Annotated in this window: 48 protein-coding genes and 2 other RNA genes (1 of these 50 cut by a window edge); 28 read left to right on the top strand and 22 right to left on the bottom strand. The window is 68.3% G+C overall.

Annotation, left to right across the window (positions count from 1 at the left end):
* Positions 1 to 126: 126 nt before the first annotated feature.
* Positions 127 to 576: a GlcG/HbpS family heme-binding protein gene (locus V5F48_RS14620; RefSeq protein WP_394108873.1), complete on the bottom strand. Its 450-nt coding sequence runs from the start codon at positions 574 to 576 to the stop codon at positions 127 to 129.
* Positions 577 to 964: 388 nt separating this feature from the next.
* On the opposite strand from V5F48_RS14620, the gene V5F48_RS14615 reads away from it, so the two are divergent.
* The 12 genes from V5F48_RS14615 (at position 965) to V5F48_RS14560 (ending at position 16462) form a co-directional block, all read left to right on the top strand.
* The gene (locus V5F48_RS14615) at positions 965 to 1480 is read left to right on the top strand and encodes a universal stress protein (RefSeq protein ID WP_394259300.1); all 516 of its coding nucleotides are present in this window, start codon (positions 965 to 967) and stop codon (positions 1478 to 1480) included.
* Positions 1481 to 1878: 398 nt separating this feature from the next.
* Positions 1879 to 2751, top strand: a complete 873-nt coding sequence (gene rimP, locus V5F48_RS14610) for a ribosome maturation factor RimP (RefSeq protein ID WP_394259299.1) — start codon at positions 1879 to 1881, stop codon at positions 2749 to 2751.
* Positions 2751 to 4346: a transcription termination factor NusA gene (gene nusA, locus V5F48_RS14605; RefSeq protein ID WP_394259298.1), complete on the top strand. Its 1596-nt coding sequence runs from the start codon at positions 2751 to 2753 to the stop codon at positions 4344 to 4346. Before rimP ends, nusA begins: the two co-directional genes overlap by 1 nt.
* Positions 4347 to 4373: 27 nt before the next feature.
* Positions 4374 to 5093 (top strand): RNA-binding protein, encoded by a 720-nt coding sequence (locus tag V5F48_RS14600; protein ID WP_394108869.1) that lies wholly within the window; start codon positions 4374 to 4376, stop codon positions 5091 to 5093.
* Positions 5090 to 8365, top strand: a complete 3276-nt coding sequence (infB, locus tag V5F48_RS14595; RefSeq protein ID WP_394259297.1) for a translation initiation factor IF-2 — start codon at positions 5090 to 5092, stop codon at positions 8363 to 8365. Before V5F48_RS14600 ends, infB begins: the two co-directional genes overlap by 4 nt.
* A gap of 257 nt (positions 8366 to 8622) precedes the next feature.
* Positions 8623 to 9063 carry a 30S ribosome-binding factor RbfA gene (gene rbfA, locus V5F48_RS14590; protein WP_394259296.1) on the top strand — a complete coding sequence of 147 codons (441 nt, stop codon included), beginning with the start codon at positions 8623 to 8625 and terminating at the stop codon, positions 9061 to 9063.
* Positions 9060 to 10157: a tRNA pseudouridine(55) synthase TruB gene (gene truB / locus V5F48_RS14585; RefSeq protein WP_394259295.1), complete on the top strand. Its 1098-nt coding sequence runs from the start codon at positions 9060 to 9062 to the stop codon at positions 10155 to 10157. The genes rbfA and truB overlap by 4 nt, the downstream gene beginning before the upstream one ends.
* Before the next feature lie 89 nt (positions 10158 to 10246).
* Entirely contained in the window at positions 10247 to 11842 is a 1596-nt protein-coding gene (locus tag V5F48_RS14580; protein ID WP_394259294.1) for an ABC transporter substrate-binding protein, read from the top strand.
* Between the two features lie 456 nt (positions 11843 to 12298).
* Positions 12299 to 12568 (top strand): 30S ribosomal protein S15, encoded by a 270-nt coding sequence (rpsO, locus tag V5F48_RS14575; RefSeq protein ID WP_138400219.1) that lies wholly within the window; start codon positions 12299 to 12301, stop codon positions 12566 to 12568.
* Positions 12569 to 12970: 402 nt separating this feature from the next.
* A complete protein-coding gene (pnp, locus tag V5F48_RS14570) occupies positions 12971 to 15154 on the top strand; it encodes a polyribonucleotide nucleotidyltransferase (RefSeq protein WP_394259293.1) in 2184 nt (727 codons plus the stop codon).
* Between the two features lie 382 nt (positions 15155 to 15536).
* Positions 15537 to 15902 (top strand): 2Fe-2S iron-sulfur cluster-binding protein, encoded by a 366-nt coding sequence (locus tag V5F48_RS14565; RefSeq protein WP_394111249.1) that lies wholly within the window; start codon positions 15537 to 15539, stop codon positions 15900 to 15902.
* Positions 15903 to 15985: 83 nt separating this feature from the next.
* Entirely contained in the window at positions 15986 to 16462 is a 477-nt protein-coding gene (locus tag V5F48_RS14560) for a ferritin-like domain-containing protein (protein ID WP_394111266.1), read from the top strand.
* Positions 16463 to 16569: 107 nt separating this feature from the next.
* Here the strand turns inward: V5F48_RS14560 and V5F48_RS14555 are convergent, their stop codons facing one another.
* From V5F48_RS14555 to V5F48_RS14475, 17 genes are all read right to left on the bottom strand, one after another.
* Positions 16570 to 17550 carry a phosphotransferase enzyme family protein gene (locus tag V5F48_RS14555; protein ID WP_394259292.1) on the bottom strand — a complete coding sequence of 327 codons (981 nt, stop codon included), beginning with the start codon at positions 17548 to 17550 and terminating at the stop codon, positions 16570 to 16572.
* 133 nt (positions 17551 to 17683) lie between these two features.
* The gene (locus tag V5F48_RS14550; RefSeq protein WP_394259291.1) at positions 17684 to 18283 is read right to left on the bottom strand and encodes a HupE/UreJ family protein; all 600 of its coding nucleotides are present in this window, start codon (positions 18281 to 18283) and stop codon (positions 17684 to 17686) included.
* A 23-nt stretch (positions 18284 to 18306) separates the two neighbouring features.
* The gene (gene hypE / locus V5F48_RS14545) at positions 18307 to 19371 is read right to left on the bottom strand and encodes a hydrogenase expression/formation protein HypE (protein ID WP_394259290.1); all 1065 of its coding nucleotides are present in this window, start codon (positions 19369 to 19371) and stop codon (positions 18307 to 18309) included.
* Complete coding sequence (gene hypD, locus V5F48_RS14540) at positions 19368 to 20492, bottom strand: hydrogenase formation protein HypD (protein WP_394259289.1); 1125 nt, start codon at positions 20490 to 20492, stop codon at positions 19368 to 19370. Before hypD ends, hypE begins: the two co-directional genes overlap by 4 nt.
* A gap of 10 nt (positions 20493 to 20502) precedes the next feature.
* Positions 20503 to 20805, bottom strand: a complete 303-nt coding sequence (locus V5F48_RS14535; RefSeq protein ID WP_394259288.1) for a HypC/HybG/HupF family hydrogenase formation chaperone — start codon at positions 20803 to 20805, stop codon at positions 20503 to 20505.
* 249 nt (positions 20806 to 21054) lie between these two features.
* The gene (locus V5F48_RS14530; protein WP_394259287.1) at positions 21055 to 22533 is read right to left on the bottom strand and encodes a sigma-54-dependent transcriptional regulator; all 1479 of its coding nucleotides are present in this window, start codon (positions 22531 to 22533) and stop codon (positions 21055 to 21057) included.
* Positions 22530 to 23573, bottom strand: a complete 1044-nt coding sequence (gene hypB / locus V5F48_RS14525; protein ID WP_394259286.1) for a hydrogenase nickel incorporation protein HypB — start codon at positions 23571 to 23573, stop codon at positions 22530 to 22532. Before hypB ends, V5F48_RS14530 begins: the two co-directional genes overlap by 4 nt.
* Positions 23573 to 23914: a hydrogenase maturation nickel metallochaperone HypA gene (gene hypA / locus V5F48_RS14520; protein WP_012114210.1), complete on the bottom strand. Its 342-nt coding sequence runs from the start codon at positions 23912 to 23914 to the stop codon at positions 23573 to 23575. The genes hypB and hypA overlap by 1 nt, the downstream gene beginning before the upstream one ends.
* A complete protein-coding gene (locus V5F48_RS14515; RefSeq protein WP_394259285.1) occupies positions 23907 to 24908 on the bottom strand; it encodes a nickel-dependent hydrogenase large subunit in 1002 nt (333 codons plus the stop codon). Before V5F48_RS14515 ends, hypA begins: the two co-directional genes overlap by 8 nt.
* Entirely contained in the window at positions 24905 to 25825 is a 921-nt protein-coding gene (locus tag V5F48_RS14510) for a [NiFe]-hydrogenase assembly chaperone HybE (RefSeq protein WP_394259284.1), read from the bottom strand. The genes V5F48_RS14515 and V5F48_RS14510 overlap by 4 nt, the downstream gene beginning before the upstream one ends.
* Positions 25826 to 25830: 5 nt before the next feature.
* Positions 25831 to 26685 carry a hydrogenase expression/formation protein gene (locus V5F48_RS14505; RefSeq protein WP_394259283.1) on the bottom strand — a complete coding sequence of 285 codons (855 nt, stop codon included), beginning with the start codon at positions 26683 to 26685 and terminating at the stop codon, positions 25831 to 25833.
* Between the two features lie 27 nt (positions 26686 to 26712).
* A complete protein-coding gene (locus tag V5F48_RS14500; RefSeq protein WP_394111260.1) occupies positions 26713 to 27126 on the bottom strand; it encodes a thioredoxin domain-containing protein in 414 nt (137 codons plus the stop codon).
* The gene (locus V5F48_RS14495) at positions 27126 to 27458 is read right to left on the bottom strand and encodes a HypC/HybG/HupF family hydrogenase formation chaperone (RefSeq protein ID WP_394259282.1); all 333 of its coding nucleotides are present in this window, start codon (positions 27456 to 27458) and stop codon (positions 27126 to 27128) included. The genes V5F48_RS14500 and V5F48_RS14495 overlap by 1 nt, the downstream gene beginning before the upstream one ends.
* Before the next feature lie 3 nt (positions 27459 to 27461).
* Positions 27462 to 28103 carry a HyaD/HybD family hydrogenase maturation endopeptidase gene (locus tag V5F48_RS14490; RefSeq protein WP_394259281.1) on the bottom strand — a complete coding sequence of 214 codons (642 nt, stop codon included), beginning with the start codon at positions 28101 to 28103 and terminating at the stop codon, positions 27462 to 27464.
* 393 nt (positions 28104 to 28496) lie between these two features.
* Positions 28497 to 29249, bottom strand: coding sequence for a Ni/Fe-hydrogenase, b-type cytochrome subunit (gene cybH, locus V5F48_RS14485; RefSeq protein WP_394259280.1), 753 nt, complete (start codon positions 29247 to 29249; stop codon positions 28497 to 28499).
* 12 nt (positions 29250 to 29261) lie between these two features.
* A complete protein-coding gene (locus tag V5F48_RS14480) occupies positions 29262 to 31076 on the bottom strand; it encodes a nickel-dependent hydrogenase large subunit (RefSeq protein ID WP_394259279.1) in 1815 nt (604 codons plus the stop codon).
* Positions 31073 to 32185, bottom strand: coding sequence for a hydrogenase small subunit (locus tag V5F48_RS14475; RefSeq protein ID WP_394075323.1), 1113 nt, complete (start codon positions 32183 to 32185; stop codon positions 31073 to 31075). Before V5F48_RS14475 ends, V5F48_RS14480 begins: the two co-directional genes overlap by 4 nt.
* A 331-nt stretch (positions 32186 to 32516) precedes the next feature.
* Between V5F48_RS14475 and V5F48_RS14470 the strand changes: the two genes are divergently transcribed.
* Complete coding sequence (locus tag V5F48_RS14470) at positions 32517 to 33332, top strand: type II toxin-antitoxin system death-on-curing family toxin (protein ID WP_394259278.1); 816 nt, start codon at positions 32517 to 32519, stop codon at positions 33330 to 33332.
* A 47-nt stretch (positions 33333 to 33379) separates the two neighbouring features.
* An RNA gene (gene ffs, locus V5F48_RS14465) (signal recognition particle sRNA small type) lies at positions 33380 to 33477 on the top strand.
* Positions 33478 to 33943: 466 nt separating this feature from the next.
* Here the strand turns inward: ffs (V5F48_RS14465) and V5F48_RS14460 are convergent.
* Both V5F48_RS14460 and V5F48_RS14455 read right to left on the bottom strand, forming a co-directional pair.
* Positions 33944 to 34240, bottom strand: coding sequence for a GIY-YIG nuclease family protein (locus V5F48_RS14460; protein WP_394259277.1), 297 nt, complete (start codon positions 34238 to 34240; stop codon positions 33944 to 33946).
* Positions 34241 to 34639: 399 nt separating this feature from the next.
* Positions 34640 to 35785, bottom strand: a complete 1146-nt coding sequence (locus V5F48_RS14455; RefSeq protein WP_394259276.1) for an acyl-CoA dehydrogenase family protein — start codon at positions 35783 to 35785, stop codon at positions 34640 to 34642.
* Positions 35786 to 35950: 165 nt separating this feature from the next.
* Between V5F48_RS14455 and V5F48_RS14450 the strand changes: the two genes are divergently transcribed.
* The 6 genes from V5F48_RS14450 to V5F48_RS14425 all read left to right on the top strand — a co-directional run bounded on the left by V5F48_RS14450 (position 35951) and on the right by V5F48_RS14425 (position 42855).
* Positions 35951 to 36646, top strand: a complete 696-nt coding sequence (locus V5F48_RS14450) for a winged helix-turn-helix transcriptional regulator (protein WP_394259275.1) — start codon at positions 35951 to 35953, stop codon at positions 36644 to 36646.
* Between the two features lie 55 nt (positions 36647 to 36701).
* Positions 36702 to 36799: signal recognition particle sRNA small type (ffs, locus tag V5F48_RS14445), an RNA gene on the top strand.
* A gap of 237 nt (positions 36800 to 37036) precedes the next feature.
* Positions 37037 to 37315, top strand: a complete 279-nt coding sequence (locus V5F48_RS14440) for a hypothetical protein (protein ID WP_394259274.1) — start codon at positions 37037 to 37039, stop codon at positions 37313 to 37315.
* Between the two features lie 285 nt (positions 37316 to 37600).
* Positions 37601 to 39505 carry a DNA polymerase III subunit gamma/tau gene (locus tag V5F48_RS14435; protein WP_394259273.1) on the top strand — a complete coding sequence of 635 codons (1905 nt, stop codon included), beginning with the start codon at positions 37601 to 37603 and terminating at the stop codon, positions 39503 to 39505.
* A 53-nt stretch (positions 39506 to 39558) separates the two neighbouring features.
* Complete coding sequence (locus V5F48_RS14430) at positions 39559 to 39879, top strand: YbaB/EbfC family nucleoid-associated protein (protein WP_394111195.1); 321 nt, start codon at positions 39559 to 39561, stop codon at positions 39877 to 39879.
* Positions 39880 to 40482: 603 nt separating this feature from the next.
* On the top strand, positions 40483 to 42855 hold the full coding sequence (locus V5F48_RS14425; protein ID WP_394259272.1) for a Tex family protein: 2373 nt from the start codon (positions 40483 to 40485) through the stop codon (positions 42853 to 42855).
* 85 nt (positions 42856 to 42940) lie between these two features.
* Here V5F48_RS14425 and V5F48_RS14420 read toward each other — a convergent pair whose 3' ends face one another.
* Positions 42941 to 43240, bottom strand: coding sequence for a hypothetical protein (locus V5F48_RS14420; protein ID WP_394259271.1), 300 nt, complete (start codon positions 43238 to 43240; stop codon positions 42941 to 42943).
* Positions 43241 to 43480: 240 nt separating this feature from the next.
* On the opposite strand from V5F48_RS14420, the gene V5F48_RS14415 reads away from it, so the two are divergent.
* The 8 genes from V5F48_RS14415 to V5F48_RS14380 all read left to right on the top strand — a co-directional run bounded on the left by V5F48_RS14415 (position 43481) and on the right by V5F48_RS14380 (position 49202).
* Positions 43481 to 43927 (top strand): host attachment protein, encoded by a 447-nt coding sequence (locus V5F48_RS14415; protein ID WP_394259270.1) that lies wholly within the window; start codon positions 43481 to 43483, stop codon positions 43925 to 43927.
* A gap of 141 nt (positions 43928 to 44068) precedes the next feature.
* Positions 44069 to 44575 (top strand): TspO/MBR family protein, encoded by a 507-nt coding sequence (locus tag V5F48_RS14410; protein ID WP_394259269.1) that lies wholly within the window; start codon positions 44069 to 44071, stop codon positions 44573 to 44575.
* Positions 44576 to 44605: 30 nt separating this feature from the next.
* The gene (locus V5F48_RS14405; RefSeq protein ID WP_394111186.1) at positions 44606 to 44800 is read left to right on the top strand and encodes a twin transmembrane helix small protein; all 195 of its coding nucleotides are present in this window, start codon (positions 44606 to 44608) and stop codon (positions 44798 to 44800) included.
* Positions 44801 to 44842: 42 nt separating this feature from the next.
* Positions 44843 to 45424, top strand: coding sequence for a cob(I)yrinic acid a,c-diamide adenosyltransferase (locus V5F48_RS14400; protein ID WP_394259306.1), 582 nt, complete (start codon positions 44843 to 44845; stop codon positions 45422 to 45424).
* Positions 45425 to 45572: 148 nt separating this feature from the next.
* A complete protein-coding gene (locus V5F48_RS14395) occupies positions 45573 to 46304 on the top strand; it encodes a rhomboid family intramembrane serine protease (RefSeq protein ID WP_394259305.1) in 732 nt (243 codons plus the stop codon).
* A gap of 180 nt (positions 46305 to 46484) precedes the next feature.
* On the top strand, positions 46485 to 47234 hold the full coding sequence (locus tag V5F48_RS14390) for an electron transfer flavoprotein subunit beta/FixA family protein (RefSeq protein WP_394259268.1): 750 nt from the start codon (positions 46485 to 46487) through the stop codon (positions 47232 to 47234).
* Entirely contained in the window at positions 47234 to 48178 is a 945-nt protein-coding gene (locus V5F48_RS14385; RefSeq protein ID WP_394259267.1) for an electron transfer flavoprotein subunit alpha/FixB family protein, read from the top strand. The genes V5F48_RS14390 and V5F48_RS14385 overlap by 1 nt, the downstream gene beginning before the upstream one ends.
* Before the next feature lie 142 nt (positions 48179 to 48320).
* Positions 48321 to 49202 (top strand): 3-hydroxybutyryl-CoA dehydrogenase, encoded by an 882-nt coding sequence (locus V5F48_RS14380; RefSeq protein WP_394259266.1) that lies wholly within the window; start codon positions 48321 to 48323, stop codon positions 49200 to 49202.
* A 117-nt stretch (positions 49203 to 49319) separates the two neighbouring features.
* Here the strand turns inward: V5F48_RS14380 and V5F48_RS14375 are convergent, their stop codons facing one another.
* On the bottom strand, positions 49320 to 49637 hold the final stretch of the coding sequence (locus tag V5F48_RS14375; RefSeq protein WP_394259265.1) for an ATP-binding protein. Its footprint extends 1074 nt past the window's final position; the window shows 318 of its 1392 coding nt (coding positions 1075–1392); its start codon lies beyond the right edge, outside the window; its stop codon occupies positions 49320 to 49322.

The raw sequence follows: 49637 nt of genomic DNA, 5'->3' as shown, positions 1-49637 counted from the left end.
CAGACCGCACTTCTGGAGAGGGGCCAGCCTCACTTCGCTTCAAACGGACGTGACCCCAAAGGCCCGGCACCATCACGCCGGGCCTTTATCCGTCCTCAGTCCTGACCCTCCTCGGTCCTGGCCGGGTCAGTCCTGGCCGGGATCGCCCACGAGCCCGGCGGCGGCGAGGCCCGCCAGGGCGCTGGCCTCGTCATTGTCCGAGGTATCGCCCGAAATCCCCACCACGCCGATGATGGCGCCCGTCGCGGAGCGGATCAGCACGCCGCCCGGCACCGGGACCAGCGAGCCGCCGATGGCCGAGGTGGCGGCGGAGATGAAGAAGGGCTGGTCCTTGGCCCGCTTGAACAGGGAGCGCGACCCCATGCCCAGCGCCAGCGCGCCATTGGCCTTGCCGCGGGCGATCTCGCCCCGGTTGAGGCTGGTGCCATCCTGCGCCGCAAAGGCCTTGAGCGCGCCGCGGGCATCCAGCACGCACACCGCGAGCGGGTTCATGCCGCCGGCGCGGGCATAGGCGAGGGCTGCGGTGACGATCGTCTGCGCCGCCTCCAGCGTAAGGTCGGTGGCTGTGCTGGTCATGTGGACCTCTCCTTGCCGGCGCGCGCCCCGCGGGGCCGCCTGTCTTGCGGGAACGGATGGCCCGTCTTTAAAGCAGATTCGCCCGGGGTTGAATCGCGAAGCTCTGCCTTCGCGGGCAATGCAGTGTTGCCACGGCGCCTTTGCCGCGCCCCGATGCAGAGACACCACCCACCCGACATTTTCCTCCCCCTTGGCCGGGCCGGCATGGCACCATGCACCGGTCTGCCGGTTCCTCGCGCCCGCCGCGGCGTCCACGTCGCGCCCACAGCTGGACCTTCTGAATGCGCCGTCTCTCCCGCTCTCCGGCCCTCCCCGCGTCCACGGTGCCCCGCGCCTCGCGCAGGCCCAGGCGCAGGTCCTTGCGCAGGTCCTTGCCCAGGTCCTTGCCATGACCGCCGCGCCGCAGCCCACTGCCCCCCGCCGCAGCCGGGAGCCCGGCCACCGCCGCAAGTTTCTGGTGGTGGTGGACGACACCCCCGAATGCGACCGCGCGGTCTATTTCGCCGCCCGCCGCGCCGCAGGCACCGCGGGTGGCGTCGTCCTGCTTGGCGTGCTGGAGTTGGAGGGCGTCGCCCAGCAATGGCTCGGGGTCGCCGACCTGATGCGCGCGGAGGCCCATGAGGAGATGGATGCGCGGCTCCAGAACTTCGCTGCCCGCGCCCGCCAGGTCGCCGGCGTCGCGGCCGAACGGGTGATCCGGGAAGGCGCGCCGGCCGAGGCCATCGCCCGGGTGATCGCGGAGGATCACGACATCGCCATCCTGGTGCTGGCGGCGGGCGTCGGCAAAGACGGACCCGGCCCGCTGGTCACCGCGCTGGCGGCCGGGCATGCGGCGCGTTTTCCGGTGCCCATCACCATCGTGCCCGGCGCGCTCACCGACGCCGATCTGGACGCCCTCGCCTGAGCGCAGGGGTCCCGGCGGCGATGGCGACGCCGGGACCCAGTGCAACCCGGCTAACGGACGCCGTCACGCTGCGCTTGCGCCTTTGGCATTTCCGTCTATATTGTCGCTATCCCTCGTGAGGGATGCCTCAGCGCCATCGCAGTCGAAGGTGATGAGAGTGGGCCCCCGCCGGGACCCGCTCCGTTTCTGCTTATCCGGTCTTGTTGTCTGGACTTCTTGTCCGGACTTGCCGGAAAATTCGCTGCCGGGCCGCAGGGGGAGAACTGAGGGACGGATTCACCGACCAGGTCCAACCGACCGGGTCGGGTTCGTCTCTCGCACACTATCCGGGCGCCGGTGCCGAACCGCCGCGCGCCCACCGGCCGACGACGGCCGCAGTTCAATTGTCCTGGAGGGACATGACCGAGATCCAAGCCGTGCTCGACGATCCCAACGAGCCGCGCCTCATCACCGAAACCGGGGTGGCCGCCCGCGTGGCCGCCATCGCCTCAGGCGTGCTTGGCGCGCTGGGCTACCGGCTGGTGCGCGTGAAGGTGACGAACCGCGACGGCGGCACGCTGCAGATCATGGCCGAGCGGCCCGACGGCACCATGAGCATCGACGATTGCGAGGCCGCCTCGCGCGCCCTGTCTCCGGTGCTCGACGTGGAAGACCCCATCTCCAGCGCCTACCGCCTTGAAATGTCCTCCCCCGGCATCGACCGGCCGCTGGTGCGCCTGTCGGACTTCGTCCGCTGGGCCGGCCACGAGGTGAAGGTGGAAATGGCGCGCCCTGTGGACGGCCGCAAGCGCTTCCGCGGCATCCTCATCGGCGCCGACGACGGCGTGGCCATGGTCCGCCGCCTCGATGCGCCCGCCGCCGAGGAGCCGACCGTCCGCCTGCCCGTCGCAGACATCCACGACGCCAAGCTCATGCTCACCGACGCCCTCATCCGCGAGGCCCTGCGCGCCGCCAAGGCCGCCGGACAGGACCTCGACGAGGATGCCGAAGCCTTCCTCGACGGCGAGGACGGCGAGGATACGGGCGGCGAGGAATTGGACGGCGCGGTAGCAGCCGACGACGAGGACGAAATCCCCGCGGAGGCCGACGCCTCTGCCCAGCCCGCGGCGCCCTACCGGGGCCCCTCGCGCAAGGATGGCGGCAACAAGCTTGTCGGCCGCAAGGCCAAGGGCAAGAAGGCTTCACCCAAGAAATCCAACGCCAAGAAGAAGGCCGGCCTGGAAACGGCCGCGTCCTCGGCCAACGCCAGCACCGTGAAGGAGACGCACTGATGGTTGCCGTCAGCGCAAACCGGCTGGAACTGCTGCAGATCGCCGATGCGGTCGCGCGGGAAAAGTCCATCGACCGCAGCATCGTGATTGCCGCCATGGAAGATGCCATCGCCAAGGCGGCGCGCTCGCGCTACGGCCAGGAGACGGACATCCACGCGGACATCAACGCCAAGACCGGCGAGCTGCGTCTGGCCCGCCATCTGCTGGTGGTGGACGAGGTGGAGAACACGGCCACCGAGATCACCCTGGACGGCGCCCGCCGCCACAATCCGGCGGCGCAGGTCGGCGACACCATCGCCGACACCCTGCCCCCGTTCGATTTCGGCCGCATTGCCGCGCAGAGCGCCAAGCAGGTCATCGTGCAGAAGGTGCGCGAGGCCGAGCGCGACCGGCAGTATGACGAATTCAAGGACCGCATCGGCGACGTGGTGAACGGCCTCGTCAAGCGGGTCGAGTACGGCAACGTGGTGGTGGACCTCGGCCGTGGCGAAGGCATCCTGCGCCGCGACGAGCTGCTGCCGCGCGAGACGGTGAAGACCGGCGACCGCATCCGCGCCTATGTCTATGACGTGCGCCGCGAGCCGCGCGGGCCGCAGATCTTCCTGTCGCGCACCCATCCCCAGTTCATGGCCAAGCTGTTCGCCCAGGAAGTGCCGGAGATCTACGACGGCATCGTCGAGATCAAGGCAGTGGCGCGCGATCCCGGCTCCCGCGCCAAGATCGCGGTCATCTCCCGCGACCAGTCGGTGGATCCGGTGGGCGCCTGCGTCGGCATGCGCGGCTCGCGCGTGCAGGCGGTGGTGAACGAGCTGCAGGGCGAGAAGATCGACATCATCCCCTGGAACAACGATATCGCCACCTTCATCGTCAACGCCCTTGCCCCCGCCGAGGTGGTGAAGGTGGTGCTCGATGAAGACCGCGAGCGCATCGAGGTGGTGGTGCCCGACGCCCAGCTGTCGCTGGCCATCGGCCGCCGCGGCCAGAACGTGCGCCTCGCCACCCAGCTTACCGGCTGGGACATCGACATCATGACCGAGCAGGAGGAGAGCGAGCGGCGCCAGAAGGAATTCGCCGAGCGCACCAAGATGTTCGCCGAGGCCCTCGATCTCGACGAGATGATGGGCCAGCTGCTCACCTCCGAGGGCTTCACCTCGGTGGAGGAGATCGCCTACGTGTCCATCTCGGAGCTGGCCTCCATCGAGGGCTTCGACGAGGACACCGCCACCGAGCTGCAGGACCGCGCCCTGAAGCACCTCGCCGAGGTGGAGGCCGCCCTCGACGCCCGCCGCACCGAGCTGGGCGTGGAAGACGAACTGAAGACCGTGCCCGGCGTCACCTCCAAGATGCTGGTCGCGTTCGGCGAGAACGACATCAAGACCATCGAGGATCTCGCCGGCTGCGCCACCGATGACCTCATCGGCTGGACCGAGCGCAAGGACGGCGAGACCGTCCGCCACGCCGGCGCCCTCGACGGCTTCGAACTGTCCCGCGAGGACGCGGAGGCCCTGGTCATGCAGGCCCGCGTCATCGCCGGCTGGATCGAGGCAGACGAACCCGCAGCGGATGGCGATGACGCCGCCGCCGCTGAAGCCTGAGACGGGAGATGACCCACGGTGCCCGCTATGGTGGACGAGGACGAGACGGACGAGGGACTGCGCAGCCTTGCGGCGGCGCGGGCGCCCCTGTCGCGCCTGTGCCTTGCCACCCGGCGGGTCACCCCGGTCGCGGACATGCTGCGCTTCGTGATGGGGCCGGACGGCGCGATCGTCCCGGACATCGGGCGTAGGCTGCCCGGGCGTGGCGCCTGGATCAGCGCCACCCGCGCCGACCTGGAGACCGCGCTGAAGCGCAAGGTCTTCGGCCGCGCCTTCAAGGGCAAGGGCACCACGTCGCCCGACCTTGCCGATCTCGTGGAAACATTGCTGGACAAGGACGCCCGCAGCGCCCTCTCCCTGGCCAACAAGGCCGGGAAGGTGGTGACGGGCACGACGAAAGTCGAGGCGGCTCTCGCCTCCGGTGACGTGCGGGTCCTCCTGCACGCCCAGGACGCGCGCCCGGACGGGGTGCGCAAGCTCAAGGCCCTCACGCGCCAGGTTGAAAACGCCGGCGCCCGCCAGGTATCCAGTGTCGATTGCTTTACCGGCATCGAATTGGACTTGGCGTTGGGGCGGTCAAATGTGGTACATGCGGCGCTGCTCGCGCATCCGACGACGGAAGGGTTTCTCGAGCGCTGCCACAAGCTCCTGCGCTGGCGGACGGGTACGTCCGACATCGAGGAGCAGGGGCAGGGCGAGGGTCACGCGCATGTAACCGGTCGGATGCAAGGAACGGATACGGAATGAACGATACGAAGACCCCAGGCGACAAGACGCTGCATCCCGCCACCGGCAAGACGCTGACACTGAAGCGCCCGGTGGAACAGGGCATGGTGCGCCAGAGCTTCAGCCACGGCCGCTCCAAGGCGGTTGTGGTGGAGAAGGTGAAGCGCCGCGTCATCGCCCCCGGCGAAGCCGCCGGCCAGGGTACCGGGCAGGCGGCACCGGCCGCTCCGGCAGCGGCACCGGCCGCGCCGCGCCCGGCGGCGCCCGCCGCTGCTCCGTCTGCATCCGCACCGTCTGCGTCCGCACCTCTCGCGCCCGCCGCTTCTGCGCCCGCCACTTCTGCGCCCGCTACGGCTCCGGTTGAGGCCAAGGCCCCGGCTGCGCCGGTGAGCGAAGCCGTCGCACCGGCTCCGCAGGTCGTTACCCCGGACGCCCCCGCGCCGCAGGCTGCTGTGACACCCGCGCCGGTCGCGGCGAAGGCTCCGGTGGCGCCGGTGGTCGAGGCACCTGCGCCGGCCATTGCCGCAACGCCCGCGCCGGCGGTTGCCGCGCCCGCAGCGCCCGCCGCCACGGCGGAAGCGCCGGCGGCTGCCCCCCAGGCTGCTGCACCCCAGACGCCTGCGCCTCAGGCTGCCGCACCCAAGCCTGTCGCCCCCAGGGCCGCAACTCCGGCTGCGTCCGAAGCGAAGCCGGCTCCGGCGCGTCCCGGCCAGTCCACGGGCGGCCGCAGCGATGGTCCGCGCACCGCCGCCGGTGCCTCCAGCCGTCCCGGCTCCCAATCCCAGTCGTCCCGTCCCGGCGCGCCGAACCGTCCCGGCCAGCCGCCGCGCTCCGGTGGCCCCGGTGCCGACCGCCGTCCCGGCAGCGGCGGCCCCCCCGGCCGTCCCGGCGCCCAGCAGCAGCGCTCCGGCGGTTCCGGCGTGGTGCTGCGCACCCTGACCGAGGAAGAGCGCAACGCCCGCGCCAGCGCCCTCGCCGACGCCCGCGTCCGCGAAGTGGAAGAGCGGCGCATGGCGGACGAGCGCCGCGCCGCCGAGGAAGAGGCCCGCCGCCGCGCCGAGCGCGAGCGCGTTGAACGCGCCGAGCGCGACGCCGCCGAGGCCCGCAAGCGCGAGGAAGAAACCCGCCGCGCCCAGGAAGACGAGAGCAAGCGCCGCGCCGAGCAGGAGGCGCGCAAGCGCTTCGGCGGCGAGGAACAGGGCAACCGTCCGGCTGCCGCCGGCGCCAGCACCGGTGGCAACGCCGGGGCAAATGCTGCCGCCCCCGCCGCACGGCCGCTGTCGCCGCGTCCGGCCGGCACCGCCGAGTCCGAGGACGAGGAGCGGCGCGCCGCCCGTCGTGGCCCCGGCGCACGCGTCGCCCCCCCGGTGAAGGTGCCCCGCGCCCCCGCCGGCCAGGAGAAGCAGCGCGGTCGCCTGACCCTCGTCACCGCCCTGTCGGGCGAGGAAGAGCGCCAGCGCTCGCTCGCCTCCTTCCGCCGCCGCACCCAGCGCATGACCGGCCACCGGGTGCAGGAGAGCAAGGAAAAGATCCTTCGCGAAGTCATCCTGCCCGAGACCATCACCATCCAGGAACTCGCCAACCGCATGTCGGAGCGGGCCGTGGACGTGATCCGGATGCTCATGAAGCAGGGCCAGATGCTGAAGATCACGGATGTGGTCGATGCGGACACCGCCCAGCTGATCGCCGAGGATCTTGGCCACACCGTGCGCCGCGTGTCGGAATCCGACGTGGAAGAGGGCCTGTTCGACACGCCCGACGCCCCGGAGACCCTGGTGCCGCGTCCGGCCGTCGTGACCATCATGGGCCATGTCGACCACGGCAAGACCTCGCTGCTGGATGCCATCCGCAAGGCCAACGTGGTCTCCGGCGAGGCCGGCGGCATCACCCAGCACATCGGCGCCTATCAGGTGACGTCGCCCTCGGGCAGCAAGATCACCTTCATCGACACCCCCGGCCACGCCGCCTTCACCGCCATGCGCGCCCGTGGCGCCAAGGTGACGGACATCGTGGTGCTGGTGGTGGCGGCCGACGACGGCGTGATGCCCCAGACCATCGAGGCCATCCATCACGCGCGCGCCGCCAAGGTGCCGCTGATCGTGGCCATCAACAAGATCGACAAGCCGGGCGCCAAGCCCGAGCGCGTCCGCTCCGAGCTGCTTCAGTATGAAGTGCAGGTGGAGACCATGGGCGGCGATACGCTCGAAGTGGAGGTCTCCGCCAAGGAGCACCTCAACCTCGACAAGCTGCTCGAGGCCATCGCCCTTCAGTCGGAACTGCTCGACCTGCGGGCCAGTCCGGACCGTGCGGCCGAAGGCACCGTGGTGGAAGCCAAGCTCGACCGCGGCCGCGGCCCGGTGGCCACCGTGCTGGTGCAGCGCGGCACGCTGAAGATCGGCGACATCGTGGTGGCCGGCGCCGAATGGGGCCGCGTGCGCGCCCTCATCTCCGACACCGGTGCCAATGTGGACACCGCCGGCCCGTCCCTGCCGGTGGAAGTGCTGGGCTTCAACGGCACCCCGGAGGCGGGCGACCGCCTCGCCGTGGTGGAGAACGAAGCCCGCGCCCGCGAGATCACCGACTACCGCCAGCGCCAGAAGCGCGAGAAGGCGGCGGCAAAGTCCGCCACCGTGCGCGGCTCGCTCGAACAGATGATGAGCCAGGTGAAGGCGACGGGGCGGAAGGAATTCCCCCTCATCATCAAGGGCGACGTGTCCGGCTCGGTGGAAGCCATCATCGGCGCGCTGGAGAAGGTCGGCAACGACGAGGTGCAGGCCCGCATCATCCATTCGGGAGCGGGCGGCATCAACGAAAGCGACGTGACGCTGGCGGAAACCTCCGGCGCCGCGATCATCGCCTTCAACGTGCGTGCCAACAAGGAAGCGCGCGACGCGGCCGAGCGGGCGGGCATCGAGATCCGCTACTACAACATCATCTACGACCTGGTGGATGACGTGAAGAAGGCCATGAGCGGCCTGCTCGCGCCCATCAACCGCGAGACCATGCTGGGCAACGCCCTCATCAAGGAGATCTTCGCGGTCTCCAAGGTGGGCAAGGTGGCCGGCTGCCAGGTCACCGACGGCAACGTGGAACGCGGCCAGCATGTCCGCCTCATCCGCGACAATGTGGTGATCCACGAAGGCAAGCTTGCCACGCTCAACCGCTTCAAGGATGCGGTCAACGTGGTGCATGCGGGCCAGGATTGCGGCATGTCCTTCGAGAACTACCAGGACATGCGCGCCGGCGACGTGATCGAATGCTATCGCGTCGAGGTGATCCAGCGCTCGCTGTGAGGCAAAGCCTCTGAAACCCTCTCCCGCACGCGGGGGAGGGTTGGGAGGGGGAAGGCGCATCCGTCGGCGTGGCCGTTGTTCGACGACGGTGCCGGCCTCACCCCTCCAGCCCCCTCCCCGACCCTCCCCCGCACGCGGGAGAGGGCGTGGACGGTAATCAATTGAACCGGAGCGGCACGGTCCAAACCCGTCCGCTCCCTTTTGAAGGAGAAGGTGCCCCGGCCCCGGCCCGGCACCCGCAAAGGCATTCTAGACCCATGAAACCTGATACTCGCACGGGGGGCGGCCCCTCCCAGCGCATGCTGCGCGTGGGCGAACTCGTCCGCCACGCCCTCGCCGAAGTGCTCCAGCGCGGCGCCATCACCGATCCGGTGCTCACCGCGCACATCATCACGGTGCCCGAGGTCCGCATGTCGCCGGACCTCAAGATCGCCACCTGCTACGTCATGCCCCTCGGCGGCAAGGACATCACCCCGGTGATCAAGGCGCTGGCGGCCAATGCCCGCTACCTGCGCCTGGAGGTCGGCCGCCGCATGGAGCTGAAATCCGTGCCCGAACTGCGCTTCCGCGAGGACACCTCGTTCGACGAGGGCTCCCGCATGGACGCGCTGCTGCGCTCGCCCCAAGTGGTTCGCGATCTTGATGACACGTCCTCGGACGCCACAGCCGACACCGATAAAGAGACCGACGCCGAATGACCGCCCCCTTCTCTGCCGACGCCGCCGCCCCGATCCTCGCCACCGAGGCCGACGCGCCCCCCGTGGTTGCCGAGGCGGCCCCCGCGACCGCTCAGCCCGACGACGCCACTGGCGGCCCCCGCGCCTCCCGCGAGCAGGACAATCGCCCGCGCGCGCCCAAGCGCGACCTGGACGGCTGGGTGCTGCTGGACAAGCCCACGGGCATGACCTCCACCCAGGCGGTGGCGGTGGTGAAGCGCATCTTCGGCGCGCGCAAGGCGGGCCATGCCGGCACGCTGGACCCGCTGGCCTCCGGCTGCCTGCCCATCGCCTTCGGCGAGGCCACCAAGACCGTTCCGTACGTGATGGACGGCCGCAAGACCTACCGCTTCACCGTGCGCTTCGGCATCGAGACCGACACCGACGACAGCGAGGGCAAGGCCGTGGTCACCTCGGACCATCGCCCTACGGACGCGGACATCGTCGCGGCGCTCGCCGCCTTCCGGGGCGAGGTCATGCAGGTGCCGCCGGCCTATTCGGCGCTCAAGATCGGCGGCGAGCGCGCCTATGACCTCGCCCGCGAGGGCGAGGAGGTGGTGCTCCAGCCCCGCCCGGTCACCATCTTCCGCATCGAGCTCATGGAGCGGCCCGACGCCGACCATGCGGTGCTGGAGGCGGAATGCGGCAAGGGCACCTATGTGCGCGCCATCGCCCGCGACCTCGGCCGCATGCTGGATGCGCGCGGCCACGTCTCGGCCCTGCGCCGGGCCTGCGTCGGCCCGTTCCTGGAAGAGGACCTGGTGCCGCTCGACGAGATGCGCGACCGCGCCGAGGCCGGCGAGGAGGCCCTGATGGACGCCCTCGACCCGGTGGCGCTGGCGCTGGAGGAGATCCCGCAGATCACCGTCACCCCGCCCGACGCCCACCGCCTGCGCTGCGGCCAGAGCGTGATCCTGCGCGGGCGCGACGCGCCCATCGTGCAGGGCCATGCCGCCATCACCTGCCAGGGCGCGCTCATCGCCATCGGTGACGTGGAGGCGGGCGAGATCTTCCCCCACCGCGTCTTCAACTGGGGCCAGAAGGACAAGAAGCCCCCGCGCCGCGGCAAGCGCTGAGCGCAGCACCGGGTATCTGGCGCATTGCATACAATGCGGCATGCGTCTTGCGTTGCTTCCGTGGGGGCTCTCCACGGAAGGACGTTTTCATGGCGTTTCGACATTCCCTAGCCGCTGCTTTTTTCGCCGCCGTTGCACTGGCGGCCCCGGCCCGGGCTGAAAGCGTGGTCCGCTACGGCATCTCCATGGCTGACATTCCCCAGACCACGGGACAGCCTGATCGCGGGGCAGGTGCCTATCAATTCACCGGCTACACCCTCTACGACCCGCTGGTGGCCTGGGAGATGAACGTGGCCGACCGCCCCGGCAAGCTGGTGCCGGGCCTCGCCACCGAATGGAAGGTGGACCCCGCCGACCCGAAGAAGTGGCTGTTCACCCTGCGCAAGGGCGTGAAGTTCCACGACGGCAGCGATTTCAACGCCGACGCGGTGGTCTGGAACCTCGACAAGGTGCTGGACGAAAAGGCCCCCCACTACGACAAGCGCCAGGCCGCCCAGGTGAAGACCCGCCTGCCCGGCGTCGCCTCGTGGAAGAAGACCGACGATAATACCGTCGAGATCACCACCAAGGACGTGGACAGCTTCTTCCCCTACCAGATGCTGTGGTTCCTGGTCTCCAGCCCCGCGCAATACGAGAAGCTCGGCCGCGACTGGGACAAGTTCGCCCAGAGCCCGTCCGGCACCGGGCCGTTCAAGCAGGACAAGCTGGTGCCCCGCGAGCGGCTGGAACTGGTGAAGAACCCCGACTATTGGGACAAGACCCGCCTGCCCAAGACCGACCGCATGATCCTCATCCCTATGCCGGAGGCGCTGACCCGCACCAATGCGCTGCTCGCCGGACAGGTGGACCTGATCGAGACCCCGGCGCCGGATGCCGTGCCCCAGCTCAAGTCGGCGGGCATGAAGATCGTCACCAACGTCACCCCCCACGTGTGGAACTACCACCTCTCGGTGCTGCCCGGCTCGCCCTGGACCGACGTGCGCCTGCGCAAGGCCCTCAACCTCGCGGTGGACCGGGACGGGGTGGTGGAGCTGATGAACGGCCTCGCCAAGCCCGCCAAGGGCCAGGTGGACGTCTCCAGCCCGTGGTTCGGCAAGCCGGCCTTCGACCTGAAGTATGACCCGGAGGCGGCAAAGAAACTGGTGAAGGAAGCCGGCTATTCTCCCGAGAAGCCGCTGAAGGCCACCTTCATCATCGCCGCCGGCGGCACCGGCCAGATGCTCTCCTTGCCCATGAACGAGTTCCTGCAGGCGAGCTTCAAGGAAATCGGTGTGGACGTGGAGTTCAAGGTGGTGGAGCTGGAAGCGCTCTACACCGCCTGGCGCAAGGGCGCGAAGGACCCGATGAACGCGGGCATCACCGCCAACAACATCGCCTATGTGACCTCGGACCCGCTCTACGCCCTCATCCGCTTCTTCGACAGCCGGCAGGTGGCGCCGGTGGGCGTCAACTGGGGCTTTTATTCCAACCCCAAGGTGGACGCCCTGATCGACGAGGCCAAGCACACCTTCGATACGCAGAAGCAGGACGCGCTGCTGGCGCAGGTGCACCAGAGCGTGGTGGACGACGCGGTTCTGGTGTGGGTGGTGCACGACACCAACCCGCACGCGCTCTCGCCCAAGGTGAAGAGCTTCGTGCAGGCCCAGCACTGGTTCCAGGACCTGACCACCATCGGGGTGCAGTAGAGCCGGTTCCCTCTGGACACGGCCGCACGGCAAGCGCCGAGGTCGCGGCATCTTCGTTGAGGCCTGCTGCCTCGACTCGGCGCACGGTGCGAACCCTCTCCCGCTTGCGGGGGAGGGCAGGGTGGGGGCAGGCCGGCTTCCGCTTTCCCGCCGACTGTGTTCTGTCCCGGCGCTCTGCCCCCTCCCCACCCCTCCCCCGCAAGCGGGAGAGGGAGTTGGACGGCGCTGGTGCCAAATCGCCCACGTCAGCCAAGGTGAACATTCCTCTGGTTTCACGGGGAAAACTGGCTATAGTCGCGCCGCGCGGACGGTGCCGAAAGGCGCCGCCTTCCGTGTTTCGCCTCGACCGTGCTGGACGACATCCCGGCCCGGCCGAGCGGAAGCCTGAAAGCCATCCGGCAACCCGGTGGCCTCATCCCCCAGGCTTCCACCCCACTCTCGTTGAAAGGATGGACGATGTCGATCACGGCAGAGCGCAAGCAGGCGCTGATCAAGGATTATGGCGCGAAGGACGGCGACACGGGTTCGCCGGAAGTGCAGGTGGCGATCCTCACCGAGCGGATCACCAACCTCACCGGGCACTTCAAGTCCCATCACAAGGACAACCATTCGCGCCGCGGGCTGCTGAAGCTCGTCTCCCAGCGCCGCAGCCTTCTCGACTATCTGAAGCGCAAGGACGAAGGGCGCTACAAGTCCCTCATCGAACGCCTCGGCATCCGCCGCTGACGCCCGGCCGGGCCGGGATGGGACACCATCCCGATCCGGTGGAGCCCGCGCGGCGCGTGAGCGGACGAGGATCCCGGATGCGTCAGCACCCTCGGGATCCGCTCTGACCAAGCCCGCGCGGCGATTGAGCGAAACCCTCTCGGCACCGGTCGAAGACCGGGGCCGTTGGTCTCAGGAGCGGCCCGGCCCATGGAGGGCCGGCGCCGTGTACGCCTTGAAAAGGCGTGCTTTACGCAGCGGGCATGGGGCCGGCTGCGGGTCCGCGCACGAAGGACAGGTCATGGCAGGATCGCCGGACGCAACCGTCGGAGCCTCCTCTTGAGGGAGCGGCTTCGCGCGGCGCGTCCGGCCGTCTTGCTCATGGCTTGCCAGCGTCGCGCCTGAATCAAGAAAGAACACGACATGTTCGACATCCATCGCGAAGAGTTGGACTGGGGTGGCCGCACCCTGACCCTCGAGACCGGCAAGATGGCCCGCCAGGCCGACGGCTCCGTGTTCGCCTCCTATGGCGACACCAAGGTGCTCGCCACCGTGGTCTCCGCCCGTGAGCCCAAGCCCGGCCAGGACTTCTTCCCCCTGACCGTCAACTACCAGGAAAAGACCTACGCCGCGGGCCGCATCCCCGGCGGCTATTTCAAGCGCGAGGGCCGGCCCTCCGAGAAGGAGACCCTGGTCTCCCGCCTCATCGACCGCCCCATCCGTCCCCTGTTCCCCGATGGCTACAAGTGCGACACCCAGGTGATCATCACCGTGCTGGCGCATGACCTGGAGAACGACCCCGACGTGGTCGCCATGGTGGCCGCCTCCGCCGCCCTCACCCTCTCCGGCGTGCCCTTCATGGGTCCGGTGGGCGCCGCGCGCGTGGGCTTCATCGACAATGAATACGTGCTCAACCCCACCGTGGACGAGGTGAAGGAAAGCGCGCTCGAACTGATGGTCGCCGGCACCGGCGACGCCGTGCTCATGGTGGAATCGGAAGCCAAGGAACTGCCCGAGGAGATCATGCTCGGTGCCGTGATGTTCGGCCACCGCCACTTCCAGCCGGTGATCGAGGCCATCATCAAGCTGGCCGAGAAGGCCGCCAAGGAGCCGCGCAATTTCCAGCCGGCCGACGTCTCCGAGGTGGAGTCCAAGGTCCGCGAGATCGCCGAGGCCGACCTGCGCTCCGCCTACAAGATCAAGCAGAAGCAGTCCCGCTACGAGGCGGTCGGCGCTGCCAAGTCCAAGGTGAAGAAATACTACGAGGAACTGGCCCTCGACGGCACCAAGGTGCCGACCGCCCAGATCATCTCCGACGTGTTCAAGGCGCTTGAAGCCAAGATCGTGCGCTGGAACATCCTCGACGACGGCATCCGCATCGATGGCCGCGACGTGTACACCGTGCGCCCCATCGTGTCGGAAGTGGGCATCCTGCCCCGCGCCCACGGCTCCGCTTTGTTCACCCGCGGCGAGACGCAGGCCCTCGTGGTGGCGACGCTGGGCACCGGCGAGGACGAGCAGTTCATCGACAGCCTGGAAGGCACCTACAAGGAAAACTTCCTGCTGCACTACAACTTCCCGCCCTTCTCCGTGGGCGAGACCGGCCGCATGGGCTCCCCCGGCCGCCGCGAGATCGGCCACGGCAAGCTCGCCTGGCGCGCCATCCATCCCATGCTGCCCGCCAAGCATGAGTTCCCCTACACCCTGCGCGTGGTCTCCGAGATCCTGGAGTCCAATGGCTCGTCCTCCATGGCCACCGTCTGCGGCACCTCGCTGGCGCTGATGGATGCCGGCGTGCCCCTGCGCCGCCCGGTGGCGGGCATCGCCATGGGCCTCATCCTCGAGGGTGAGAAGTTCGCCGTGCTCTCCGACATCCTCGGCGACGAGGATCACCTCGGCGACATGGACTTCAAGGTGGCCGGCACCGACCGTGGCGTGACCTCGCTGCAGATGGACATCAAGATCGCCGGCATCACCGAGGAGATCATGAAGGTCGCCCTGGCCCAGGCCAAGGACGGCCGCGGCCACATCCTCGGCGAGATGGCGAAGGCCCTCACCACCGCCCGCGCGGAACTGGGCGAGCACGCCCCGCGCATCGAGGTGATGCAGATCGCCGTGGACAAGATCCGCGAAGTGATCGGCTCCGGCGGCAAGGTGATCCGCGAGATCGTCGAGAAGACCGGCGCCAAGATCAACATCGAGGACGACGGCACCATCAAGATCGCCTCCGCCAACGGCGACAGCATCAAGGCCGCCATCAACTGGATCAAGTCCATCGCTTCCGAGCCGGAAGTGGGCCAGATCTATGAAGGCACGGTGGTGAAGGTGGTGGACTTCGGCGCCTTCGTGAACTTCTTCGGCTCCAAGGACGGCCTCGTCCACGTGTCGCAGATGGCCAACGAGCGCGTGGCCAAGCCCTCCGACGTGGTCAAGGAAGGCGACAAGGTCAAGGTCAAGCTCATGGGCTTCGACGAGCGCGGCAAGACCCGCCTGTCCATGAAGGTGGTGGACCAGGCCACCGGCGAGGACCTTGAAGCCAAGGCCAAGGCCGAGCGCGACGCCGCCCGCGCCGCCCCCGCCGACGGCGAGGCCGGCGCTGCGGAGTGATCCGGCACGCTGCATGAGGCACGGAAAAGGGCGGCCGCAGGGCCGCCCTTTTTTGTTGGCCTCTCGGCATTGCGCCCGCGGCATCGGCCAACGATATAAGCTGAGCAGGTTCGGATACTCCGAACGCGATCCCGGCCATCGGTGATGCCCGCCAATTGGGCCGCTTCGGCATCCTGTCGAAGCGTGGCGAAATTTTTCGCCGAAATGACCTATGTCAACAAACCGAATTTGGCATTGGAATAAATACGAAAAGACGTGCCGCTTGTGGAGATACCTGCGGGCCATTTTTGACTATATCGCTCGAAGTATAGCCCAAGCGTTTTCATGCACGGGTTTCGCATTCTTGACAAAGAAATACAACTCCAGCGATTGGAACCAGACAATGCCCATCATTACTTTTCGGTCGACCACCACCAAGGACAAGCGCGCCTACGCCACTGCCGGCGATACGGGGACGATTCTCGCCGTCGCCCGTGCGAACGACGTGAAGATTCCGTTCGAATGCCAGGAGGGCGAGTGTGGCTCCTGCCTCATCCGGGTCGAGTATGTCGACGGCAAGCCTCGCATGGCGATTGCGCTGACGGAGCGGGAAAAGACCAAGCTCAAGGAACTCGGCAAGATCACCGAGGAGCAGATCGCGAACGCGGAAGTCAACGATGTCGCGCCGCCTTATCGCCTGGCCTGCCAGTTCATCGCCCGCGAAGAAGAAGTCATCATTCACTATGAGCATTGCCCCTCCGAGGCGTGAATGAAGAGAGCAAACTGTTCTCTTGGTCATGTCCAAGGTTTGCAAGAGATCTGAATTCCTTGATTTTTCAGAATGGTGATGCCGTGGAAACCGCTGGTGAATTCCTGTCTTATGCCGCAAAGCTGGAAGAGGAAGCCGCCCTTCGTTTCGGTGAGCTTGCGGACGTCATGCAGAGCTGCGGAAATACAGATGTCGCCAATCTGTTCAGGCGACTGGCGGATTATTCGCGACTGCATCTTGCTGATGCCCGCGCGCGGGCGGCGTTCCGTGACATGCCGGAAATGAAGCCCCAGGAGTACGATTGGCCGAATCTGGAAAGCCCGGAAACGGCGGGAATCTGGGCGGCCGACCCCTTCATCGGGCGCACCCAGGCCCTTGAGATTGCCCGCGACGCCGAAGAGGCAAGCCTTAAATACTACAAGTCCATTTACGACACGACGACCGACCCTGAAATCCGGGTACTCGCCAAAGAGTTTTTCGAAGAGGAAACCGAGCACGTCAAGGAGATCCACAAGTGGATCGAGGCCCACAAGGCCGGCAAGCGTCTGACCGCCGAGTAAGGCGCGAATGATAAATCCCAACGGCCCCGGCCCTTGACCGGGGCCGTTGGGATGATTTGACGTTCCGGCTGCACCGGCCCCGGTCCGGAAAGCCCGGGCCTTGCCCCTCACCCCCGCCGCGCCAAAAACCCCTCCGCCAGCGCCAGCGTGCCCTGCGTATAGCCTGCCCCCATGGCCTGCGCCGTCGGCGTCTCGGCGTGGGAGGCGATCCAGGCGGTGAGCAGCATCCGGCGCAGCATCACGAACACGTCGAGGGCCTCTTCGGCATCCGCCGGCAGCGGCGCGCAGGCGCGGTAGCCTTCGAGCCAGGCCGCCTTCAGTTCCGGCAGGCGCGGCGACTGCTCGATGAAGGAAACGGCGGCGGCGAAGTCGTAGAGGAACCACGAGAAGCCGCAATCGTCGAAGTCGATGAGCGTCAGCCTCTCCCCCTCCACCAGCAGGTTGGCGAGGCGCAGGTCCGCATGGATCAGGCCGAAGCTGCCGGGCTGGGACAAGGGCGCAAGCCTGTCCCTCAGCACCCCGGCGGTGCGCTCCAGCAGCACGCGGCCCGGCCCATCCAGCCCCAGCGCCGCGCGGAAATCGCCCCAGAGCGGGCGCGACCCCAGCGTGCTCTCGAAATCCCACACCTTGCGGGTGAAGCCCTGCGGCGGCGCCCAACGCCGCGCATGGGCGTGCAGGCGGGCATGGATGCCGCCGAGATGGCCGAACCATCCCGGCAGGTCCGCGCCCTCCTGCGGCTCGGCACCGGGCACGAAGGCGAAAGCCGCCATGCGGCGGGGCGTGCCGCCATCGTCCATCTCGGCGAGGAGGCGCCCGTCCAGGGTCGCGATGATGCGGGGGGTGGGCACCACGTCTTCCGCCCTGAGCGCCGCGATCCAGGCCAGCTCGGAGCGGATTTCCTCAGGCGTGTGATAGCCGGGGCGATAGACGCGCAGCACCAGGTCGCGCGCGCCGGAGGTGGCGCGGAAGGTGGCGTTCTCGGAAATGGAAAGCAGGCTCAGGGCGGCGTCGGGCGCCAGTCCCCACGCGGGAAGGTGGGCGCGGATCAGCTTCTCGATCCGCGCCAGATACTCGGCGTCATACAGCACCCGCTCGGCCCCTCCCCGGCATTTTCGAGCGAAGCGGAACCGGCTCGCGGGACGAAAATGCGTCAACTCAACAGGCTTGCGGGCGGGCCTATAACACGGCCGGGCGCGGATGGCGCCCGGCCGGCTGCGGCTCTCACAGAATGCCGGTGACCAGCCCGATGCCCGCCAGCGCCACCGCCGCGCCCGCGCCGCGCACATAGCGCGTCCCATGGGTTTCGCCAAACCGGCCGATGGCCATGCCGGCGCCGATGCCGGCAAGGTGGAGCAGGCCGGTGGCGATCATGAAGCCCATGCCATAGGCAAGGCCAGAGGCGTCGTCCGGCATCTCGGCGCCGTGGGCATGGCCGTGGAAGATGGCGAAGAAGCCCACCACCGCCATGGCGAGGGCCAGCGGCGCCTTCACGCCGAACGCCACCGCGGCGCCGAGCACCACCACCGACAGGGCGATGCCCAGCTCCACGAAGGGCACGTCAATGCCGCTGATGCCGAGCGCGCCGCCCACGGCCATGAGGGCGACGAAGGTGGTCGGCACGGCCCAGATGGCACGGCCGCCGAGCTGGTAGGCGAAAATGCCCACGGTCACCATGGCGAGCACATGATCGAGGCCGGTGACCGGGTGCTCGAAGCCATGCCAGAAGCCGTGGGTGGCCCCCACGCCCGTATGGGCGAAGGCCAGTTGCGGCAGGACCGAAAAGGCTGCAACGGCAAGGGCCGTGCGGGCTGCGTGACGCATATCTTTCTCCCCAAATGAAGGTTTCAGCAGATGCGGGGCAATTGATCGCCGACCAGCATATCGACGATGCGCTCTCCCCCGAAGCGCGTTTGCATGACCACCCGTCCGGGCCGCCGGTCCGTGACCTCGCCGATGATGGCCGCGTCCCGTCCCAGCGGATGGGCGCGCAACGCCGCCAGCGCGGCGTCCGCCTCCTCGGGAGGCACCACGGCGAGGATCTTGCCCTCGTTGGCGAGATAGAGCGGGTCGAGGCCGAGGATCTCGCAGAAGCCCATCACCTCGGCCCGCATGGGCAGGCTGAGTTCGCGCAGCCGCACGCCCACGGCGCTGGCCTCGGCCAGTTCGTTCACCACCGCCGCGATGCCGCCGCGGGTGGCATCGCGCATCATGCGGAGGCCGGGGGCGGCTGCGATCAGCGTGTCGATGAGGCCGTTGAGCGGCGCGCAGTCGCTCTCAATGGCCGTCTCAAGGGCGAGATCGCCCCGCGCATTCAGGATTGCGGCACCATGGTCGCCCAGAAGGCCATTCACCAGCACCACGTCGCCGGGCCGCGCCTTGGCGATGCCCACGTCGAGGCCCCGGCGCACCACGCCGATGCCGGTGGTGGTGATGAAGAGCTTGTCGCACGCCCCGCGCGCCACCACCTTGGTGTCGCCGGTGGCGATGGCCACGCCGGCCGCCCGCGCGGTTTCAGCCATGGAGGCCGCCACCTGCCGCAGGGTCTCCACCGGCAGCCCCTCCTCGATGATGACGGCGCAGGACAGCGCCACCGGCTTGGCCCCGCCCACCGCAAGGTCGTTCACCGTGCCGCAGACGGCGAGCTTGCCGATGTCGCCGCCGGGAAAGAACAGGGGGTCCACCACGAAGCCGTCGGTGGTGAAGGCGAGGCGGTCGCCATGGGCCATCAGCGCGGCGAGGTCGAAGCGGGCCTGGTCCTCGGGCGCGGCGCGGCCCTCGCCCGAAAAGGCGGCGAGGAACACGTCGTCGATGAGGTCGCGCATGGCGCTTCCGCCGCCGCCGTGGGCCAGCGTCACGGTCTTGTGGGTCAGCGGCCGGCGCCGGGGGGTGGGGGTGAAAGGGACGGTCATGCGGCTTCTCCCCGCACGCCGCCATATTGGTAATAGGCGGCGCAGGAGCCTTCCGACGACACCATGAGCGCGCCCAGGGGCGTCTCGGGGGTGCAGCCGGTGCCGAATTCCGGGCAGGCCCACGGCTTCACCGCGCCGGTGAGCACCTCCCCGCAGCGGCAGGACGAGGGGTCCGCCACCTTCACGTCGGGCACGCTGAAGCGCTTCTCCGCATCGAACGCCGCATAGGGCGCGCGCAGCCGCACGCCGGAGCCGGCGATGGAGCCGAGCCCGCGCCATTCGAAGGTCTCGCGCGGCTCGTACACTTCTTCCACCGCCTTCAGCGCCTGCGGGTTGCCATGCTCGGGCACCACGCGGGCATACTGGTTCTCGATCCGCGCGGTGCCTTGTTCGATCTGGCGCAGCACCATGAGCAGCGATTGCAGCAGGTCGATGGGCTCGAAGCCGGCCACCACGAGGGGCTTGTGGAACTCCTCGGCGATGAAGCGGTAGGGCGAAGTCCCGATCACCATGGAGACATGCCCCGGCCCGATGAAGCCGTCGATGCCGAAATCCGGCTGCTCCAGCAGCGCCCGCAGGGTGGGGATGATGGTGATGTGGTTGCAGAACAGGGAGAAATTCTCCACTCCCTCCCGCGCCGCCCGCAGCACGGTGAGCGCGGTGGAGGGCATGGTGGTCTCGAAGCCGAGGCCGAAGAACACCACCTGCCGCCCTGGATTGCGCTTGGCGAGGGTGAGCGCATCCAGCGGCGAATAGACCATGCGCACGTCCGCCCCGTCCGCCTTGGCCTGGAGCAGGCTCTTGCGGGAGCCCGGCACGCGCATGGCGTCGCCGAAGGTGGCGAAGATCACCTCTTCCCGCTCGGCGATGGCGACGCAATCGTCCACCCGGCCCATGGGCAGCACGCACACCGGGCAGCCCGGCCCATGCACAAATTCCACGAGGTCCGGCAAAAGGCCTTCCAGCCCGTAGCGGAAGATGGCGTGGGTGTGCCCGCCGCACACCTCCATGATGGCGAACGGCCGGTCGCGGCCGCGTTCCAGACGCGCGGAAATGGCACCGATCTCCTTCACCAGGGCTGAGGCGAGGGCGGGGTCGCGGAATTCGTCGACATAGCGCATGGCCGTCTCCTCACTGGGTCCGGGCGGGGTGAAGCTCAACACTACCTTTGGTCAGCGCTTCCATTTCCGCCGCCGCCTCGCCGATCTCGGTGAGCACCTTGAGGGTGGCGGCGGCCTCCTCCTCGTCGATGCGGCTCATGGCGAAGCCCACATGGACCAGCACCCACGCCCCCACGAGGTCGCTGAGCGGCGCGCCGGGCTCGGCGACGCACACCACGTCCACGCTGCGGCGGACGCCGGAAACATCCACCACGCACAGCATGGCGTCCTCATCGGCGACGGCGACGATCTGTCCGGGAATGCCGAGGCACATGGGGGGGCTCCTATTCAGATCGTGGATGGGGAGGAAGGGGCGTGCTCCCTCTCCCGCGTGCGGGGGAGGGCTGGGGAGGGGGTCTGCGGAAGAGCTCGGCCAACAGGCTCGCCGGGGTGGGAAACAACGCTGCGAACCACGTCCCGCAATGGGGCGAACGGCAAGGACGTGCCCCCTCCCAACCCTCCCCCGCACGCGGGAGAGGGCTCACGCCGGTTCAAGGGAGAAAAGATCTGCATCCCCACCCCCTCAATGCGAGCTGGAAAAGGCCCCGCCGCGGGAGATCCCGTAGCGGTCGAGTTTCGCCCTCAGGCCCACGCGGGAGAGGCCCAGTTCCTCCGCCGCGCGGCTCTTGTTCCAGCGGCAGCGCACCAGCGTCTCAGTGAGGATGGTGGCCTCCATGCGCTCCACCCGCTCCTTCAGCGGACCGCCGTCGGGCAGCGAGATGGTCTCCGACGCACGGGTCTCCACCGCCCGCGTCTCGGCAGCGGCGGCGCGCACCACATGGGGCGAGAGCAGGTCGGCGGAGAGCATGTCGCGCTCGGCCAGAACCAGCATACGCGTCACTTCGTTCTGCAGCTCGCGCACGTTGCCGGGCCAGTCATAGGCCCGCATGCAGGAGAGCGCTTCCTCGGTGAAGCCCTTGACCCGCTTGCCATGGTGGGCGGAAAGCGCATCGAGGATGCTCTGGGCCAGCACCGGAATGTCGGAGCGCCGCTCGCGCAGGGCCGGCAGGGTCAGCACCATGGCGCAGAGGCGGTAATAGAGGTCCTCGCGGAAGCGGCCGCGCCCCACCTCGCCATAGAGGTCGCGATGGGTGGCGGCGAGCACCCGCACGTTGACGCGCTTGGCGTCGTTGGAGCCCACCGGTCGGATCTCGCCTTCCTGCAGGAAGCGCAGCAGCTTGACCTGGAAGGCCGGCGACACGTCGCCGATCTCGTCGAGGAAGATGGTGCCGCCGTCCGCCTGGTCGAGCAAGCCGATGCGGGTCACATGGGCGCCGGTGAAGGACCCCTTCTTGTGACCGAACAGTTCCGATTCCAGCAGTTCGTCGGGGATCGCCCCGCAATTGACCGCGAAGAACGGCCGGTCGCTGCGCAGGCTCGAATAATGGATGGCGCGGGCCAGCAGTTCCTTGCCGGTGCCGGTCTCGCCATGGACGAGGACGGGCACGTCGAAGGTCGCCACCTGCGCCGCCCGCAGGCACACCGCGCTGAGAGCGCTGCCGGGGGCGCGGATGAGGGTGTCGAAATGGAAGTTCTGCTTCACCCGCGCCTGCTGCGCCCCGAGCCGCACCTCGGCGGTGGCGGCGGTGAGCTTCATTTCCAGGTTCAGCCGCTCGTGGTCGCGCTGGAGCTGGAACAGGTGGGCGGCGTTGCGGGCGGCGAGCAGCAATTGATCGGGGTGCCACGGCTTGGGAATGAACTGGTAGATCCCCGCCGCGTTGATGGCGCCGATCATGTCCTCCGGCTCGGTATAGCCGGTGACGATGATGCGCAGGATATCCGGCCAGCGCTCGCGCACCTCGGTGAGCAGCGCCACGCCCGAGGTGTGCGGCATGCGCTGGTCGCAGAAGATCACCTGGATCCACTCGTTCTCGAGGATGCGCCGCGCCTCGTCCGCATTGAGCGCAGTGAAGACGTCGAACTCCTCGTCGAGCACGCGGGCGATGACTTCCACCGAGCGCGGCTCGTCGTCCACCACGAGGATGGCGGGGCGGCGGTTCACCGCGCGCCCCCGCTCACGGCAGCGCTCATGGCCGCGCGCAGGGCCTGCGCCTCGCTCTCGCGGGCGGCGGCGAGGGCGTCGAGGCGCTCCATGCGGGCCTTGTCCAGCCAGGCGAGCCAGCGGGACAGCCCCACCTCGCCCCGCGCGGACACCCGCAGGATCTCCGCCCGCGGATTCACCCGGCGGATGTTGGCCTCAAGCCGCGCCATGTCCGCGTCCACATGGGGCGCAAGGTCCGCCTTGGTGATGAGGACGAGGTCGGCGCCTTCGAAGATGTCGGGATATTTCAGCGGCTTGTCGTCGCCTTCCGCCACCGAGATGAGGGTGACGCGCTTGGTCTCGCCAAGGTCGAAGGCGGCGGGGCAGACGAGGTTGCCCACATTCTCGATGAACAGCACGCCGCCGGGCGGCAAGGGCAGCTTTTCCGCCGCATGCCCCACCATGTGGGCGTCGAGATGGCAGCCCTTGCCGGTGTTGATCTGCACTGCCGGCGCGCCGGCGGCGCGGATGCGGGCGGCGTCGTTGTCGGTCTGCTGGTCGCCCTCGATGACGGCGGTGGGCAGGCGGCCGGCCAGCGCCTTCAGCGTCTCCACCAGCAGCGTGGTCTTGCCCGCGCCGGGGCCGGAGAGCAGGTTCAGCGCCAGCAGGCCGGCGGCCTCGAAGCGGACGCGGTTCTTGGCGGCGTAATCGTCGTTCTTGGCGAGGATGGAGGTCTCGATCTCCACCATGCGCGCCTGGGAAAGGCCCGGCGCATGGGCGCGGGCGGGGCCGGCACCATAGTCCAGGGTGCCACCGGCGGAATGGTGGTCGTGGGCGTCGTGGTGGGCGTGATCATGGCCGTGATCTTGATCGTGCCCATGGCTGTGGGTGGTGCCGTCCGCGTGGGTATGGACGTGGGCTTCGCCGGGGGCGTGGGAATGGCCCTCGCCGTGCCCATGCGTGTGCTCGTGCCCGTGCTCATGAGGATGGGCATGGGCGTGCCCGCCCGTGGCATCGGAAATGGTGGCGCCGTCACCGCCGCAGCCGCAGACCGTGCACATCACAACACCTCCAGGTCCTTGATCTTCATATCCGTGCCGCCATTGGGCACGAGGCGTTCCCCGCCGCATTTCGGGCAGGAGGCGAGCCGGTGGGAGAGCGCCACCGTCTCGCAGCAGTCGAAGCACCAGGCGGAGCCGTCCTCTTCCAGCACCACCAGTTCGGCGCCCTCGGCCAGGGAGCCGCGCATCACCACGTCGAAGCCGAAGCGCAGCGCCTCCACCTCGATGCCGGCGAAGCGGCCGATGGCGAGGCGCACGCGGGTGACGCGGGAGAAATTCTGCGCCTTCGCCGCCTCTTCCATGGCGGACAGGAGGCTCTCGCACACGGCCATCTCATGCATGGGCCAGATCCTCCACGAAGGACAAGGTGACCGGCACGCACGGATTGATGGCCGACACCAGCAGCGGCGCCAGCCATCGCGCCGAGGGGCCCGGCGTCAGCGCCGCGAACGCGCGCTCCAGCAGGCCGCCGGGGGCAAGGTTCCACGCGCTGGGGGAGAGGATGCGGTAAGCCGCGACGCGCCCCGCCTCCACCCGCGCGCCATGGCCGAGCAGCCCGCGCGCGGCGGGCGCGATGCCGAGGCCGGGCGGGAAATCGCCCGTCGAAAGGGGCGTCGGCTTGAGCGCGGCGAGGCAATCCACCAGCCGGGCCAGCAGGCGCACGAACAGGCTCGGCCCTTCGCCAGCAAGGAGGGCCGCCACCAGCGGGGTGCGCGCCACACGGCCGAGGGCGCCGGTTTCGCGCAGCGCGCCGGCACCTGAAGCCCGCGCAGGGTCCAGCGCCGCCGCCACGTCCTGTGCCGTCAGCTCCGGCAGCCCTGCCCGCCCCTCGGCGGGATCCATGTCGCGGCGCAGGCGGGCCAGCAGCCGGGCCGTTGCCGTGGGCGCCTCGGCAAGCCACGCCTCCAGTTCGGAGGGCGAGAAGGACGACAGTTCGGCCCCCTGCCCCACCAGCGCCGTGGCGAAGGCGTCCCCGCCGTCCGGCCGGGCGAGCAGGCCCAGGGCGGCGCGGTCGGGCGCCTCGCCCAGCGCTTGCGGCCAGGTGTGGAGCATGGCGAGGGCATGGTCGCGCACGGTCTCCCGCGCCATGGCCGCCTTGTCCGCCGCTGCCGGCAGGCCGAGGGCCGTGGCCGCGGCGAAGCCATGGGCGGCACCGCACAGGTTGAAGACGAGAGGCGCCAGCCGCGCCGCCTCCACCGGCGTGCGGCCCACCAGAGCCTGCGCCGGGTCCGATCCGGTCTCCCGCCCAAAGTGCCAAGTTTCCGCGCCCTCCCTCCCCCCGCGCCCGTCGAGCGCGATGGTCAGGCGGCGGAGCGTGGCGGGGGCGTGGATCATGCGACGCCGTCCTGGGGGCTATCTTGCGGGCCGTCTTGCGGGACAGGCTGCGCCGCGCGCGGTCCGAGGATCACGGCACGGCGGGACATCTCGGGCGGCGGACCGGCGGGCCGGGGGGCGGGCGCGTCGGACGCGAGGGCGGCCGCTTCAGCTTCCGCCAGCGCCGCTGCCTCCTGCTCGGCGCGGCGGCGGATCTCGCCGGAGCGGGTGCCCTCCTCCCGGTTGGCGGCATCGAACAGGGCCGGCAGCACCGCCGCCGCCGTCTCCACCGCCTGCAGCATGGAGGAGAAGTCGAACATGGGCGAGAACAGGGAGCAGGCCTTGTAGGGTCCCGTCTCCGGCCGGTTGGCGGCGAGGAATTCATAAGAACCGGACGGGAAGGCGATGAGGTCCTTGTCGCCGGTCTTCAGGCCGCTCCAGTCGTCGGTCGCGGCGGGCAGCAGCACCAGGTTCATGAACCACGGCGTCACCAGCACGCCCAGCGCGCGGCCCTCATGGGCGCGGAAGCCCACGGCCTTCACCCCCAGGCTCTCGTTCACGAAGGGCACGCCCTTCATCTTGGCCGAGTGGATCTCGCGGAACACCGCCTCGAACCGCCCCGGCATGTCCTTGAGCTGGGCCTCGAGATGGGGATCGGACGCCACCGGCGGGGCAATGGCGGGCAGATCGGGGGCGCCGCCGTCCAGCACCATGAACTGGTCGCGCGCGCCGTCGCACACCGGGCAGCGCCAGTGGTCGGGCAGGGCGGTGAACGGCGTGCCAGCCGGGACCTGCCACGTCTCGCAGCCCTCGGCCGGGTCGTAGACGTGCCAGCACACCTTGCATTCCAGGCGCGCGGTGGGGGCAAGGCGCGCCCGGTCGCCCAGATAGGAGCCTTCGAAGAAGGCGTGGGTGGTCGCCGAGGGGGTCTCGGTCATGGCGCTCACCGGATCGCCGCCAGCACTTCGGCGAGGCGCTCGGCGCTGTCGGCGATGTCCTCACGGGCGGCGCAGGCCACTTCCGGCACCTCGGTCACCTCGATGGTATCGAGGATGAGCATGTCCTGCGAATTATAGAAGCGCACCCGCCAGACGTTCCGCGTGGCGGCCGCGTCGATGCGGCAATTGCCGTAGCCGCGCGACAGCACCGTGGTGGCCCCCTGCCCCAGCCGCTGGTCCAGCATGGCGAGGTCTTCGGGCGTGTGGGGCAGCAGCGACAGGTTGATGACGTGGGGCAGATCCCCCGGCTGGCGGGACCGGGCGCGGTGGTCGATCTCCACCAGCAGGGCCGGGGCGTTGAAGATGCCGGGTGTCGGCGTGTCCAGGCCCTCAAGGTCGATGCCCGCACCTAGGCCGAAGGCCCGCACCAGCGCGCCGCGCGGGAAGGCCGCCACCTCGATGCGGTCGGTGCCGGCGGCGCCGCGCAGGCGCCACACCCCGGCAAACGTCGCCTCCTGGATCTCCATGGCTCGGGCATCGCCCAATGCCGCCACCTTGATGGCCACCTCGCCCTCGCCCATGGCCTCGTCCACCAAAGCGATATTGTCCCGGTCGAGATGGGTCAGGGGGATGACGTGGCTCGTCCCCGGCTGCCACGCCTGAAGCGCCGCGATCACCTGTTCCAGCACGCTGAGCGCCGGGGCGAGGCGGTCGGGGTCCGCCACTTCCGGCAGATGGGCCTCGAAGATGCGCATGCCGGAGGGCAACGGCAGATAGGCGAGGCCTTCCTCGTCGCTGCCGGACTGGCTGCCGGGGCCGAAACCGACGGGGGGCTGTGTGGCGAAGGGGGAAGAGGACATGGGGCGTGCCTTCCTGGGTTCTCGACCTCAGTGGGTGGCGGCGGACGGGGTCTTCAGCAGCGCGCCGAGGCGTTCGAGATATTCATCCCAGTCGCGCATGCGGGAGATGGCGCCCACCGGCAGCCCGCCGCGCACCACCACGATGGCCGGCAAGGCGAGGTTGAGCGCATCGCGCAGGGCGGCCTCGGTCTTCGGCCCGGCCACCGCGACGCCGAGGACCGCCTCGCCGCCCAGCGCGTTCACCAGTTCCGGCAGCACCACCGCGATGTCCGGGCTTTCCAGATGTGCCTTGCCGTGGGCCGGCAGGAACAGGAAATGGTCGCGCGCATCGAGCCGCGCCGTGTCCTCGGGCGCTTCCAGATAGGGCCAGGCGCGCTCGGACACGAGCCGGCGCACGAGGGGATGCAGATTGGGATCGGGGATCGCGGCAACCTCGGACATCAGGCTTCCTTTCGGCCGGCGGCATAGGCCGCGGCGAGATGGGGCGGCAAGGCCGGCTCGCGGTCGGCGAGGTCGGCGAAGGCGCGGTCGATGGCTGCGGCGTCCGCCTCCCCCGCCATGATGGCGGCGACACCTGTAAGCGCGTCGGTGATCAGGCGCGCCTCATCGGCGTCGAGCAGGCGGCGAGCGGTGCCCTGGAACACCAGCACATGGTCGCCGGCGCGCGCCTCAGGCACCAGGGCAAGGTCCACCCGCTCGCGCGCGCCCTCGGCGCGGCACAGGGCGAAGGTGCCCTCCACCTCCTCGATGCGCATGGGAAGGCCGAGGCACATGGCTCAACTCCGGGAGGCGGCGAGCACGCGGGGATCGCCGATGCGGCAGGCCGCCTCGGCGCTCGGGCGCTCGCTCTCGTAGGACTGCCGGCCGACCGCGGCGGTGACGAGGCCGCCGGAGATGACGTTTTCCTGCCCGGCGCGGGGCGCCGGCACCACGCCGAACTCGTCCTTCAGGATGTCCAGCACCTTGCGCGCCGCCGGCTCCACCTGCGCGGCGATGGTGGCGGTGAGGCCGCCGCCGTAATCGTCCAGCAGCTCGGGCTGCACGCCCACCAGCACGATGCGCGCCGGCGTCCTGCCGCGCAAAGCCAGCAGGCCGAGGATTTCCTGGAAGCCGGTCTGGTGCAGGCTCACCTTGCGGGCGGCGAGCACGGCGGGCACTTCGCTGTCGGCAAGGATGTGGAGGGTGCCGGGGACAAGGCCGTAATCCACCGCATCCACGATGACCACGCCGTCCGCCTCTTCCAGATAGGGCAGGAGATAGAGGCCCTGGGTGCCACCATCCAGCAGGGTGACGGCGTCGGGGAAGACGTGCGCGGCGTCGAGCGCTTCCAGCACGCGGACGCCGAAGCCCTCGTCGGCCCACAGGATGTTGCCGATGCCGAGCACCAGCAGGCGCGCAACTTGCCGTTCGTCGTCCATGCGACGCATCCCTCCTGGCTAGCCTCCCACGACGGTCTACCGCCGCCTGATTTTCGAGTTACTCCAATTCAAGGAGCATGCCAGCCGTTCGCAATTCGGGACAAAGCGTTGATGCGGATCGTGGCGGCTGCATACCTCATACGTGGCGATAGGGTGACGAGCGGAATTATTGTGATCAATTTATCCATATAATGGAAACAGATTTTCCGCTTTCCGGATGATGGGAGGCGATTCCACGCCGTAACCAGCGGCCGGAGCCGAAAGAATGCCTTCCGTGGGGCCGGGCCGGTGGGGCGGCCGGCGCGCCGGCGGAACCGACCCGCCCAAACAAAAAGGGCGCGGCTTTCGCCACGCCCTTCTCACGCTTGCTCTATCTATAATTTAGAGCACCCTTCACTCCGGATCATCGTCCCGGAAGGTGCGGTGGCCGTTGGTCATGGCCGAGACCATGGACTGGCGGGACATGATGTCTTCCCGGATCACCGAATAGACGTGGATGATCACGAACAGGATAATCATCCACATGCCGAGGTGATGCAGCGTATGCACCTGCATGGAGCCGCCCAGAAGCGGCAGCACCCAGCCGAACAGCTTGTCCTGCCACGATCCCGGCCCCGCGCCTTCCGAATACAGGGCGAAGCCGGTGACGATCATGAAGGCCAGGCCCAGCACCATCACGAAGAACATGAAGACCTGGGCCAGCGGATTGTGCCCCACGAACTTCAGCGGGCGCGGCTTCAGGAACGCATACCATTTGACTTCTGTGAAGAAGCCCCGCCAGAAGCTCTTCCTCCAGAACGGGAAGGTGAACAGCTCGCGGGAATACTTATTGCCGAAGAAGGCCCAGATGATCCGCCCCAGAAAGCCCACGGCGAGGATGTAGCCCGCCGCGAAGTGCACGAAGCGGATGGTGCCCATGAGGTAGTGGGCACTCGCCTCCCCCGACAGGGTCGGGAAGGGCGAGCCGATGAAGTAGCCGGTGATGCACAACACCACGATGGAAAGGGCGTTCACCCAGTGCCAGAGGCGCACCGGCGCCTCGTACACATAGACGGTGGTCAGCTTCTTTCCACCCTTGATCGCCTGCGCGACCGGGGTCGCGGGGGCCGCCGGAGGGGCGGCGCCGGAGAGTGAAGTATCGCTCATTCCATCCCTCCCTCAGCGGACGGTGACGCGGGCGAGTTCCTCGCCGCCTTCGGACATGACGTGCGTGGAGCAGGCCAGGCACGGGTCGAACGAGTGCAGCGTGCGCAGGATCTCCACCGGCTCCTCGGGGCGCTGCATGGGCGTGTTCATGAGGGAGGCCTCGAACGCGCCGATATTGCCCTTGGGATCGCGCGGCCCGCCGTTCCAGGTGGTGGGCACCACGCACTGGTAGTTCTCGATCCGCCCATCCTTGATCTTGATCCAGTGGCCGAGGCCGCCGCGCGGCGCCGCCACCGTGCCCACGCCCTTGGCCTCCTTGGGCCAGGTCGAGGGGTCCCACTTCTCCATGTTGGCGGTGGAGGTGTCGCCGGCCTTGATGTTGGCGATGAGGTGGTCGAAATCGTCCAGCATCATCTTGGCGCAGTAATGCGCCTCCAGCGCGCGGGCCAGCGTGCGCCCGATGGTGGAGGGCAAGGCCTGCTTCGCGGTGAGCTGGGTGCCGGCCAGGGTGTTGAACTGGCCCAGCGCCTCGTCCACCTGCCCCTTCACATAATCGACGCCGTGGGCATAGGCGAGGATGTAGCGGGCCAGCGGGCCCACTTCCACCGCATTGCCCTTCCAGCGCGGCGCCTTGATCCACGAATACTTGGCGTTCTCGTCCACCGCCTCGATATTGGTGCGGGTGCCCTTGGCATTGGGGCCGAGCACATACTGGGGATCGGTGATGCCGTCCCACGGATGCAGGCCCTTGTCCTTGTCCGCATCGCCATAGGTGTACCAGGAGTGCGCCACGAACTCCTGCACCTCATCGGGATTGCGCGGATCGATGGGGTGCACCTCGTTCCAGTTGCCGTTGAGGATGACGCCGCCGGGCAGGCGATCGGTCTTCTTCTGGCCCTGGATGGCTTCGTAGTCGCCATAATCCATGACATTCTGGCCGGAAAGCCCGCCGCCATAGAGCCAGCCCTTGTAGAAGGAGGCGATGGCGATCACGTCCGGAATATAGACGTTCTGCGAGAACTCGAAGGCTTCCTGAAGCTTCAGCTTCACGAAGTTCAGCCGCTCCATGTTGAGCGGGGCGCCGGCGGCCATGTCGCCATTCATGTTGATGGCGCAGGGCACGCCGCCCACCAGGTAATTGGGATGCGGGTTCTTACCGCCGAAGATGGTGTGCACCTTCACGATCTCGCGCTGGAAGTCGAGCGCTTCCAGATAGTGCGTCACCGCCATCAGGTCGGCTTCCGGCGGCAGCAGATAGGCCGGGTTGTCCCAATAGCCGTTCTTGAAGATGCCGAGCTGTCCGCTCTCCACGAACTTCTTCAGCCGGTTCTGCACGTCGCGGAAATAGCCCGGCGAGGACTTGGAATGCGCCGAGATGGACTGCTGCAGCACGCTCGTCGCCTTCGGGTCCGCCTTCAGGGCGTTCACCGGGTTCACCCAGTCGAGCGCATGCAGGTGGTAGAAGTGGACCACATGATCGTGCCACTGCAGCACCTTGGCCATGATCTCGCGGATCAGGAAGGCGTTGTTGGGGATCTTGATCTGCAGCGCGTCTTCTACCGCGCGCACGGAGGTGAGCGCATGGCAGCCGGTGCACACGCCGCAGATGCGCTCCACGAAGGCCCAGGCGTCGCGCGGGTCGCGGCCCTTCAGGATCACTTCCAGCCCGCGCCACATGGTGCCGGTGGAGACCGCGTTGCGGATGATGTTGTTGGCATCCACATTCACCTCGCAGCGCATGTGGCCTTCGATGCGGGTGACCGGATCGACCACGATGCGCTTGCCGGAGGTGTCGAGGGAAAAGCCATTCGGCGTCTGGATGGTCACTTCTCGCCTCCCGTCGCGCTATTGTCGGCACCGTTGTCCGTATTCTTGTGCTGGGCGCGCTTGAGCGCGCTCACGGCGGCATGAACCGCCACGCCCGCGCCCACGGCGCCGGCGGCGATCAGGCCCACCTGGTCGGCATTGGCCTCAACGCCGAAGCCGGAACCCTTGAGGTCCGCGAGGCGGGCGTACCAGGAGCCCTTGTCCCAGAAGCCGTCTTCCGAGCAGCCGATGCAGCCGTGGCCGGCCTGGATGGGGAAGGAGACGCCGTCATTCCAGCGCACGGTGGAGCAGGCGTTGTAGGTGGTGGGGCCCTTGCAGCCCACCTTGTAGAGGCAATAGCCCTTGCGCGCGCCCTCGTCGTCGAAGCTCTCCACATACTGGCCGGCGTCGAAGTGGGGACGGCGGTAGCATTTGTCGTGGATGCGCTGGGAATAGAACATCTTGGGCCGCCCCTGGCGGTCGAGGTCGGGCAGGCGGTCGAAGGTGAGCATGTAGGTGATGACGCCGGTCATCACCTCGGCGATGGGCGGGCAGCCCGGCACCTTGATGATGGGCTTGTCGAAGATCACCTCATGCACCGGGGTGGCGCGGGTGGGGTTGGGGCGCGCGGCCTGCACGCAGCCATAGGAGGCGCAGGAGCCCCAGGAGATGATGGCCTTGGCGTCCTTGGCCACCTTCTTCAGCTGGTCCACGAAGGGCTTGCCGCCGATGATGCAATACATGCCATCCTCGTTCAGCGGCGGGTTGCCTTCCACCGCGAGGATGTAGTTGCCCTTGTACTTCTCCATCACCTCGTCGAGGATCGCTTCCGCCTGATGGCCGGCGGAGGCCATGAGGGTGTCGTCATAATCCAGCGAGATCATGCTCAGCACCACATCCTTGGCCAGGGGATGGGCCGAGCGGATGAAGCTTTCCGAGCAGCAGGTGCATTCCAGCCCGTGCAGCCACAGCACCGGGGTGCGCGGCTTGGTCTCCATGGCCTGCGCAATCTGCGGCGCGAACTCCGGCCCGAGGCCCAGGGCCGCGGCGGTGAGCGAGCAGTATTTCAGGAACGAGCGGCGGGTGATGCCCTGCCGCCGCATGACTTCATAGAACGTCTCGAGGGCCATCCGGCGCTCCCCCTTCGCTGACCTCCCCACCGGCGTCGAGGCCGGGGGATTGGAATGGTTTCAGCAAGGGGTGTGCCAGAGGAAAAATACAGTCAAATCAGAGTTATATGGAGCCATGCCATGGAGTGTGGCGAAAGCGAAGCGTCCCTTGGCGTATCCAAATGGAAAGCATTTGACCGGAGGCGGCCCGGGTCGGTTGAGCCCCCAATTCACTCGGTTGCGCTGATGCTAGCGTTACGGCTAAGGTTGCAGCGTGCGGCGCCTTTCGCTTCGTCGATAGAGCGAGGCAGTTTCTGCCGAATTAATTATGGTATTTAGGAGAGGCGCGGGAATGTTAGATCGAAGCACTCTATCTCCGAAATTGTATGATAACTATAAACATTATTACACACAAATAGATGAAATTGATTATTCGGGTGATAGGCCCCATCTGAATTGTGAGGACGTACTTGATGCTCATTACCTAATTTGCGATCATTTTCTAAAACTTGGAGAAGGGATCGCGGGATTTGGGCCTAAAGATTTTGGACTGCTATCGTCCGCAGTTGCCCGTCAGCTTTCTTCTGCTGGTGGGGTATTTGTTTATAACGATTTCTGGGATATTGCATCGTCTTTGATATTCGGCCTAATCAACGATCATCCATTTCATGATGGAAACAAAAGAACGGCATTTCTAAGTTCCGTATTTTTTATGATGCAACATAATTATTTGCCAGCGACGGATATCGTCGCGGTTGAAGATTTTATGGTTGAAATCGCCGACCTCAAAAGAATTAATGCGCGAAATATGGAAATAGATGAGATATCACCAAAATTCAAGACAATGTTTCGACGACAAGATAATAGGATGTCATACATTGTAACCTTTAATGAGCTGAATGGATTATTGAATGCTCATGGCTGTTCTATCGCCAATCCATCTGGAAACTACATAAATGTATATAAGGGGGTCGATCGGGTCGCTCAGATCGGATTTCCTGGGTGGTCGAAGGAGGTTTCGAGGAACGCGATTTCTACTGTCCGGAAAGCGACCGGATTGATCCCGGAGAATGGGGTGGACGCGCAAGTCTTTTTCAAAGGAGCGGACCCGCTGAGCGCTCTGATCGGAGCATACGAGGAACCATTGAAAAGACTGGCCTACCGCTAAATATTGTCCCCCTCGCATCCCTCCCCCTCCCCTACCTTATAGCCCTCGGCAGGTTGGCGGTGGACGAGCCACTCGCCAACCGGATCAGGTCCGGAAGGAAGCAGCCCCAACGCGCCCGCCTCGTGCCTTCGTCCGGCCTCCCGTCCCTGTCCCACACATATGCGACTGCGCCCTGCCGATGGATGCTCCGGTCAAGCCGGAGCATGACGGCGGTTCGGGGTGGAGGGCGCGGCATGGGCGCCGGGGGACAGTGCCATGACGGGGCATTCTCCCCACCGTCGCCCTCCGGCTTGACCGGAGGGCCCATCTCGCCGCTGGGCGGGGCATGGATGCTCCGGTCGAGCCGGAGCATGACGGCGGTTTGGGGCGGAGGGCGCGGCATGGGCGCCGGGGGACAGTGCCATGACAGGGCTTTCTCCCCGCCGTCGCCCTCCGGCTTGACCGGAGGGTCCATCTCGCCACCGGGCACCGCGATGGGCGGGGGCGTGGATGCTCCGGTCAAGCCGGAGCATGACGGCGGTCGAGGTTGGAGGCGGCTGCGTTGGCCACCCGGTGCGCCCGCCGGCCCCTTCCCCACCGTCGCCCTCCGGCTTGACCGGAGGGCCCATGCTTCAACCAAGCGCGATCTCGTCGAACAGGTCCCGCCATTCGGGATTGTCCTTCTCCACCAGATCGAACTTCCACTGCCGCAGCCATGCCTTCAGCCGCTTCTCGCGCTGGATGGCGGCCATTGCCGTCTCGTGGATCTCGAACCAGACGAGGCGCTGGACATGATAGCGGCTGGTGAAGCCAGGCTCGGTTCCAAGCCGGTGCTCGAACACGCGGCGCGTCAGGTCATTGGTCACGCCCACATAGAGCGTCCCGCGGGGCTTGCTGGCGAGGAGATAGACGAAGTAGCGCCGCTCCATGGTCAAGCTCCGCTGCGGTGGCGGCTACATTGCACCGGGAGCCGGCCGCTTCGCCAGCGGGACTATGGATGCTCCGGTCAAGCCGGAGCATGACGGCGGTTTGGGGTGGACACGAGGCCTTGGCTCCCCCCTCGCATCCTTCCCCCCTCCCCCCTTGCATCCCATCCCTCCCCCTGCCCCATAGCGCCTGGGAGGTTGGCGATGCACAAGCCACTCGCCAACTCCACCCAGCCCCTGACGAAAGCACCCCCGCCCCCCTCGACCCGGCTCTTCGTCCCGCCTCCTGTCCCACACCACCTCCCCCGCCCCCAAACACCAACGCCCCCGCACCGGGCCACCGGTGCGAGGGCGCGTGTTCGCCGGAGCCGATCCGGCTCCGGCCTCCGCGCTTGAGCGACCCTACCCGTCCACGTCCAGCCCCAGCGCCACCCGGCCGGTGAAGAGCGCCTGCTCGTCGGCCCGCAGCGGGTGGAAGCGGGCGCCCTGCACGTCGCGGAAGGCGCGCTCCAGGCCCAGGTCCCGATAGAAGGAGGCGCCGCCCACCACTTCCATGGCGCGCTCCACCGTCTCGATGGCGCCGCGGCCGGCCAGGGTCCGGGCGGCCATGACCCGGCTGGTGGTCTCCGGTCCCGGCATCGCTCCACCGGCCATGCGCACCATGGCGTCGAGGGCGAGGCCGGCCATGGTATGGGCATTCTCCATGGCGCCGACGCGGGCGGGCAGGCCGGTGTCGAAGCCGCGGCGGCGGCCGATCTCCAGCGCCGTCGCCCGCGCCCCGTCGGCCACCCCCATGTAGGCGGAATAGATGATGGGGAAGGCGATCAGGCTGATGGTGTGGAACAGCAGGTGCCACTTGCCCTGCGGCCGCCGCCCCGCGATGGAGGCCGCGGGCACGAACACGTCGCGCAGCAGCACATCGTGGGAGCCGGTGCCGCGCATGCCCATCGCATGCCAGGTGTCCAGCACCGTCACCCCCGGCGCCTTGAAGGGCACGGCGAAGTGCAGCACGGTGGGGCCGGCCTGCGGGTCGTCATGGACCGCGCTGGTCATCAGCAGGTCGCCGGCCGGGCAGCCGCTGGAGAAGACCTTGCGCGCATTGATGCGGAAGCCGCCCTCGCAGGGGGTGGCGGTGCCCTCGCTGCGCAGCCAGTCCGAGCCGCCGCTGGAGACCAGCACGAGGTTTTCGGCCGCCACCCGCTTCAAGAGGCCGTCCGTGGGCGCGTTCTGGTGGCGCCAGCGCCAGGCGGCGGTGGCCACCAGATGCGAGTGCATGGAGAAGGCGAGCGCGGTGGAGCCGCACTGCGCGCCCAGGCGGCGGACCACCTGACAGATGTCGGCGACGCCGGCGCCGCCGCCGCCGAATTCCTCCGGCACCAGCGCCTTGAAGAAGCCGTCGGCCTTCAGCTTTTGGAAGGTGTCGGAGACAAAGCTCTCGCGCGCATCGTGCTCGGCCGCATGCGCACCGATTTCGCCGGCGGTATTATCGACCTGCGCAAGCCAATTGGTCCTGACAGGTTCAATCGCTGCGTGGATACCTACAGACATTTCCATTCTCCGGCTGTTGTCGAAGCCCTCATTTATCGAGGGAGGATGCCCATTTCTGGTGGCCGGGCGCTAGTTCAGGAACTGAAGCGGGCCAATACAGAAAATGAACTTGGCCCCTATGTCCGGTGGGGGTATTCTACGCTTGCATATTCCCCAGAGGAAATCATGACACAAGGCAGCTACAGGCAGTTCTGTCCGGTGGCCATGGCGGCGGAAATCCTCTGCACGCGCTGGACCGTGGTGCTGTTGCGCGAGATGGTGGCGGGGTCCACGCGCTTCAACGACCTGCGGCGCGGGGTGCCGCGCATGTCGCCCGCGCTTTTGTCCCAACGGCTGAAGGAGCTGGAGGCGGCGGGCATTCTCTACCGCGCCGCCTCGCGCACCGAGACCGGCGTGTTCGAATATCGCCTGACCGCCGCCGGCCAGGAGTTGGGGCCGCTGGTGGAAGCCTTCGGCATCTGGGGGCAGCGCTGGGTGGAAACGGAGCTGTCGCTGCAGCATCTCGATGTCTCGCTGCTCATGTGGGACATGCGCCGCAACCTCGATCCCACCCCCATGCCGAAGCAGCGCAGCCTCATCAAGTTCCAGTATCCGGAGCTGTCGGCGACGCAGCGCTCCTGGTGGCTCATCGTCGAGCCGCAGGTGGACGTGGACCTGTGCAGCGTCGATCCCGGCTTCGACGTGGATCTCTACGTGGCGAGCGACCTCAAGACCATGACGGCGATCTGGATGGGCCTTGATACCGTGCGCGCGGCGGTGGACGAGCGGCGGCTGATGCTGACCGGCGATCCGGCGCTCGCCGGCAACATCCAGGCCTGGCTCGGCCTCAGCCCCTTCGCCAAGACCCGCAAGGTGGCGTAGGGACCGGCCGCCCCCTCCCCTTGCCATCCTTCCCCTCCCCTGCCATATAGCCCTCGGGAGGTTGGCGGTGGACGAGCCACTCGCCAACCGGGTCAGGTCCGGAAGGAAGCAGCCCCAACGAGCCCGACTCGGGTCTTCGTCCAGCCTCCCACCTTATCGATCCACGCCCTCGCAAGGTCCCGCCCGCAGCGCCGTCACGGTGCGCGGGGGGCCTTTGGCGTTAGGCGTCCCCGCCCCCCTCGACCTGTGAATTGCCGCGCCCCGGTCGCAATCCGGTTCGGATTTGGGGATAAGACCAAAACCCGCACGGCGCCTGAGCGGACCCACCTGGCACCGGTCAAAGACCGGGGCCGATGGTATAAGACAGGCCACCCGTCCAAGGAGGCTCCCATGTGGGTCGTCGTCGTCCTCGTCCTCAGCGCCCTCGTCAAGCCGGAAGCGGTGGTGAACCGCGACAATTCCTATCCCACCGAGGAGGCCTGCAAGGCCGCCATCGCCAAGAACGTGCCCGCCCGGCTCGATGCCAAGCACAAGGAAGCCGTGGCGGAAGGCTACCGCCGCTACGTCTGCATCCGCGTCCCCGCCGCGGAAGCGCCCAAGGCCGACGCACCGAAGGCCGACGCGCCCAAGGTTGACGCCCCAAAGACCGAGGCCCCCAAGGCCAAGTGAGTACGGCCAGGTGAGCGCCGGCCAAATGAGGCGGTGCCCCCTCTCCCGCTTGCGGGGGAGGGTTGGGGAGGGGGCAAGGCCTCTCCATTGGGACCGGTTGTTGGCCCAGCCCCACGCAGCGGCCCCCACCCTGCCCTCCACCGAACCTGTGAGCTGATCCGAGCCCGGCCGCGCCGGCACCCTCACCAGGCCGGCGGCGGTTTTGCCGGCCCGCCCATCGACGCGGGCGACGGCGATGCTATGTATGGCGCAGGGGCATCCCCTGCCCATCCCGAAGGCGGTTTCATGAGCGAGGACACGCGCGCGCACCAGGACGACGACGGGCCGACTCTGGGGCTGGACCTCGGCGCGCCGCCCGCTGCCGCGCGCCCGGATGCGGCGGCCCCGGCCGTCGCCGCCCCGGCCCCCGCCGCCTATCGCGTGCTGGCGCGCAAATACCGCCCGCAGAATTTCACCGACCTCATCGGCCAGGAGGCCATGGTCCGCACCCTGAGGAATGCCTTCTCCTCCGGGCGCATCGCGCAGGCCTATATCCTCACCGGCGTGCGCGGCGTGGGCAAGACCACCACCGCGCGCATCCTCGCCCGCGCTTTGAACTATGAACCCATGGACGGCGCCCCAGAAGGCACCCCCTCGGGCCCGAGCCTCGATCTGTCGGTGATGGGCAGGCAGTGCCGCGACATCATCGAATCCCGCCATGTGGACGTGATGGAGATGGACGCGGCGTCCAACACCTCCATCAACGACATCCGCGAGATCATCGAGAGCGCCCGCTACCGTCCGGTGATGGCGCGCTACAAGGTCTACATCATCGACGAAGTGCACATGCTCTCCACGGCGGCCTTCAACGGCCTCTTGAAGACGCTGGAAGAGCCGCCGGAGCATGTGAAGTTCATCTTCGCCACCACCGAGATCCGCAAGGTGCCGGTCACCGTGCTGTCGCGCTGCCAGCGCTTCGACCTCAGGCGCGTGGAGGCGGGCGAGCTGGCGGCGCACCTTGCCGGCATCTGCGCCAAGGAAGGCGTCACCATCGAGCCGGAGGCGCTTGCCATCGTGGCGCGGGCGGCGGAAGGCTCGGTGCGCGACAGCCTGTCCCTGCTCGACCAGGCCATCGCCCATGGCGGCGGCTCCGTGGGCGCGGAAGAGGTTCGGCGGCTTCTGGGCCTCGCCGACAAGGGCCGCGTCATCGACCTGTTCGAGGCGCTGATGCGGGGCGAGATGGCCCAGGCGCTGGCCGCATTCCGCGACCAGTATGATGCCGGCGCCGACCCGGCGGTGATCCTCACGGACCTGGCCGAATTCACCCATCTGGTCACCCGCCTCAAGATCATGCCCGACGCGGCGCAGGATGCCGCCTTGGTGGAAGCCGAGCGGGTGCGCGGGCTGGAGATGGCGCAGGGCCTGTCCATGCGGGTGCTGGCCCGGGCGTGGCAGATGCTCACCAAGGGCATCGGCGAGGTGCAGCAGGCCCCCAAGCCCGCCCAGGCGGCGGAAATGGTGCTGGTGCGCCTCGGCTACGCCACCGATTTGCCCACCCCCGACGAAGCCCTGCGGCGCCTGAAGGACCAGCCTGTTACCGACGCCCCGGCCCCGCCTTCCGCCCCCTCCGGTGGTGGCGGAGGAGGTGGTGGTGGCGGCGCGCGGCTGTCCCTCGCCCCGCGTCCGGTCGAGGCCCGGCCCGCCGAGGCCCGGCCGCAGATGCAGGCGGCGCCGGTGGCGGCCGTTGCGGCACCGGCGGCGGGCTCGCGCCTCGCCAGCCTCGCCGACGTGGCACAATACGTCGCCGCCAAGCGCGACCTGGCCCTGAAGCACGCGGTTGAGACGTCGCTGCGTCCGGTGCATGTGGAGGAGGGCCGCATCGAGGTGGCGCTGGTGCCGGGTTCCCCCGCCAGCGTCATCCAGGACCTCTCCCGCAAGCTCTCGGACTGGACCGGCCGGCGCTGGCTGGTCTCCCTCTCCGCGCAGGCGGGCGGGCCGACTTTGGCGGAGGAGAATGCGGCGGTGAAGGCCGAGCGGGAAGAAGGCATCAAGGCCCATCCGCTGGTGGCCGCCGTGCTCGCCCGCTTCCCCGGCGCCGAGGTGGTGGATGTGCGCACCCGCGCGGAGGCGCCCATCGACGCCGATGTCCTCGCCCCCTCGGAAGAGGACCTTTACGCCGGCCCCGGCGCCGACGACGAACTTGAGTATTAGAGCGCGCGCGGCGCTCGAGCGCAGCCGCCCGCCATGACAGGGAGATGAAGTCCATGCGCGACCTGATGGGGATGATGAAGCAGGCCAAGGAGCTTCAGGAGCGCATGCAGCAGATGCAGGCGGAGCTGGAGCAGGTGGAGGTGGAAGGCGCCTCCGGCGGCGGCCTCGTCACCGTGCGCGTCACCGCCAAGGGCGAGTGCAAGGCCGTGCGCATCGACCCGTCCCTGATGAAACCGGACGAGGTGGAGATCCTGGAAGACCTCCTTGTCGCCGCCCTGGGCGACGCCCGCGTCAAGGCCGAGCGGGTGATGCAGGAGAAGATGAAGAGCCTCACCGGCGGCCTCGCCCTGCCGCCGGGCCTGAACCTGTTCTGAGCCGGCTTTTCCACCGCGAGCGGCGGGTGGTGTCGTAGTTTGAAATCCCGCTGCTACGACCGGGTACGACAGGAAACCCTCTCCCGCTTGCGAGACCTCTGCGAAAGTCACCCATGGTCGGTGAAGGAAGCCCGTTCTCCCTCTCCCCTTGCGGGAGAGGGCCGGGGTGAGGGGTGTGCTAGGGTCCTGAGCAGACAGTATTTTCAGGCACAGCCGCCCCCTCACCCCCAACCCCTCTCCCGCAAGGGGAGAGGGGAGGACGGCATCTCGGGGACCTTTCGCAGAGGCCCCGCTTGCGGGAGAGGGCAGGGAGGGGGCAGAGGGTTTGCGTATTCCGCAACCGCACGTCAAGCGGCACGGTGTTGCCCCCTCCCCACCCCTCCCCCGCACGCGGGAGAGGGGGCAACACCGCGCCAAGCCTCATGGTGACAGCGCCCCATTGCTCCGCTAGAGCCGGATGCTGTTCGATGCCATGGCGTCGAACAGCTGAATCCGTCTCTATCAATAGTTTAGAGGGCGATTCACCGCTTAAACGCAAACGGACCCGTTTGCGTTTAAGCGGATCGCGCTCTAGGGGCGTGCCCCGATTTCGAAGGAGAGCCCATGGCCGCCGCCGCACCGCAGGGAATGAGCGAGACCATCGCCCGTATCATCGCCGCCGAGATCAGCGCCCGCCCGGCGCAGGTCAGCGCGGCCGTGTCCCTCATCGACGAAGGCGCCACGGTTCCCTTCATCGCCCGCTACCGCAAGGAGGTCACGGGCGGCCTCGACGACACCCAGCTGCGCACGCTGGAAGAGCGCCTGTCCTACCTGCGCGAGCTGGAGGCGCGGCGCGCCGCCGTGCTGTCCTCCATCGACGGTCAGGGCAAGCTCACGGGCGAATTGCGCGGCAAGATCGACGCCGCCACCACCAAGGCGGAGCTGGAGGATCTCTACCTCCCCTACAAGCCCAAGCGCCGCACCAAGGCGGAGATCGCCCGCGAGAAGGGGCTGGGCCCGCTGGCCGAGGCCATCCTTGCGGACCGGTCCGTCGCCCCCGCCGAGCGCGCAGCCGCCTTCCTCACCGAGCAGGTGGCGGACATCAAGGCCGCCCTGGACGGGGCGCGGGATATCCTGGTGGAGACCTTCGCCGAGAATGCGGAGCTGGTGGGCCGCCTGCGGGCGCACATGAAGGCCGGCGCCGTGCTCAAGGCCAAGGTGGCCGAGGGCAAGGAGGAGGCCGGCGCCAAGTTCCGCGACTATTTCGACCATGCGGAAAAATGGGCCACCGCCCCCAGCCACCGGGTGCTCGCCATGCTGCGCGGCCGCAACGAGGAGATGCTGACCCTCGACCTGGTGGTGGACGAGGATGCCACCACCCCGGTGAAGCCCACCGAGCGCATCGTGGCGGAGGCCTTCGCCATTCCGCTTGCCAACGGTGCCCCCGCCGACGGCTTCCTGCTGGAGGTGGCGCGCTGGGCGTGGCGGGTGAAGCTGTCGCTCCACCTCACCGTGGAGCTGATGGGCGACATGCGTGAGCGGGCGGAAGAAGAAGCCATCCGCGTCTTCGCCCGCAACCTCAAGGATCTGCTGCTGGCGGCCCCGGCCGGCTCGCGCGCCACCATGGGGCTCGACCCCGGCATCCGCACCGGCGTGAAGGTGGCGGTGGTGGACGGCACCGGCAAGCTGATTGCCACCTCCACCGTCTATCCCTTCCAGCCGCGCAACGACGTGCAGGGGGCGAGCGCGGCGCTGGCCCACCTCATCGTCAAGCACAAGGTGGAGCTGATCGCCATCGGCAACGGCACCGCGAGCCGGGAAACCGACAAGCTGGTGGCGGACCTCTTGGGCATGCTGCCGCCGCCGCACCCCATCAAGGTGGTGGTGAGCGAGGCCGGCGCCTCGGTCTATTCCGCCTCCGCCACCGCCGCCGCCGAAATGCCGGACATCGACGTGTCGATCCGTGGCGCCGTCTCCATCGCCCGCCGACTGCAGGACCCGCTGGCGGAGCTGGTGAAGATCGAGCCCAAGGCCATCGGGGTAGGTCAATACCAGCACGACGTGGACCAGGCCCGCCTCGCCAAGGCCCTCGACGCGGTGGTGGAGGATGCGGTGAACGCCGTGGGCGTGGACCTCAACACCGCTTCGGCCTCGCTTCTGGCGCGGGTATCGGGCCTCGGCGCCTCGCTGGCGGAGGCCATCGTCGCCCATCGCAATACGGTGGGGCCGTTCAGGACCCGCAAGGAATTGCTGAAGGTGGCGCGCCTTGGGCCAAGGACGTTCGAACTCAGCGCCGGCTTCCTGCGTATTGCGGAGGGGACGGAGCCGCTGGATGCCTCCGCGGTCCATCCGGAAGCCTATGACCTCGCCAAGAAGATCGTTTCCGCCTGCGGGCGCGACGTGCGCGCGATCATGGGCGACACGGCGGCGCTGAAGGCGCTGGACCCGCGCGCCTTCGTGGACGAGCGCTTCGGCTTGCCCACGGTGCGCGACATCCTGAGCGAACTGGAGAAGCCCGGCCGCGACCCGCGCCCGCAGTTCAAGACCGCCACCTTCGCCGAGGGGGTCAACGAGATGAGCGACCTCAAGCCCGGCATGGTGCTGGAAGGCACGGTGACCAATGTGGCCGCCTTCGGCGCCTTCGTGGATATCGGCGTGCACCAGGACGGGCTGGTCCACGTCTCGGCCCTGGCCGACCGGTTCGTGAAGGACCCCCACGAGGTCGTCAAGGCCGGCGACGTGGTGAAGGTGCGGGTGGTGGAGGTGGATGTGAAGCGCAAGCGCATCGCCCTCTCCATGCGCAAGGACGATGCCGGCGGGCGCCCCGCGCCGGGGCGGGCGCAGGATCAGCGCCAGAATGAGCCGCGCCAGAATGAGCCGCGCCAGAACGAGGGGCGGCAGAACGAGAGCCGTCGCGGTCCGCCGCCGAAGGACAAGCCCGCTGCGGGCGCTTTCGGCGCCGCGCTCGCCGACGCCCTGAGGCGTAAGGGACAGTAGGCCGGGCAAACGAATTGGCCGGGCAGTGCCCGGCCATTCAAACGGCGCGACTTTTCACGACGTGACGTTTCAGAAGGCGACCGCCTCAGCGCCTTGCGTGCACCCGGGCGAAACTGGGCACCAGGCGGGTGAGGCGGATGCGACGGCCGCGCGGCGGCTCGTCCTTGTCGCTCATGAGCATCACGGCAAAACCCATCTGCACGCTGCCGAAGGTCACGCCGAGGGCCAGGGTCAGCACGACCAGCGCCAGCGGCCCGTCCTGCGAGGTGGCGAACAGGGTGCCCAGATGCGCCACGTCGAAGGCGGCCAGGAGGGCGACGAAGACGGCGGCCACACCGACCCCGATCAGCGCGTGCCGCAGCAGGAAACGAACAAGAAATGGCATCGCGAGGTCTCCCCTCCTGAACCCATGTTGCGGAACGCGCGCGGGGGCCAGCGGTTTCCGTAGCGAAAATGGTCTCACGCGCCTTTGATGGCGGCAAGCGCCCGCGCGCCGGCACAAAGTCGCAGGATGCCCCATGTCAAGGTGGCGCCGTCAAGGTGACAGGGCGCCCGGGCGCGCAGGATCGCGCTGCGCCGGGCGCCGCCGATGGCAGCTCCGGCCAGCAACAACGGGAGGCAGCACATGACGAAGCTCGACAAGGCCCAACGCCTGGTGGTGGTCTGCGACGGCGCCAAGGCGCTCCTTCTGGCCGATGCCGGCACCGCCATCGTCCCCCAGCTCAGCGTCCTCGAATGTTTTGACGAACCCCATCCCGGCACCGCGGCGCTCGGCACCGACCGGCCCGGCCGAGTCCATGAATCCGCCACCACCGCGCGCAGCGCCATGGAGGAAACCGACCTGCACGCGCAGGCTGAAGCCGCGTTCCTGGGCCGCGTGGCCGCGCGGATCGGCGTGATGGTGGAGGCCGGCACGGCACCGGAACGCATCCTCCTCGTGGCCCCGCCGCGCGCGCTCGGCACCCTGCGCAGCGTGCTGAGCCCCAAGGTCAAGGGCCGCGTGGACGGGGAAATCGCCAAGGACCTGGTGAAGCTGCCCGTGGAGGAGATCGGCCGCCACATCGCCACCTGAGGCGGGACCTCCGGAAAAAGGGCCCGGCAACCGATCCGCCCCGGCAGCGTGTTCGAACAAGACGACGACGCCGGTCTGCCCCGAAGCCGGCGCGTCGCGCTGACCGGAACCCGGCACCGGTTCCAAAGCCCAAGGTTGCCCATGTCCTTGACCCGGTTCAACTCCGTCTCTCCCTGCGCCGTCTCGCGGCTGAGGCTGCTCGCCTGCCTCGCTCTGGTGGGAGTGGTCGCCGCGGTGGGCGGCGCCGTCACCGCGCCGGCCATTCCCGGCTGGTATCAGGGCCTTCACAAGCCGGCATGGACCCCGCCCAACGCGGCCTTCCCCATCGCCTGGACCATCCTCTACATCCTGATGGCGCTGTCGCTCTGGCGGCTGTGGGACAAGGTCGCGCCGTCGCTGGCGCGGCGGACCGCCATCGGCCTGTTCCTCGGCCAGCTGGCCCTCAATGCGGTGTGGTCGCCCATCTTCTTCGGGCTGCATGCGCCGGTGGCGGGGCTCGCCATCATCCTCGCGCTCATCGTGGTGCTGGCGCTCGCCCTGCGCGCCGCCTTGCCGCTGGACCGGGCCGCAGGTTGGCTGCTGGTGCCCTATCTTGCCTGGGTGTGCTACGCCTCCACATTGAATGCAGCCATCGTCCTCCTCAACTGACGCGGCCGCCCTGCGTCCCCGAGGTCCGCCATGCTCCACTGGTCCATCTATCTCTTCATCCCGCTGGCCCTGGCCCTGGTGGCGGGGGTGCTGATCCTCGGCCTGTTCAATTTCGCCTCGGGCGGCTCGCCCCAGCGGTCCCAGCGCCTGATGCAGCTGCGGGTGCTGTTCCAGTTCGGCGCCATCATCCTGGTGATGATCACCATCTTCGCCATGGGACGGTGATCTGGGGCGGTGACCTGGGACGCTGAGAGGGACTGCAACCACATGGTGAAGCTGAACAAGATCTACACGCGCACCGGCGACGACGGCACCACCGGGCTCGGCACCGGCGCGCGGGTTGCCAAGTACGACCTGCGCGTGGACGCCTATGGCGCGGTGGATGAAGCCAATGCCGCCATCGGCCTCGCCCGCCTGCACCTTTCGGGCGAAGCCGCGCTCGACGCCATGCTCATGCGGATCCAGAATGACCTGTTCGATCTCGGCGCCGACCTGTGCGTGCCGCCGAAGGCCGACGAAGCGCCGGGCACCGCGCTGCGCATCGTTCCGGCGCAGGTGACCCGGCTGGAGACCGACATCGACTTGCTCAATGCCGAGCTGTCGCCGCTCACCTCCTTCATCCTGCCGGCCGGAACGCCGGCGTCGGCGTACCTGCATTTCGCCCGCACCGTCTGCCGGCGCGCCGAGCGCATCATGGTGGAGCTGTCGCACCAGCCGGATGAGACCGTGGGCGGACCCGCCATCCACTATGTGAACCGCCTGTCGGACCTGCTGTTCGTGGCCGGCCGCTACGCCAATGCGCGCGGCGCCGACGACGTGCTCTGGGTCCCCGGGGCAAGCCGGGCCTGACAACCCGGCCGCACCTGATCCCGACGAGGCGGATCGGCGCCGTGACCCTCGCCCCGCATTTTCTTCGGGCGGCGCGTGCTCTGGCCCGAAAATGCTCTACGCTTCAGGCCACGGGCGCGTACGGGACGCCCGCGGAAGACCCTTGGCTATGTTCGTTCCCATCGCCGACGCCAACCCGCTGGAGCATGTGCGGCACGCCTACGTCACCTGGGCGCTGCTGGCGCTCAACCTATTCGTGTTCCTGGCACTCCAGCACGGCGCCTTCCAGACGGTGAGCGAGGCCGCCACCCTCGCCTACGGCACCATTCCGGCGGTGGTGACGGGCGAGGCGGTGCTGCCGGAAGGCTATGCGCTCATTCCCGCGCCCTTCAGCCTCGTCACCTACATGTTCCTGCACGGCGGCTGGCTGCACCTCATCGGCAACATGGCCTTCCTGTTCGTGTTCGGCGACAATGTGGAGGACGCCCTCGGCCACGTCCGCTTCCTCGCCTTCTACCTCCTGTGCGGTGTTGCGGCGGCGGTGGTCCATGTGGTGGCCAACCCCGCCTCCGAAGCGCCGCTGGTGGGGGCGTCCGGCGCGGTGGCCGGGGTGATCGCCGCCTATCTGGTGCTGCACCCCCACATTCGCCTATGGGCGCTGGTGCTCATGAAGATCCCGCTCAGGGTGCCGGCCTACTGGGCCATCGGCGCGTGGTTTGCCCTCCAGGTCTGGCAAATCATGGCGAGCCACGACCAGGATACCGCGTGGTGGGCCCATGTGGGGGGCTTCCTCACCGGCGCGGCGCTGGTGACCGTGATGCGCCGGCCGGGGGTGGCGCTGCTGGATCCCGATCCTTCCGGGGTGCCGAGCCGCCGGGCACCGCGCAAAGGTGAGCCGTGAAAGGTCGGCACGTGCGACTTTGGCAGCCCCCGAAAGCGCGAGCGTTGACACACTTTCTGGCCCCTCCTACGTTGCCGGCCCGCACAAAATGCTGCAATGCAGGGACCACGCGGAAGACTTGAAGACCGGCGCGATTTTTCGACCGCCGGTCGATATTTCGGGAACGGGGAGCACGCCTCTATGAAGATCCTGGTGCCCGTTAAGCGGGTGGTGGATTACAACGTAAAAGTCCGGGTGAAGTCGGACGGGTCGGGCGTGGAGCTCGCCAACGTCAAGATGTCCATGAACCCGTTCGACGAGATCGCGGTGGAAGAGGCGCTTCGCCTGAAGGAAGCCGGCAAGGCCACCGAGGTCATCGCCGTGTCCATCGGCCCGGCCCAGGCCGCCGAGACCCTGCGCACCGCGCTGGCCATGGGCGCCGACCGCGGCATCCTGGTGAAGGTGGACGGGGCGGTGGAGCCGCTGGCGGTGGCCAAGATCCTCAAGGGCGTGGTGGGCGAGGAAGCCCCCGGCCTCGTCATCCTGGGCAAGCAGGCCATCGACGACGACTGCAACCAGACTGGCCAGATGCTCGCCGCCCTGCTGGGCTGGCCCCAGGGCACCTTCGCCTCCAAGGTTGCGATCGAAGAGGGCGGCGTCGCCGTCACCCGCGAGATCGACGGCGGCCTGCAGACCGTGAAGCTCAATGGCCCGGCCATCGTCACGACGGACCTGCGCCTCAACGAGCCGCGCTATGCCTCGCTGCCCAACATCATGAAGGCGAAGAAGAAGCCCATCGCCGAGAAGACGCCCGCCGACTACGGTGTCGACGTCGCCCCGCGCCTCACCGTGCTCTCCACCGCGGAACCCGCGGGCCGCAAGGCGGGCGTGAAGGTGGGCTCGGTGGCCGAGCTGGTGGCGAAGCTCAAGGATGAGGCGGGAGTGATCTGATGGCAACCTTGCTGCTCGCCGAACACGACAATTCGGCTCTCAACGGCGTCACTGCCAAGGCGCTCAGCGCCGCCGCCGCCCTCGGCGGTCCGGTGCACATCCTGGTGGCCGGCCAGAACGCCAAGGGCGTCGCCGACGCCGCGGCGAAACTCGCCGGCGTGGAAAAGGTGCTGCTGGCGGACGACGCGCTCTATGCCCATCGCCTCGCCGAGCCGCTGGCCGCGCTCATCGTATCGCTGGCGCCGGGCTACGACGCCATCGTCGGCCCCTCCACGGCGGTGGCCAAGAACGTGCTGCCGCGCGTCGCAGCGCTGCTCGACGTGATGCAGGTCTCGGACATCACCAAGGTGCTGGCCCCCGACACCTTCGAGCGGCCCATCTATGCGGGCAACGCCATCCAGACCGTGAAGTCGGGTGACGCCAAGAAGGTGATCACGGTGCGCACCGCCTCCTTCGCCGCCACCGGCGAGGGTGGCTCGGCGGCAGTCGAGGCCATCGCGGCCGTGGCCGATCCCGGCGTCTCCACCTTCGTGGAGGAGAGCATCGCGGCCTCCGACCGTCCGGAACTGACGGCGGCGAAGATCATCGTCTCCGGCGGCCGCGCCCTGGGCTCGCGGGAGAAGTTCGCCGAATTGATCGAGCCGCTGGCCGATGTGCTGGGTGCCGCGGTGGGCGCCTCGCGCGCCGCCGTGGATGCGGGCTACGCCCCCAACGACTGGCAGGTGGGCCAGACCGGCAAGGTGGTGGCGCCCGAGCTGTACATCGCGCTCGGCATTTCCGGCGCCATCCAGCATCTGGCGGGCATGAAGGACTCCAAGGTCATCGTCGCCGTCAACAAGGACGAGGAGGCCCCCATCTTCCAGGTGGCCGACTACGGGCTGGTGGGCGACATCAACACGGTCATCCCCGAGCTGAAGGCGGAACTCGTCAAGGCGAAGGGATAAGGCCAAAGCGCCTTCGAGCGCGGTGTCCCCCATTCAACGAAGCGCCGAAATGCTCTAGAAACAGGCGGCCGGGCCACGCCCCGGCCGCAGCCATCAGGGGCGCCGGCTCCTCCCCCCGGCATCAAGGTGAAACGAGAGAATCATGCCGCTCGAGATCAAGAAGGTCGGGGTCATCGGCGCAGGCCAGATGGGCAACGGCATCGCGCACGTCTGCGCCCTCGCCGGTTATGACGTGTTCATCCATGACGCGGACCCCGACCGCATCCGCTCCGGCCTTGCCACCATCAATGGCAACATGGCCAAGCAGGTCTCCAAGGGCACCGTGACCGAGGACGCCCGGCAGGTGGCCCTCGCCCGCATCGCCATGGCCGAGCGCACCGAGGAGCTGGCCGACTGCGATCTGGTGATCGAATCGGCCACCGAGAAGGAAGAGGTGAAGCGCAAGATCTTCACCGGCCTGTGCCAGGTGCTGCGGCCGGACGCGCTGCTCGCCTCCAACACCTCGTCCATCTCCATCACCCGGCTGGCCGCGGCCACCGACCGCCCCGAGCGCTTCATCGGCATTCACTTCATGAATCCGGTGCCGCTGATGGAGCTGGTGGAGCTGGTGCGCGGCATCGCCACCGACGACGACACCTTCGAAAGCTCGAAGCAGTTCGTCACCCGGCTGCACAAGACCTATGCGGTGGCCGAGGACTTCCCGGCCTTCATCGTCAACCGCATCCTGCTGCCCATGATCAACGAGGCCATCTACACCCTCTACGAGGGCGTCGGCAGCGTGGATTCCATCGACCGGGCCATGAAGCTCGGGGCGAACCATCCCATGGGACCGCTGCAGCTGGCCGACTTCATCGGCCTCGACACCTGCCTCGCGGTGATGCAGGTGCTGCACGAGGGCCTGGCGGATTCCAAGTATCGCCCCTGCCCGCTGCTGGTGAAATATGTCGAGGCCGGCTGGCTCGGCCGCAAGACCCAGCGCGGCTTCTACGACTATCGCGGCGAGAAGCCCGTCCCCACCCGCTGAGCCCAAGGTGAGCCCAAGGTGAGCCCCCGCGGGGCGGCCATCGCGGGGCGTCCCTTGGGCCGCCCTTGCCTGCGCTTGAAGTATGTGGGCGCCGCCCGTGCACCGAGCCGCGCGCCCTCACCCCTCCCCCACCGCCATCCCCGGCAAGTCCACCCCCGGCAGCTCCACCCGCTGCAGCAGGCCGCCGCCCGGCCGGTTGGCGAGGGTGAGGCGGCCGCCGTGACGCGAGACGATCTCGTTGGCGATGGCAAGGCCCAGCCCGGCGCCGGGAATCTTGACCTGACGCGCCGGGTCCACCCGGAAGAACGGCTCGAACACCTGACCCATCAGCGCCTCGGGAATGCCGGGGCCGTCATCCTCGATTACCAGCACCACCCGGTCCGCCTCGGCGCTGACGGCGACCCGCGCGCCGCCGCCATGGGTCGCGGCATTGAC

It is taken from the genome of Xanthobacter autotrophicus ATCC 700552 (assembly GCF_043194565.1).
Taxonomy (GTDB): Bacteria; Pseudomonadota; Alphaproteobacteria; order Rhizobiales; family Xanthobacteraceae; genus Xanthobacter; species Xanthobacter autotrophicus_F.
Note: the sequence above shows the minus strand (reverse complement) of the source record. Positions and strands in the feature narration are given on the sequence as shown.

What these genes read in the sequence shown, in the direction of transcription:
- V5F48_RS14620 (WP_394108873.1), bottom strand. Translation starts at nt 576, where the DNA reads ATGACCAGCACAGCCACCGACCTTACGCTGGAGGCGGCGCAGACGATC.
- V5F48_RS14615 (WP_394259300.1), top strand. Translation starts at nt 965, where the DNA reads ATGACCGCCGCGCCGCAGCCCACTGCCCCCCGCCGCAGCCGGGAGCCC.
- rimP (WP_394259299.1), top strand. Translation starts at nt 1,879, where the DNA reads ATGACCGAGATCCAAGCCGTGCTCGACGATCCCAACGAGCCGCGCCTC.
- nusA (WP_394259298.1), top strand. Translation starts at nt 2,751, where the DNA reads ATGGTTGCCGTCAGCGCAAACCGGCTGGAACTGCTGCAGATCGCCGAT.
- V5F48_RS14600 (WP_394108869.1), top strand. Translation starts at nt 4,374, where the DNA reads ATGGTGGACGAGGACGAGACGGACGAGGGACTGCGCAGCCTTGCGGCG.
- infB (WP_394259297.1), top strand. Translation starts at nt 5,090, where the DNA reads ATGAACGATACGAAGACCCCAGGCGACAAGACGCTGCATCCCGCCACC.
- rbfA (WP_394259296.1), top strand. Translation starts at nt 8,623, where the DNA reads ATGAAACCTGATACTCGCACGGGGGGCGGCCCCTCCCAGCGCATGCTG.
- truB (WP_394259295.1), top strand. Translation starts at nt 9,060, where the DNA reads ATGACCGCCCCCTTCTCTGCCGACGCCGCCGCCCCGATCCTCGCCACC.
- V5F48_RS14580 (WP_394259294.1), top strand. Translation starts at nt 10,247, where the DNA reads ATGGCGTTTCGACATTCCCTAGCCGCTGCTTTTTTCGCCGCCGTTGCA.
- rpsO (WP_138400219.1), top strand. Translation starts at nt 12,299, where the DNA reads ATGTCGATCACGGCAGAGCGCAAGCAGGCGCTGATCAAGGATTATGGC.
- pnp (WP_394259293.1), top strand. Translation starts at nt 12,971, where the DNA reads ATGTTCGACATCCATCGCGAAGAGTTGGACTGGGGTGGCCGCACCCTG.
- V5F48_RS14565 (WP_394111249.1), top strand. Translation starts at nt 15,537, where the DNA reads ATGCCCATCATTACTTTTCGGTCGACCACCACCAAGGACAAGCGCGCC.
- V5F48_RS14550 (WP_394259291.1), bottom strand. Translation starts at nt 18,283, where the DNA reads ATGCGTCACGCAGCCCGCACGGCCCTTGCCGTTGCAGCCTTTTCGGTC.
- hypE (WP_394259290.1), bottom strand. Translation starts at nt 19,371, where the DNA reads ATGACCGTCCCTTTCACCCCCACCCCCCGGCGCCGGCCGCTGACCCAC.
- hypD (WP_394259289.1), bottom strand. Translation starts at nt 20,492, where the DNA reads ATGCGCTATGTCGACGAATTCCGCGACCCCGCCCTCGCCTCAGCCCTG.
- V5F48_RS14535 (WP_394259288.1), bottom strand. Translation starts at nt 20,805, where the DNA reads ATGTGCCTCGGCATTCCCGGACAGATCGTCGCCGTCGCCGATGAGGAC.
- hypB (WP_394259286.1), bottom strand. Translation starts at nt 23,573, where the DNA reads ATGTGCACGGTCTGCGGCTGCGGCGGTGACGGCGCCACCATTTCCGAT.
- hypA (WP_012114210.1), bottom strand. Translation starts at nt 23,914, where the DNA reads ATGCATGAGATGGCCGTGTGCGAGAGCCTCCTGTCCGCCATGGAAGAG.
- V5F48_RS14515 (WP_394259285.1), bottom strand. Translation starts at nt 24,908, where the DNA reads ATGATCCACGCCCCCGCCACGCTCCGCCGCCTGACCATCGCGCTCGAC.
- V5F48_RS14510 (WP_394259284.1), bottom strand. Translation starts at nt 25,825, where the DNA reads ATGACCGAGACCCCCTCGGCGACCACCCACGCCTTCTTCGAAGGCTCC.
- V5F48_RS14505 (WP_394259283.1), bottom strand. Translation starts at nt 26,685, where the DNA reads ATGTCCTCTTCCCCCTTCGCCACACAGCCCCCCGTCGGTTTCGGCCCC.
- V5F48_RS14500 (WP_394111260.1), bottom strand. Translation starts at nt 27,126, where the DNA reads ATGTCCGAGGTTGCCGCGATCCCCGATCCCAATCTGCATCCCCTCGTG.
- V5F48_RS14495 (WP_394259282.1), bottom strand. Translation starts at nt 27,458, where the DNA reads ATGTGCCTCGGCCTTCCCATGCGCATCGAGGAGGTGGAGGGCACCTTC.
- V5F48_RS14490 (WP_394259281.1), bottom strand. Translation starts at nt 28,103, where the DNA reads ATGGACGACGAACGGCAAGTTGCGCGCCTGCTGGTGCTCGGCATCGGC.
- cybH (WP_394259280.1), bottom strand. Translation starts at nt 29,249, where the DNA reads ATGAGCGATACTTCACTCTCCGGCGCCGCCCCTCCGGCGGCCCCCGCG.
- V5F48_RS14475 (WP_394075323.1), bottom strand. Translation starts at nt 32,185, where the DNA reads ATGGCCCTCGAGACGTTCTATGAAGTCATGCGGCGGCAGGGCATCACC.
- V5F48_RS14470 (WP_394259278.1), top strand. Translation starts at nt 32,517, where the DNA reads ATGTTAGATCGAAGCACTCTATCTCCGAAATTGTATGATAACTATAAA.
- V5F48_RS14460 (WP_394259277.1), bottom strand. Translation starts at nt 34,240, where the DNA reads ATGGAGCGGCGCTACTTCGTCTATCTCCTCGCCAGCAAGCCCCGCGGG.
- V5F48_RS14455 (WP_394259276.1), bottom strand. Translation starts at nt 35,785, where the DNA reads ATGTCTGTAGGTATCCACGCAGCGATTGAACCTGTCAGGACCAATTGG.
- V5F48_RS14450 (WP_394259275.1), top strand. Translation starts at nt 35,951, where the DNA reads ATGACACAAGGCAGCTACAGGCAGTTCTGTCCGGTGGCCATGGCGGCG.
- V5F48_RS14440 (WP_394259274.1), top strand. Translation starts at nt 37,037, where the DNA reads ATGTGGGTCGTCGTCGTCCTCGTCCTCAGCGCCCTCGTCAAGCCGGAA.
- V5F48_RS14435 (WP_394259273.1), top strand. Translation starts at nt 37,601, where the DNA reads ATGAGCGAGGACACGCGCGCGCACCAGGACGACGACGGGCCGACTCTG.
- V5F48_RS14430 (WP_394111195.1), top strand. Translation starts at nt 39,559, where the DNA reads ATGCGCGACCTGATGGGGATGATGAAGCAGGCCAAGGAGCTTCAGGAG.
- V5F48_RS14425 (WP_394259272.1), top strand. Translation starts at nt 40,483, where the DNA reads ATGGCCGCCGCCGCACCGCAGGGAATGAGCGAGACCATCGCCCGTATC.
- V5F48_RS14420 (WP_394259271.1), bottom strand. Translation starts at nt 43,240, where the DNA reads ATGCCATTTCTTGTTCGTTTCCTGCTGCGGCACGCGCTGATCGGGGTC.
- V5F48_RS14415 (WP_394259270.1), top strand. Translation starts at nt 43,481, where the DNA reads ATGACGAAGCTCGACAAGGCCCAACGCCTGGTGGTGGTCTGCGACGGC.
- V5F48_RS14410 (WP_394259269.1), top strand. Translation starts at nt 44,069, where the DNA reads ATGTCCTTGACCCGGTTCAACTCCGTCTCTCCCTGCGCCGTCTCGCGG.
- V5F48_RS14405 (WP_394111186.1), top strand. Translation starts at nt 44,606, where the DNA reads ATGCTCCACTGGTCCATCTATCTCTTCATCCCGCTGGCCCTGGCCCTG.
- V5F48_RS14400 (WP_394259306.1), top strand. Translation starts at nt 44,843, where the DNA reads ATGGTGAAGCTGAACAAGATCTACACGCGCACCGGCGACGACGGCACC.
- V5F48_RS14395 (WP_394259305.1), top strand. Translation starts at nt 45,573, where the DNA reads ATGTTCGTTCCCATCGCCGACGCCAACCCGCTGGAGCATGTGCGGCAC.
- V5F48_RS14390 (WP_394259268.1), top strand. Translation starts at nt 46,485, where the DNA reads ATGAAGATCCTGGTGCCCGTTAAGCGGGTGGTGGATTACAACGTAAAA.
- V5F48_RS14385 (WP_394259267.1), top strand. Translation starts at nt 47,234, where the DNA reads ATGGCAACCTTGCTGCTCGCCGAACACGACAATTCGGCTCTCAACGGC.
- V5F48_RS14380 (WP_394259266.1), top strand. Translation starts at nt 48,321, where the DNA reads ATGCCGCTCGAGATCAAGAAGGTCGGGGTCATCGGCGCAGGCCAGATG.